The organism is Roseivirga spongicola (assembly GCF_001592965.1).
In the GTDB taxonomy this organism is placed as follows: domain Bacteria; phylum Bacteroidota; class Bacteroidia; order Cytophagales; family Cyclobacteriaceae; genus Roseivirga; species Roseivirga spongicola.
Genome location: NZ_LRPC01000031.1, coordinates 115,344 through 167,121, shown reverse-complemented (window position 1 = coordinate 167,121; position 51,778 = coordinate 115,344). Strand labels below are relative to the sequence as shown.

The window sequence follows — 51,778 nt, the reverse complement described above, 5'->3', positions numbered from 1 at the left end:
GTTCAATGTTCAATGTTCAATTAGGAATTCTTTTCTAGCCCAAATCATTCACTCTTTAATGGAATAAGCACTTTAAACTCACTGCCTTCTCCTGGTTTACTATTTATTGTGACCTTTCCATCATGAGCATCTACAATATGCTTTACAATAGAAAGTCCTAAGCCTGAACCTTTAGTGTCGTGTACATCGCCTGTAGGTACCCGGTAGAACTTCTCAAAGAGCTTGTCCAGTTGGTTCTTGGCTATTCCCATTCCATTATCTTTGATTGAAACGAAAGCAAATTCACCATCCTTCCCCGTTTTTACTTCCAATTGCTTTTCTTCTAAGCTATACTTCATCCCATTATCTATTAGGTTGACTAGGACTTCAATCAAGGCTTCCTTGTCAGCTTTTATTGGAAGGCTACTTTCGCTCAATTGAACTGAATGTTCAAAACCATTACTTTCTAAATGGTATGAGTAAGTATTCATCACATCTTGAACCACTTCAGATAAATCTAGTGCTGACCTACTATATTCTCGCTTGTTTGCCTCAATTTTAGAAAAGCTAAGAATACGATTGAGCATATTAGAAAGGCGATTCACCTCTTTAGTAATGATCTCATAGTATTCCATCTTTTTGCTTTCATTCTTTACCCTTCCCAACAAAAGAGTCTCAGCAAACATATTAATGAGGGCCAATGGCGTTCTGATCTCGTGTGAAACGTTCGAGACAAAATCTGCTTTCTTCTGGGCCAGCTCCATTTCGCGCTGAACATTTCTAAAGACCAACCCAACTCCTATAATCATGATTAGCATGAGTATGCCAAGAGCAATGAGATTATTCGTTTTTCTACGGTTTACGGCCTGCTCTACGGTTCCACCTTCGCGAGCAATCCCTACTTCAAACCTTGGAATTAAGTCGAGAGGCTCACTTTCAATCTGCCCGACTAACTCACCAGAGGTAGAATAAATCTGAAAGCCATCTTCAATTCTAGAGCAGGTAATAATAAAATCGCCCTGAGCCATTTCTTGAAACTTGGGTACTAGGGCCTGCTCCACAAACTTTTGCGCATTAAAGAAGTAGATGTTCAAAAAGAGCCTATCTCCTACCTTAGAAACAAAAAACTGATAGTCCATATACAGGCCATCATATTCTATCCAATCATCAAACGACTGTATTTTCTGAAAGTCACCCTCCTCCATGTAGCGAATCAGCCTGTTGACTATTGAGGTGTTTGCTTCGGCCAAATTGTTGGCCACTCCAAGAAAATCCTCGTTCAAAAGCTTTGCATTTTGAGAAAGCACGGTCTCGTCCCATCCGTTGATCTCCTTACTGTAAAGCGCCTGAAAAAAAGTGTAGGAGTTAAGTCTTTCTAACATTCTATCAGAATCGGCTCCCCAATTTTCTTCCTCAATAATTTTAAATACCTCAGCACTCTTCTCTTGAGCCACTTGGTTAACCGAAAAGAGCACAGACTCTAACTGTCTACGATAAATAGTGGTAAGCTCTCTCTCGTCTACTGTAAGTGAATTCAGCTGAAATACGCCATAAGTAACTACTGGCACAACCAATATAAGTAGAACTAAAAGGACTGATTTTTTACCTGATTTTGTCAATACTAAGGCATTTTAACTGCATGAAAATAAGCAATAGAGAATGGCCTTATTAATTTTGTGACATTCTTTTACAAAGGGTGGATTTTTAAACAGAAACACCTACCTTTGCAGCCCAAAATAAATTTATTCAAATGTTAAAGAATTACGAGACAGTATTCATTTTAAATCCCGTTTTGTCTGAAGACCAGATGAAGGATGCTGTCGGCCAGTACGAACAACTCCTCAAAAATGGTGGAGCTGAGATTATTAACACAGAGATGTGGGGACTTAAGAAATTGGCGTACCCAATTCAGCACAAGTCTACCGGTTTCTATAATCTTGTAGAGTTCAAAGCCGACCCAAGTTTAATCGCCTCTCTAGAAATCGAATTTAAAAGAGATGAGAGAGTAATGAGATTCTTAACTGTTGCACTAGACAAACACGCAGTAGAGTACAACGACAAGAGAAGATCAGGTGCATTTAAGAAGAAATCTAAGAAAGAGGAGGCAGCAGCATGACATTAGTTAACGAACCAGTAAACAGAGAGCAGCAGAAGAAGAAATACTGCCGCTTCAAGAAAAACGGTATCAAATACGTAGACTACAAGAACCCAGATTTCTTGTTGAGCTTCGTAAACGAGCAAGGTAAAATTCTTCCAAGAAGAATTACCGGTACTAGCTTAAAATACCAGAAGAAAGTTACTCAGGCGGTAAAGAGAGCAAGACACCTTGCCCTTCTACCTTACGTAGCTGATGGATTGAAGTAATAACCTAAACTGTAGAGAAGTCATGGAAGTAATATTGAAAACAGATATTAAAGGTTTAGGCTATAAGAACGACACAGTAAGTGTAAAGCCTGGTTACGGTAGAAACTACCTTATTCCTCAAGGTTTTGCTATCATTGCTAACGAGTCTAACCGCAAAATGATCGAAGAGAACATTAAGCAAGCGGCTCACAAAGCAGAGAAAATCAAAACTGATGCAGAAGCTATTGCAAATGCAATTGGTGACTCTGTATTAGAGATCAAAGCTAAAGTTGGTGATAGCGGTAAAATCTTTGGTGCAGTTACTACACTTCAAATTTCTGATGCATTGAAAGCTAAAGGCATCGATGTTGATAGAAAGAAAATCTCTTTCAAGAGCGAAGTGAAAATGGTAGGTGACTACGAAGTAGAAATCGATCTTCACAAAGAAGTTAAGAAAGATGTAAAATTCAGCGTTGTAGCTGAGTAAGCAATCTTAAAACATAAAAGGAAAGCCCGAGCAGCAATGCTCGGGCTTTTTTGTTGGGCTTAGGCTCAACTCCCCCACCCACGAGCGAATGAAATTGAGAGCTTATCAACTACTTGAGTTCTTATGAAAAATCAATCACTCTAGGTTACAACCTCTTTGAACATAAAACATTGAACTAGAACTACTACTCTTTGGCAAGCGTTTGCATTAGAATTCGACCAACCTAGCTTGATAAGGCGTTAGATTTTTCTTTAATTTCATTAGAGCAATTTGCATTGCCTTGACTGACACTAAGAAAACACTCCTTCAAATCACTCTAAATCAACCTTATCATGAAATCTGGTCAAAGACGCGTTGTCATTGAAAACGTTTCTCCTGAAATCAATTGTGGACAGCATGCTGCTAAGCGGGTTGTAGGCCAAATACTTGAAGTATCTGCAGACTTATTGGCCGATGGGCACGATGTACTCAATGCGCACGTCAAGTATAAGCACCAAAGCGCTAAGGCGTGGAAGTACGCTCCCATGGAATTGCATGAAAACGATCGATGGGCTGGCTCTTTTAAGGTCGAAAAACAAGGATTGTACGAGTATACTGTTGAAGCCTGGATAGACTACCCACTTACTTGGCAGCACAATATAGAGCGCAAAATTGAAGACGGACAACAAGTAAATGTAGAACTAGAAGATGGTATTCAATACCTCCAGGCTGCCAAGAAAAAAAGTAAGGCGGATAAGGAGTATTTAGAGCAACTCATTGCTGCTTTCAAGAATACTGACGACTATAACTTTGCTATAGAAGAAGCTCAATCAGAAAAACTACATCAGGTCTTTTTAACAAATCCAGTTAAGCAATTTGCTACAACCTACGATAAACTCTTACCTCTATATGTAGACCGAAAGAAGGCTTTGTTTAGTTCTTGGTATGAATTCTTTCCTAGATCTACCGCCAAAGAGCCTAACCAACACGGAACCTTTAAAGATGTATTGGAAATTATTCCATTAGTAGCAGAACAAGGCTTCGATGTTATTTACTTCCCTCCTGTTCACCCTATAGGAACTGCGCATAGAAAAGGCAAGAACAATACCACTACCGCTTTGCCGGACGATGTTGGTGTGCCTTGGGCTATTGGCAACAAAGAAGGTGGTCATAAAGACATTTTGCCTGAACTAGGTTCTTTAGAAGACTTTCAGGAAGTAATAAAAGTAGCAGCGGAGCATGGCATTGAAATCGCTATGGATTTTGCACTTCAGTGCTCTCCCGATCACCCTTATGTTAAGGAACATCCAAGCTGGTTCAAATGGCGACCGGATGGAACGGTTCAGTATGCCGAGAATCCACCAAAGAAGTATCAGGATATATACCCTATCTACTTCGAGTCGGAAGACTGGGAGAATATGTGGGACGAATTCATCAGCATAGTGCTGTATTGGAACAAACTTGGTATTAAAATCTTTAGGGTAGACAACCCCCACACCAAACCATTCGGTTTCTGGGAATACCTGATTGCAGAAGTGAAGAAAGTAGATCAGGACGTTCTATTTCTTTCCGAAGCTTTTACTAAGCCCAAAACCATGCAGCGCTTAGCTAAAATTGGCTTTACCCAAGGCTATACTTACTATACTTGGAGAACCAGTAAGAGCGAACTCATTGAGTACATGAACGAGTTGACCAAAAGCCCAATGAAGGACTATTTCCGTCCTAACTTTTGGCCTAACACACCAGATATTAACCCTTGGATGCTGCAAGGAGGTAACGAAAATCTATACATTACCAGACACATGATGGCCGCAACATTGAGTTCTAACTTTGGAATGTACGGCCCTGTTTATGAGCAAATTGAAAACGCTGCGGTAATTGGTAAGGAAGAATATCTCAACTCAGAAAAGTATGAAGTAAGGCATTGGGATTGGAAAAAAGTGACTAAAGTGGGGCAGCTTGTAGGGAAAATCAATAAGATTAGAAAAGAGCACAAAGCCCTCCAGGAAACCAACAACATTGATTTCTGCCAAATAGAAAACGATCGAATTCTGGCTTATTTCAAGCAAAGCCAAGATAAAACGGACAACATGCTGTTTGCCGTAAACCTAGACCCTTACAATAAACAAGGCGGCTGGGTACAAGTACCTAAACATAAATTAGGCTTAGATAATAATCACCCAATCAGAGTTACTGACCTCATTACTGGTAACAGCTATATCTGGAACCAAGAGTGGAACTTTGTTGAGCTAGATCCATATCAGATACCTTATCATATTTTTTCAATACATTATTAGAATGAATTATGGCTAAAGCAACCAACAATAGGGACATTGAATGGATAGCAAAGTTTGAAGACGAAGACTTCAGACATCAGCTCAGCAATAGTATACTGCCCAAGTATATGATGAGTACCCGTTGGTATGCAGCCAAAACCCAAAAGGCAAAAACATGTAGAATAGAAATGAAAATGCCGTTTCAGATCAATGATCAAGAAACGGCATTTTTTATTACCATAGAAGTAAACTTCGAAGCCGGTTTTACTGAGTACTACTTCATCACCTTAGCATTGGTCGATTCTTCAGATCAAATAGATGATGCGAAGGGCGAAATAACTCCTCTGGTACTGGATGAAGAACAGGGACTGTTAATAGATGCCCTTTACTATGAACAGTTCAGAAAAGCCCTCTACAAGCAAATACTATCTCAAAAAACTGTAACAGACGGAAATACGAAAATACTCTTTGAAAAAGGCAAGGTCCTTAGGTCTAGCCAGACTTATGAGTCATCTAGAGTATTAGGTTTCGATCAGAGTAACACGTCTATTGAATTCAACGGAAAATATTTCTTCAAAGCATATAGAAGGCTATTCCAAGACGCTAACCCAGACTTGGAACTCACCAAGTTTCTTTCAGATGAAAGTGACTTTAATAACTGCCCAAAATATGCTGGTAGCGTAAGCTGGATTAAGAATGAATACGCCACCATCTCCATTGGCATAATGCAAGAGCGCATTGATAATATTGGAGAAGCCTGGAATCATACTTTAGAAATGATGAAGGGGTACTTTGAAAGAATTCAGGCAACCGATATGGCACCTGAAGACATTCAATACATCAACAAATTCGACTTCAACTCTCCCGATGATATCAGGTCTGATTTTAGGCTTCTCATCGGAGATGATGTTTTGGAAAAGGTAGAGAAGATGGCACTAAGGGTAGCAGAAATGCATATTGCTCTTTTCAAAAATAAGATTGACGCCAAGTTCTTCCCCATACCATTTAACGGAGACTATACGGTATGGCTTAAAAACCGGATCATCTACCAGTTAAATGCCCGCTTTATTTTGGTAGAAGAAAACCTGAATAAACTGGATGGCCTAGCCAAAGAATACGCTGAAATGTTTGTTTCTGCTAGGGAAGAAATCACTACTCGATTCTTGGCTTTTGAAGAGTCTCAGCTCAACTCTAGCCGAATCAGAATTCATGGCGACTTGCACTTAGGCCAAATTCTAATGAATGAGCAAGATGATTTTTACATCATCGATTACGAAGGCGAACCAGAAAGTACTATTCGTGACCGCAAGGTAAAGCAAACTCCATTGAAAGATGTAGCCGGAATGCTTCGCTCTTTTCACTATGGCGTATATGCAGTGATCTTTGACGACAAACTCAACCACAAGCTGTCTAGAGAAGAGCTGTTTGAAGCGGGCGAAAAATACTATAGAGCCATAGCTTCAGTTTTCTTAAACAAGTATGTAACCACAGCCATGAACAAAGGCCTGAATATAGGCTACGAGTCAGAAATAAGATATCTGCTCAAATATCACCTACTCGAAAAAGCAGTGTATGAAATCGGCTATGAACTCAAAGCCAGACCCGACTGGGTGATAATTCCACTCACCGGCATCAAACAAATATTAGAAGATTAACCATGAAGGAACATAAGCACGTTAGCTCCAACTCTCTTTTTACTGAATTCGATAGTAGCCTCTTCAAGTCAGGAAAACACTTTAAGCTTTACGAAAAGCTAGGCTCCCATATCATAGAGGTTGAAGGCACAAAAGGCACCCATTTTGCCGTTTGGGCACCCAATGCCAGTAAGGTTCAGCTTATTGGTGACTTCAACTCATGGAATGGAGATGGATATGAGCTTTACCCTCGCTGGGATGGTTCTGGTGTATGGGAAGGTTTTGTACCAGAACTAGCCCAAGGAACGGTTTACAAGTACAAAATCCACTCTAACAATTACGGGCAAGTGTTAGAAAAAGGAGATCCCTTTGCTATGCACTGGGAAGTTCCACCTAAAACAGCATCTGTTGTGTGGCAAAACAACTACCAGTGGAAAGATGCTCAGTGGATGCAAGCAAGAAAAGAAAAAAACGCCTTAAATCAGCCTTTTTCGGTATATGAAGTGCATTTAGGGTCATGGAAGCGCAAAGAGAATGGCGAATCTTTAAGCTATCAAGAACTAGCGGTAGACTTAGTTAATTACGTCAAAGACATGGGCTATACGCATGTGGAGTTTCTACCTTTAATGGAACATCCATTCTTTGGTTCATGGGGTTACCAAGGCACAGGTTACTTTGCCCCAACCTCTAGATACGGAACTCCAGATGACTTCTTTGCGATGATGGATGCTTTCCATGAAGCTGAAATAGGCGTAATCATGGACTGGGTTCCTTCCCACTTCCCTAACGATGACCACGGAATCTATAACTTCGATGGCACTCACCTCTTCGAGCATGCAGATCCTCGCCAAGGCTATCACCCTGACTGGAGCTCCTACATCTTCAATTATGGTAGAAATGAAGTACGATCATTCTTGATCAGTAGCGCAGGATTTTGGTTAGATGTTGGGCATGCCGATGGACTCAGGGTAGATGCAGTAGCCTCTATGCTCTACTTAGATTACTCAAGAAAAGAAGGCGAATGGATACCTAACCAATATGGTGGAAGAGAGAACTTAGAGGCCATTTCCCTTTTAAAAGAACTAAATGAATACGTTTACAGCGAATTTGAAGGCATTCAGACTATTGCCGAAGAATCTACGGCATGGCCAGCAGTTTCAAGACCTACTTATGTAGGCGGCTTAGGCTTCGGAATGAAGTGGATGATGGGCTGGATGCACGATACGCTAGAGTATTTCAAGAAAGATCCGTTTCACCGCCAGTACCACCAAAACAACATTACCTTCAGCTTAAACTACGCTTTCACTGAGAATTTTATGCTGCCACTCTCACACGATGAGGTGGTACATGGCAAAGGTCCTCTGATTGACAGAATGCCAGGCGATGAATGGCAACGATTTGCCAATTTGCGCTTGCTTTATGGCTATATGTACACTCACCCTGGCACTAAGCTGGTATTTATGGGGGGAGAAATTGGGCAGACTTCTGAATGGAAACATGATTATTCTTTAGACTGGCATTTGCTAAAGCATGCACCCCACCAAGGTGTTCAGCAACTTACTAAGGCCCTGAACAAACTCTACCAGTCAGAGCCAGGCTTATACCAAAATGGATTCACCGCAGAAGGTTTTGAATGGATTGAACTAAACGATTATCAGAATTCGGTGCTGAGCTTTATTAGAAAAGGCGAGAATGAAGCAGATAACCTGACAGTAATCTGTAATTTTACGCCTGTTGTTCGCGAGCATTACAGAATCGGAATCAACGGTGGCACTTGGCAAGAAATCTTTAACTCAGATGCTAAAGAATTCTGGGGAAGCGGAGTAGCCAACGAAGGTAAGATTCAGTCGCAAGCACAACCTCACCATGGAAGACCGAACTCATTGGAGCTGACACTACCTCCTTTGTCGGTAATTATTTTCAAACAAGTGCCAGAAGCGAAAACTGCGAAGAAAAGCGCAGCTAAACCAAAGGCTAAGAAGTAGGAAAATTCCTCATGGAAAGATATTTATGTATTCACGGGCACTTCTATCAGCCCCCAAGAGAAAACGCATGGTTAGAAAAAATCGAAATTCAACCTAGTGCTTTCCCCTATCACGATTGGAACGAGCGCATCACCAAAGAATGCTACTATCCTAATGCATTCTCCAGAGTGCTCAATGACGATCAGAAGATCATAGACATTGTCAACAATTACTCTAAGATCAGCTTCAACTTTGGCCCTACTCTACTCTCATGGATGGAACAACATGCACCTGAAACTTATCAGGCCATTCTAGATTCAGACAGAGAAAGTCAGCAGAACTTTGGTGGGCACGGTTCGGCCATGGCTCAGGTTTATAATCATATGATTATGCCTTTGGCCAACAGAAGAGACAAGGAAACGCAGATTATCTGGGGAATTGAAGACTTCAGAAAGCGTTTCGGCCGTCAGCCAGAAGGCATGTGGCTTGGCGAAGCTGCAGTAGATTCAGAATCGCTTGAGTTAATGGCTAAGCATGGCATAAAGTTCAGCCTATTGGCTCCTAGACAAGCTGCAAGGTTTAGAAAAATTGGTGAGCAAAACTGGACTGAAGGAATAGACCCCAACAAACATTACAAATACACGCTGCCCAACGGAGAAAGCATTACGCTCTATTTTTATGATGGCGAACGCTCTCAAAATGTAGCATTTAAAGGTGTATTGCAGAATGGTAAGGCCTTTGCCCACGACCTGATGGAAGGCTACCGCGGAAATGTAGAAAATGAGTTCGTTCACATTGCTACCGATGGTGAAAGCTATGGCCATCACCACAAGAATGGCGATATGGCCCTGGCCTATTGCCTAAGATACATCGAAGAGAATAACTTCACTAAGCTGACCAACTATGGTCAGTATTTATCGCTTTTCGAACCAGCATACGAAGTGCAAATTCATGAAAATAGCTCATGGAGCTGTGTTCACGGAGTAGAAAGATGGAGATCTAACTGCGGTTGCCATACAGGTGGAGAAGGTCATTGGAACCAGAAATGGAGAGAGCCGCTCAGAACTGCTCTAGACAATGCGCGAGATACCATGATAGACATTTACGAAAAGGGAATGGCTAGCTTTGTTGATGACCCTTGGGCCATGCGCGATGAATACATTGAAGTGATCTTAGACAGAAGCAAACCTAACCTGAGGAGCTTTCTGAAAAAGCACATCAATAAAAAGCTAACAAATGACGAGCGCACTCACGTAATGCGCATGCTCGAAATGCAGCGCAATGCCATGCTCATGTACACCAGCTGTGGTTGGTTCTTCAACGATATTTCTGGTATTGAAACACTTCAAATTCTACAGTATGCTTGCCGAGCCATTCAACTAGGAGAAAGTGAATCTGAGTATAGGTTCGAAGACAAATTTCTAGAAGACCTAAGCCGAGGCCACAGTAATAGAACAGCAGAAGGCAGCGGTAAAGACATTTACCTCAAACACATTAAGCCCTACATGTTATCGCTCACACAAGTGGGCATGCACTACGCTGTGGCTTCTCTTTTTGCCGATAATCCTCAAAGTTTAACGGTCTTAAATTACGATTGTAATAGTATCTTTTTCGATAGACGGAGCGCAGGTATTCAGAAGCTGGCCTATGGTACAACTAGGGTGAAATCTAAAGTAACCACATCAGAAAAAGAATTCAGCTTTGTGGTGATTTACCTTGGACAGCATCACCTTATTGGAGGAACTTCGAGAAGATTATCTACCGAAGAATTTGAACCAATTTCTAGTGCACTTTGCAAGGCCTTCGATCAAAGTAATATTTCTCAGGTGGTAGACATCATCAAAGAAGGATTTAAAGCGCACACTTTCTCCTTCTTCGGAATGTTTAAAGATGAGCAAATGAAGCTCGTCAATCAATACCTCGCAGAAAGTGAGGAATTGGCTTATGACTCTTACCGAAAGATTTACGACCGTAATTACAACATCATGAATGTAATGCGGGTAGAAAATCTTCAAATTCCGCCTACGCTAAAGCAGAACATTGAAGATGTTATCAATATTGAGTTTAAGGACCTGCTTGTAAACGGCCATTTCAGTATTCAAAAGATGGACGAACTTTGTGATGAAGTTATTAAGTGGGGTATTCAGTTGAATGAAGACCTGCTCAATGCCAAACTCAACGACAAGTTAGACGCTATGTTCCGTGAGTTCCTTCTTGACCATTCAAACCTCAAGGTGTTAGATGATATCTTGGCCACTATAAAGCTCTTTAAAAAGGTTAGTTTGAACCCCATATTGGTAAACTTGCAAAATGGCGTTTTTGAACTAAGCAAAACCATGTATTCAAAGGGTTCGGCAGCTACCGAAGATGACAATACATTGATAGAAACCTTAGAAGAAATAGCTCGAGAAATCAATATTGACCTGACCTATGTAAAACAACAAGTGGCTTGGTAGATCCAAACCCTAGATGATACACAACCTATACAGGCCGTCAAACCTGAGGTGTTTCCACAGACCATTCCCCCTTTTTGAAAAAGGGCTAGGGGGATTCGATGTTTCAGGAAAGTCCATCAACTGAAGAACCCAATAAACCTTGGAAGAGATGGGCTCTCTTGCTTTTTTTCCAGAAAAATGCTCCTGAACCAAGGGAAATACAGCTTTGCGAATAGAAGGCTACTTTTTGAAAACTATAGCCACTTATAGGCGTACCTTAAGAAGTAATTCAAGAGCTAAGCTAAATATGATCGCGATTACGTTAGCCCGTGGCCAATGCTAGCAGTATTAAAACAGGATAAACCTTGAGAAGTACAGTAATTAAATTCTTCATACTATCATTAGTAATTTTACTAAGTGCCTGCACAGATAAGCAACCGAACTCCAAAACTGAAAATTCACTCCCGGAAGAGAGCAGTTACCTTGGTCAAAAACCACCCGGCAAAACTCCAGAAGCATTCGCCCCTAAGCTTGTAACCACTACAAATTGGGAATACAGTGGCGTCTTCAATCCAGACATGACAGAATTTTACTTCCTAAGACAGGTTGAAGGGTCTGAAGAGAGGGAATTCGTGGTTTACGAAAAGAGAAACAATCAATGGAATGAGGTTGTCATCTCCCCTCGCCAAGGTCAACCATTCGTTTCACCCGAAGGCAAAACCATGCATTTGGGCCGTAGATATATGGAACGAATGGACTCCAATAGGTGGTCGGGTATAAAAGAACTTGATGCTCCATTCAATGAGTTGCCAATTATGCGACTAACTGCCTCTTCTCAGGGCACTTATTTCTTTGACGAGTTTAAACAAGACTTAACAGGCGACATCCGATACTCTCGACTAAAAGACGGTATTTATGAAGAACCGAAATTGCTCGATGAAAAAATCAATAACGGTAGAAGTTTCCACCCCTTTATTGCCCCAGATGAATCGTACCTCATATTCGATAGCTACAGAGAAGAGGGATATGGAAATTCCGACCTATATATTAGTTACCGTCAACAGGACGGATCATGGGGAACTCCTATTAATTTAGGCCCCGAAATAAACACAAAAGCATGGGAGGCATCTGCCAGCGTTACTCCAGACGGCAAATACCTTTTCTTCAATAGAAAAGTAGGGCCAGACGAAGGTAGAAATGTAGACATTTTTTGGGTCGATTTTCAGGTAGTGAAAGACCTTAAGCCACCGTTAAAACGCTGATGTTTCAGGGGCATCTAGTCCCTTTTGCATATCTCCTCCCGATTAGCTTTCTTGAACTAAGAAAACACACAAAATCTCTTTTAGAATCTCTGTGCTTTTCTGGAAATAAAAGGTGCATATAGCACACTATTTTAGTGTGCTATAAAGAAGTTTTACAGACTGGTGAATATAACTGCCACAGTGGTGTGTAGCTAATGTTGGCAACAAGCTGAAAAAGCCACCGCACTAATAGGCACATTTGGTTTTTGCCAACCCCAAAGCCAAACGCAAAACCAAAAGAGCTTAACCAGCTCACCTCTCTAAAAAGTTATGATTTTGACTTTCTTCTTGTTGGATACATGACTTGTTTCTCCTTGAATTAACCATTCTCGTCCCTAAGCGTCTTATTAATACTTTGGATCAGGGCATTTTGAACTCTCAGTAAATAGTGCATTGCATTTAGATTATCTAATTGTTTGTATACAGTTTGCTCTAAACCGGATTTGGTGTATCTCGTACTCATAAAAAGTCAATTTCAAATTTTGATTCTTAATATGATTCATCAGAACTGAAATAAACAACTACTGAATCGTTTAACGAAACAAATATATTGTAAAAGGAACACGTTTAAAAATTATTAATGAACTAAGTTTGTTTTAATTGCTATTTATGCAACGTAATACGATTCAAATGACATCTAAAAAGCAAATCAACAGAATTAGGGTAGTACTTGCTGAACAAGACAGAACAAACAAATGGCTATCAGAAAAAGTAGACAAAAATAGAACAACTGTTTCAAGATGGTGCACAAACGACATGCAGCCTTCACTTGAAACGTTAGTGGAGATTGCTGAAGCCCTAGATGTTGATATAAGAGAATTGCTAAACCGAACAAAAGATGAAAGGTAAAACTTATATCGACCTATTCGCAGGAGCTGGTGGACTTTCGGAAGGTTTTGCTAGGAATGGTTTTGAGCCAATTGCTCATGTTGAAACAGATACTGCAGCTTGTTTTACATTAAAGACCCGAGCTGCATACCATTACCTTAAATCGATAGACCACTATGATACTTACATCAAATATTTAAAAGGAGAAATAACGAGAACTGAATTGTATTCTTTTGTTCCTGAGAAGATTATGGAATCCGTAATTAACCTTTCGATTTCAGAAGAAAATAATTATGTGATCCATGATAAAATTCAAAAGAACTTAAAAAACAAAACTGTTGACTTAATTATTGGTGGACCACCTTGCCAAGCATATTCTCTCGTTGGGCGTGCAAGGTCAAAAAATGGGATGTCTGGTGACCCGAGAAACTTCCTTTATGTTCAATATGCTGGTTATCTCGAAAAGTACAATCCAAAGCTATTTGTTTTCGAAAATGTGATTGGACTTAAGTCTGCCAAGGACGGACTCTACCTGAACAACATGAAAAAACTTTTTGACAAAAAAGGTTATAACATGAAACTCTTTACGGTAGAAGCTAACAAATTTGGGGTACTACAGAACAGAAGAAGAATTATCATCATAGGATGGAATAAGAAATATGATTTTGAAATTCCTGATTTAGAAGCGATAAATCTTTCATCAACAAAATATTCTGTACAGGATTTACTTTCCGATTTACCTAAACTCCAAGCTGGAGAAGGACAAGATAAATTTGTAAAATATGAAACTTTAACGAATGAATACTTAAACAACAGTTTCATAAGAAATGGTATTGATATTTTAACACAACATAAAGCCAGACCGCACTCGGAACAGGATAAAGAAATCTATAGGATAGCTGTTAAAAAGTGGAACGATAAGAAAGAGAGGTTACACTATAATGATCTCCCAGAAAAATTAAAAACTCATAAGAACAGGTCTTCATTCTTCGACAGGTTTAAGGTAGTTGCAGCTAATGAGCCCCACTCACAAACAGTGGTTGCACATATTGCAAAAGACGGCCACTATTATATTCATCCTGATTTAAGTCAAAATCGTTCACTAACAATCCGTGAAGCTGCAAGACTTCAATCATTTCCAGACGACTATTATTTTGAAGGAGTTCGTGAAGGAGTCAATAGAACTCCTGCATTTAAACAAATTGGAAATGCTGTACCACCACTTATGGCTTATGAAATCTCAAAAATTATATTAAAAATATTATGTCAGGCAAAGAAGAGTTAATAGATGGATATTATCAGATTAGACCTGCTGCTCGTTTAATCCATACCATTGGGAGCGATCTGATAGGTGACTCCTATGCAGCTCTTGTCGAGCTGGTTAAAAACTCTTATGACGCTGATGCTACTAAGGTTGATATTATTTTTAAGTACACAGAAATTGGCAATGAAAATGCCTTGGTTATTTCAATTAAAGATGATGGTCATGGTATGGATTTCAATACAGTCATAAATAAATGGTTGGTTCCTGCTACTGACGATAAGTTAAAAAGAAAACTAAGTAAAAATAAAACAAGAACCTTACAAGGAAGAAAAGGTATTGGTCGATTCGCAGCTTCAATTCTTGGTCAAGAAATGACTATGTCTACTATAGACGAAAATGGAGAAAAATCAGAAGCGGTTATAGATTGGAGAATTTTTAAAACTGATGAGTTTTTAGAAAACATTGACCTTCTCGTAGAGAAGAAAAAAACCAATGAAGTTTCTGGGACAGAAATACTCATCATTGCCAAGGATGAAAAATATACCGAAATCGTAATTGATGAAAATGGAGATGAAGAAACAATTGAAAAGATCGATACAAAACTCTCTTATTGGAACAAAGACACACTGATTCAATTAGTCAATGAATTGCGCAAACTTATTTCGCCCTTTGACGAATCAATTGATGATGAGTTCAAAATCAATTTATCTTTTGAAAATTCACCGTTTCCAGAAATTGACGAGAATATTAAAATTGATACATATCCAATAATAAAATTCTATGATTATCGAATTTCAGGTACTATTTCCAAAGAGGGAAATGCTAAACTTTTATTTGAAAACAACATAAATCCAAATGCAATTCAAAAAGAAGAAATTAATGTAACATTTGATTTAGATAACAAGACTGAGAGTTATTGTGGATTAATACGCATTGACTTTAGAGTTTTTGATAGAGAACCAGAAGCAATCGACAACCTTATTAACAAAGGCTTAATTAACCCTGTATCAAAACAGTATATGGGTAAAAATGATGCAAGAAGGTTGTTAAATGAAGTGTTTGGCGTAAATGTTTATAAAAATAGTTTCAGAATCAGGCCTTATGGAAATAGCGGTGTTGATTGGCTAAAATTAGACCATAGACGTATACAAAATCCAACAATGAGAATTAGTAATAATCAAATTGTTGGTTTTGTAACTATTCAGTCAGAAGAAGAATCTGGTCTAATTGAAAAGAGTGCTAGAGACGGTTTGAAGGAAAATGAAAGTTATTTTGGATTAATTGCATTAGCTAGTAGAGCTATATCAGAATTAGAAATCAGACGTCTTGCTTTTAGGATTAAGAGTGAAAAAAGTAGAGGGAAGCAAACAAAAGTACAAGATACAATAAACTCATTATTCAGTCTTGCAGAAGTTAAAACCACAATTGGGAAGAAGCTATCGGAATTCAAAATAGACAAAAAAGCTATTGATGAGATCGATACAATCTTAACGAAGGAAGAAGAGAAAAAAGCAGAATTGAAAGAGGAAATTGAAAAAACAATTGCTATTTATCAAGGTCATGCAACTTTAGGCAAAATTGTCAATTTTATTCTTCACGAAGGTCGAAAACCATTACAGTTTTTCAATTCTGAAGCTAGAGTAATGGAACGCTATTTGAAATTTTACAAAGCCACTAAGGATGAAGAAAACCTTGAAGAACTAACAAATAGTATAAACGGATTCAAAGTAAACAGCAAGTTTATCTCAAACTTATTCAAAAGGATTTCTCCACTAGCCAAACAAAAAAGAGATAAAAAAACTGACTTTGCTGTCGTAAATGTTATTCGAGAAAGTATGGATGTTTTCAAATCTCAACTTGAGGATGAAAATATTACAATTACCATTTCAGGAGATGAAAAAATCGAAACATTCGGTTGGTCTGAAGATCTATATATAGCACTAACCAATTTAATTGAAAATAGCATTTATTGGCTTAAAATTTCAAAATCTAAAACCAAAGAAATATTCATTTCCGTTCATGAGAATCACAACGCTGTAATTATTGACATCAAAGACTCTGGCCCTGGATTAACAGATTTAGAAATTGAATCAGGAGCTATTTTTGAACCAGGGTATTCTAAAAAACTTAATGGAACCGGATTAGGTCTGGCAATTGCCGGTGAAGCAATCGACAGATTAAACGGAGAACTTTCTGCTCGTAGCTATAATCAAGGAGCTTATTTTCAGATAGAAATCAACAAGTAATATGAAAGAATTAAAATTACTAATCGTAGAGGACGATTCAAATGTTATCGCTACATACACGAGGGATATTGATTCATACAATAAAACAAATGGGAATTTAATAATTAGAGAAACTATTCTTTCTGAAAAGGATCAAGCTCTAGACATACTAAGGAATTCAGATAATATTTTTGACGGAGCAGTCATTGATTTGGATTTAAAGCAATCAGGTGGTAGTGATAGTTCTGGCAACGAAATAATTAAAGAAGTTAAAGAAAATCTAAGATTTCCTGTTTTTGTTATTTCTGGTACATCTCATAATCTTCACTCGTCATTAAGTGAGGAAACTTCTTTTTTTAAAGTTCGGGACAGGGATGCTGACTTTGATTTCATAGAAGAAATTGTTGCCATATACAATACTGGAATTACTGAGATTTTGAACAGAAAAGGAACCGTAGAGAGGTACATTAATGACATTTTCTGGAATCATTTATCCAACTCTTTAGACCTTTGGACAAACGATAACGAAAGGAGTCCAGAAGAAAAGCAAAAATCTCTTTTAAGATATACTCTTTTACATATTCAAGAGTATTTAGAAATTACTGAAGAATCAGGTTTTGAAAACTACCACCCTTCTGAAATCTATATCACCCCATGTATTAAGCCTAGTATTTTTACTGGGGATTTGGTCGAAGAGAAGGATACTTCAACGAATTATATTGTGTTAACCCCATCTTGTGATTTAGCGCAGGGTAAAGCAAAAGACATTTTAGTTGTACAAATAGATTCACCGAATGAAGGTATTCTTAAAGAAAAAGTTGGTCTTATCATTAAGGGTAAAGCTGATCAAGAAGTCTTAGAAAGTGCTGAAGATACCCTTAAAAGAATTATACATAATAGCTATTCCAATAAGTATCATTTTCTGCCACAATACAAAGACATTGAAGGAGGTCTCATAAATTTTCAGAAAATGAAATCTGTTAGAGTAAAAGAATTTAGTGAGAAGTTTGTTCGTAAGGCTTCAGTCAACAGCACCTTCACAAAGGACATTGTAGCTAGATTCTCATATTATTATTCGAGACAAGGTTCACCAGATTTTGATACAGATGAATTATATAAAGGATTGTTTTAAGCTCACTGCAACCACACACATTGTCAAGCCGCTCAAGCCAAACGCACCAGTCAAAGCTTGTCAATAAGTGTCTGAGCCAACGCACGGACGAACAGACAAAGTAAAAACGAAAAAGACGGCCGTGAGCCATAAGCCCACGGTGCGCCTCCCGATGCCTCGGGACCATATACGTAGCACAGTAGGTTACGTAGCCACTCATCCAGCTTCTTGAGTTTGGTGTATGCAGTCCCCAATCGGAAGTTATTTATCCAACTCCTAGCTACTTCTTTGAGCCGCTCTGTACGTTCTGCAAAACTGTATGGCAGCGTTTTCTTGGTGATTCGCTTGAGCTTGCGTTTTAGATTATCCCAACTGCTTTTACTCACTACCGCTTGGTATCATCCCCAACAAGCCATCATCACCGCCAAAAAACTAGAGCATAAAAAAAGGCGGTATTGTTTCCAATAACCGCCCGTCTCAAACGAGAACTCACCTATGGAAAGTCCTAAATATCTTTCTATAACTCTACTACCGAGTTATCTTCAAAGGTCAATTGATTAGGAACATACTTGTCTGCATCCCAATCATTCTCCCACTTCTGACCATCGATCAAATACCTAAACTGATATTCTTTGCCAGTAGCAAGTTTAACGGTAGCCTTAAAGTCACCGCTTTTTAATTTCTTCATTTCTGTTGCAGTAGTATCCCAGTCGTTGAATTCACCAACCACTGTCACTTTCTCTGCTCCTTCTGCCGCCTCTGCAGGTAACTGAAAAGTTACATTCGCTTGCGGCTTAGTTTTCAGGATTTGCTTTTTAATGCTCATTTCCTTGCGTTTACTAATACAAATCTTCGCACAAATACAGCACGCAACAAGCACCAAGGCAAAAAAAGTAGTGAAACGTTTGCATACTTCCCACCATAGTAAGTCACTCTTTTTCAATCAGTTTCAAATATCAAACGTTTGTTTTTAGCTGAATCGAAGGTTTAGTAATCTGAACCTTATTTCCTTGCATTGCTTTTAGAAGGGAAGGCCACTTTTAAACTTTATCTTTGCGCATGTTCAGAACCGAAATTGAACCACAAGACAGTTCTATTAAAATTGATTATCAGTCGAAGATCTTGACCTTAGGCTCATGCTTTTCAGACAGCATTGGCCAAAGACTTACGGAAGCCAAATTTCAATCGGAGGTCAATCCCTACGGCACTATTTTTAATCCATTATCAATTCTTGAGCTAATGGAGCTTTCCTTAGAGCGTTCAGAAATATTAGACGCGGCCGTTCTAAAGCGCGATGGATACTACTTCAATTATAAATTCCATTCTTCCTTTAGAGCAAAAACTAAAGACACCCTCCACAAGCGAATGGAAGAAGCGCTCACCAAAGTGGCTCAGCAGCTAAAAGAAGCCAACTTCATTTTCATTACACTGGGCACGGCTTGGGTTTATGAGCAAAACAAAACACATATGCTAGTGGCCAACTGCCACAAAACACCACAGAAAGAATTTACCAGAAGGCTACTTTCGGTTGAAGAGATTGTCCCAGCCTTTTTTGCACTCAAAGAAGTCATCAATCAATTCAATCCAGAAGTACAGTTTATCTTTACCGTGAGCCCTGTAAGACATACGCGTGATACCTTAAAGCTGAATTCAGTGAGCAAATCAGTTTTAAGGTCAGCGGCTTATTACATGGATGACATGGCGCCAGATGTTCATTATTTTCCCGCCTATGAGATAATGATGGACGACCTCAGAGATTACCGATTCTATGAGAAGGACCTCATTCATCCCAACGAGCAAGCCATAGACTACATCTGGGAGCAATTCGTTCAAACCTATTTAGCCAAAAAAGATCAGGCAACTTTAGAAAAATGGAATAAGCTGCGGATGGCGCTTAACCATAAGCCATTCAACCCAAAATCTGGCGGACACCAAAAATTCTTAAGCAAAACACTCGATCAACTGAAACAGCTGGGTAAAGAGCTACCTCTAGACAAAGAAATTGAAAACCTTAACAAGCAATTGAAGTAAATGGCCAACCAGAAACACTCCAACCGACTTACCGAAGCCTCCTCACCTTACCTGCTTCAGCATGCGCACAACCCTGTAGATTGGTTTCCTTGGGGCGAAGAAGCACTAGCAAAAGCGAAGCAGGAAAACAAGCCAATCATTGTCAGTATTGGCTATTCGGCTTGCCATTGGTGCCATGTGATGGAGCGTGAGAGTTTCGAAAACGAAGACATTGCCGCCATTATGAACGAGCATTTTGTCTGCATTAAGGTGGATAGAGAAGAGCGCCCCGATGTAGATCAGGTTTATATGGATGCAGTGCATGCCATGGGTTTGCAGGGCGGTTGGCCGCTGAATGTTTTTCTACTCCCCGATCAGCGACCTTTTTACGGAGGAACTTACTTTCCACCGAAAGGCTGGGCGCAGCTTTGTATGCAAGTGAACAGAGCATTCAACGAGCAGCATGACGAACTGGAAAAATCGGCAGAAGGCTTTATGAATACCCTAGGCAGAAGTGAAGTTGAGAAATACGGACTTATTGGCCAAGGCAACGACTTTAAGAAAACCGCGGTGCATGAAATGTATTTGAAGTTTGCTGAAAACTTCGACTTACAACAAGGCGGAAACAACCGAGCGCCCAAATTTCCCATGCCTGTTATTTATGAGTTTCTGCTGAAGGAGTATCACATCAATGAGAATAATGAAGCTTTGGCTCATGTAGAACGAACTTTAGACCACATGGCATTGGGCGGCATTTACGATCAGGTGGGTGGCGGCTTCACCCGCTATTCTACCGATATGGATTGGTTTGTTCCACACTTCGAGAAAATGCTCTATGATAATGGTCAGCTGGTGAGCCTTTATGCCCACGCTTATCAAGCCACTAAAAAGGCGCTTTACAAGGAAACCGTTTACCAGACCATCGACTGGCTGGAAAGAGAAATGACTTCCGAAGAAGGTGGTTTCTACTCCGCGCTAGATGCCGATAGTGAAGGCGAAGAAGGTAAGTTCTACCTCTGGACCGTTCAAGAATTCTACGACCTTTTAGGGCCAGATGCTGAAATGATGCTAGACTTCTATAACATCACCGCAGGCAACTTGGAACCTGGAAAGAATATTCCTTTCCGTTCTGGATCAGATGAGGCGTTTGCCGAAGCCAATGATTTGGAAGTAGACGAGCTAAAAGACATTGTCAGGATTTGCAACATGAAGCTGCTCAATGCCAGAAGTAGCAGAATCAGACCAGGACTTGATGATAAAATCCTCAGTGGTTGGAACGGGCTTATGCTTTCTGGCTTGTGTGATGCTTATGCTACTTTTGGAGAAGAAAAATTTCTGAGTCTAGCACTAGCCAATGCCGAATTCATCAAAAACCATATGATGAAAGACCATCACCTGTACAGGAATTTCAAGGGCGGAAAGCCTAGCATTGATGGTTATTTGGAAGACTACGCTGCCGTAATAGAAGGCTACCTTAAGCTTTATCAAATTACGTTTGATGAGAACTGGCTTTTCCTCGCCAATGAACTGATGAAGGTAACTCTACAAGAGTTTTACGATGAGCAAGAAGGACTATTCTTCTTCACTTCAAACCAGTCAGAAGCCCTGATAGCTAGAAAGAAAGAATTGTTCGATAACGTGATTCCTTCTTCCAATTCCATGATGGCCAGTAACCTCAAAACTTTAGGATTGCTGTTGAGTCATGACCAATACATCGAGGCCTCGAAGGATATGGTGGATAAGGTGAACAGAATGCTAATGCTTGCTCCGCAAGACTTGGCCAATTGGGCTTCGTTGTATGCCTTAAACACCTACCCAACTGCGGAAGTCGTGGCCATTGACAACAACCAAGCAAGTCAATTGCTGAGCGAAGCCTATTTCCCTAACAAGGTCATCGCTGGAAAAGTAAGCAATCAGTCTTCAGAGCTAGAGCTTCTTGAAGGACGAGAAATGATCAATAATCAACCGACCTATTTCGTTTGCTACAATAAGGCTTGTCAATTACCTGTGCATAGTTCAAAAGAGGTTTTTGAGCAAATGGAGTTTTCAATAGGTCCACCCCAATAGCACCTGGGAAGCAGGGAAAGTAGGTGCTGTATCTCTCTCGAACTCATGGAGAACAGTTTCGAGATAAAATCGAAAACAATGCAAATTCTACCCCAGCCCTTCCCGAGAATTCGGGAAGGTGAGCGATAAAGCTTGTCAAAATGATGAAGTAAAAAGCCATACAGGGGATTTAGGAGTAAACTCTTAAATTCAATCCTCGAACACATACATTCAATGACGGAACGAAAAATGTTTTATGGTGCTTCACCGACTCTCTTTGAGCAAGCAAAGCGGCTAAGAGAGAACATGACTTATCATGAAAAGCTCCTGTGGGAAAAGATTAAATCAAACCAAATTCATGGCCTTCGTTTTAAGGCTCAGCATCCCATTGCCATCTACATTGTAGATTTCTATTGTCATAAATTAAAACTGGTAATTGAGGTCGATGGAAAAAATCATATGGAAAAAGATCAAGCAGAATATGACGCTGATAGATCTCATGAATTACATGATTTTGGAATTTCGGTGATAAGGTTTTCGAATCAAGAAATAGAACAGAATATTGAGAAGGTAATAACTGAAATTAGCAACCTATGTTTAAATCTATTAAGGCACATTTCATCAGAATAAGTTTTTACCCCGACCCTAAAGGGTGAGTGATGAAGCTTGTCAAAATGATGTAGCAAAGTCCCCTTTAGGGGATTTAGGGGCCTAATGCCCTAGCCTTCAAGCTTGCATAAAGATCACATAACTTTTACCCGAGCCCTTCGCAAGACAATATGCCATATGGACTCGAGGGTAAAGTTTAAACGATAAAGTTTACTCAAACAAAGTAAATTCTACCCTAGCCCTTCCGAGAACTCGGGAGGGTGAGAGATGAAACTTGTCAAAATGATGAAGCAAAGTCCCCTTTAGGGGATTTAGGGGTCGCCAAAACATTCTCCACTTCTTCTACCACTAGAAAGCCTTTAATTAATAACTTCAAACTTTCATAGAAAACAGTCGTTTGTCATCACTCCAATTCAATATTGACGCTCCTGAAGAAGCAGCCACTTACTTTGCTAATGTAGCTCTGCCACTACCCATTCCGCAGCTTTTCACTTACAGAGTCCCCACTGAATTTCTGGAGTTAGTAAAGCCAGGCATCAGAGTAATCGTCTCGTTTGGTAGACAGAAAGTGGTAACTGGCCTTGTTGATTCTATCCACCAAGAAGCGCCTAAAGTCTACACAGCTAAACCCATCTTAGATGTACTAGATGCAGAACCGGTTGTTACTCCTCAGCAGGTAAACATGATGAAGTGGATGAGCAACTATTATCTCTGCACTTATGGCGAAGTGGTAAATGCAGCCTTTCCTTCAGGACTTAAGTTGAGTAGTGAATCAAAAATTCAGCTTCATCCGCACTACGACTGGAATGATACAGACCTTACTTTAGATGATAAGGAAGTAATTCTTCTCTCGGCATTAGAGAAAAAAGACTCATTAAGCTACAGAGACGCAGCCGACATCTTAGAACTCAAAAGTGCTTACCGCTATATCAAATCACTGGTTCAGAAAGAATTGGTGATCATTTATGAAGAAGTAAAAGAGCGTTACAAGCCGAAAAAAGTAAAGAAAATACGGCTTCATGGTGATTACTTAGCGAATGAAGATTTGTTAGATGAGCTCTTTCAAGAGTTGGAGAAAAAGCCAAAGCAGTCGGACATACTGTTGCTTTACTTGAGAGAAGTCCCTGTGTTTCAAAACCCAGAATTGAACTCATCAGGTATTCCTAAGTCGACCTTTACTGAAGCTGGTCTTTCAGCTTCATCCATCAAAACGATGGTAAAGAATGAAATACTGATTGAGTTTGAAGAGATTGTTTCTCGCTTTGGAGATGAAGGTCCCGCAGAAACTACTGAAATAGAGCTTAGCGATATTCAGCAAAATGCTCAGCAAGAAATCTTCGATTACTTTACCAATAAGTCTACCGTTTTACTCCATGGCATTACAGGTAGTGGTAAAACCGAAATTTATATCAGTCTAATTCAGCAGGCACTGGAAAGCGGTCAGCAAGTACTCTATCTTCTGCCAGAAATTGCCCTTACTGCTCAGATAGTCAACAGGCTCAGAAAAGTTTTTGGTGACAGAATGGGTGTTTACCATTCTAAATTCTCAGACAACGAAAGGGTTGAGGTTTGGTACGGACTTATGGAAGGTCGATTCGACTTTATTGTGGGGGTTCGAAGCAGCATTTTCCTTCCCTTTGGTAGCCTAGGGCTAGTAATAGTAGACGAGGAGCACGAAACCAGCTATAAACAGTATGATCCGGCACCGAGATACCATGCGAGAGATGTTGCACTCTATTTGGCACATTTGCATGGTGCAAAAACAGTTTTAGGCTCTGCTACGCCATCGTTGGAATCTTACACCAATGCCAAGCAAGAAAAGTACGGTTTGGTTGAGCTATTTCAGCGATACAACGATGCTAGTTTACCAGTTATTAACCTGGCCAACCTAACGGAGGAAAAGAAGCGAAAAACCAGTGTTGGCGAGTTCACTTCTGTGCTTATTGAAGCCATCGGACAGATTCTAGAGAAAAAAGAGCAAGCCATCATTTTCCAAAACCGAAGAGGTTTTTCTAACTATCTCACATGCGAAGATTGTGGTCATATTCCTGAGTGCCCTCGCTGCTCGGTTAGCCTCACCTACCATCAATATAAAAACCAGCTCAACTGCCATTACTGTGGCCATAAAGATGCTGTTCCGTTGGTCTGCCCCGCTTGTGGCAGCACAAAGGTGCATACCGTTGGTATTGGTACAGAACGCATTGAAGAAGATATTAAGCTGCTCTTTCCGAAGGCACGGGTGCAAAGAATGGACTTAGAAACCACCCGAGCCAAATACGCCTATCAGAACATAATACACGATTTTGAGAAAGGTGAAATTGATATTCTAGTAGGAACTCAAATGGTTTCTAAGGGACTAGACTTCGACAAGGTAAGTTTGGTAGGTGTGTTCGACATTGACAGAATGCTTTACTTCCCTGATTTTAGAGCTTATGAAAGAGCCTTTCAAATGGTTACCCAAGTAAGTGGTAGAGCTGGAAGAAGAGATACTGAAGGCAGGGTAATTATTCAAAGTAGGAACCCTGAGCAGGGCATTATCGAACTCATCAGAACTGGTGATTACCATACTTTTTATCAACGAGAAATGATGGAAAGGAAAAAGTATCACTACCCTCCTTTCACTAGAATGATTCATTTGACGCTTCGAAGCAAAGACAAAAAACTCACCAATGAAGCAGCTCAAAGATTGGCCAACATTCTCAAAGAAGACATGGGAGCCAGCAGAGTGCTAGGCCCTCAAGAGCCGCTAATCAACAAAATCAGAGATAAATTCTTGATGGACATCTTCTTAAAGATTGAAAAGAAATATAAGATGGAAGCCGTAAAAGACCTGATTCGAAATGCTCAGCTGGAGTTACTCAAAGTAAAAGAACTCAAATCCGTTGAAGTGGTTGTAGATGTTGACCCTCATTAGACAATCTCTCTCGGCCCGTCATTACGAGGAGAAAAGCCATTATGTAGTCTTACAATAATCGGTATATTGAAAGTTCGCATGAATTGAAAAGCCTAGAACAAATCGAATGATCATCTGCCCCGTCATTACGAGGAAGAATTAATGCGAGGCAATTAATTGTGACGAAGTAATCTACCTGTTTGGAAGTACGCTAATCAGACCTTCGGCACAGACTTTCACTCCCGCCCCGAAGTATCGGGGCCTCGGGAGGCGAAGTTTGTTTCTCGCAATGAAGAACCAGAACAAACTACTCTTTATCCTTCTCTTCTTTAGACTCAGAATCCTCTTCAGCATTTTCCTTCTCAATCTCCTCTACCGCCTCTTCTACTTGTTCTGCCAGCACCACATCTTTAGTGCCAGAGGTATTACTGCTCATACGCTGCAAAAAGTAAGACAGTCCAGTATCTTCTAATGGAGCTGGGGCACCTTCTTCTAAGCCTTCTTTTCCGAACTTGATCAGTCCCCAAGTCATTACCAAACTGGTGACAATAATGGTTATCAAAATAATGTCGGAATTGAAAGTAAGCGAAGTCAGTTCTTCAGGAATTGAGAAGAATAAGAGTACAGTAATCAATCCTCTTGGTGTAATAAAAAACTCAGGAAATATAGATTTCTTAAGGAAAAACAGCTTTAAGAAAACAAACCTTACGATAAAGAAGAACACCACTATCCCTAAGCCTACAGCAAATATTTCAAGGTCGAGCAAAGCCCTTAAGTCGATTGTAGTACCAAAAACCACAAAGAAAAAAGTTCGCACAACAAATGCAGACTCCCGTGTAACTAGGTGCAAATCTTTAAGTATTGAGTTGATGGTTTTTTCGTTTATAAACTCCTTCAATTTGCCAATAAAGAAGAGGTTATTATTATTCAACAGCAAACCAAAAACGAGAATGATTACCAAAGAAGACAAGTGCAATTGCTTACCAATAGCATAGAGCAAAATCAGTACTGCAATCAGCATAAACAGTTTTACATCTCCTTCCAATCTTTGGAAAAGCAAAACCAAGGCATAGCTAACCACAACCGAGATTACGATGGTAATAATGATATTACCCACTACACTGTAAATGACCTGATTAGCACTTTCAACACCTACATTTTCTACCAAGAAATAGAAGAACATAATGCCTAGAATATCTGAGAACGTACTCTCGTAGATCATAAATTCCTTCTTATCCTTTGCCAACCGACTTACAGAAGGGATTACAATGGCACTACTCATTATAGAAAGTGGAACCGCATAAACCAGAGAAATGATGGGATCTTCTTTAAATACCTGATTGATAATCAACGAAATACCAAAGGCACAGACAATCAAAGAAATCAGCGCAACCGTAAACGACTTCCAAATAATTGGCCACTTCTCTCTACTCAGCTTTAGATCTATGGCTGCCTCTAAAACAATCATAATCAACCCTACAATCCCTAGTACCTCCAAGGTCCCAAAAATGAGTCCGTCTTGGTTAAAGTTGTAGTAGTCCATTGCGTACTTACCACCAATACCCAGCAGAATCAAAAGAATAACACTCGGAATGTTAGTTCTCTTAGATATATAATTAAAAATGTGCGATGCGATAATGACGCAAGCGAGTACAATGATAAGATTATACGCGTTCATTCAGGTCGGTTAATGGTTAAAAAAAGAGGTATTATTGATTCAATTCGCAGGCCTCTTCGGCCAATAGCTTATCCAAATATAGCCAGCTAAGCTTCTTTACCTCATAATAATTCAAAAGTTCATCTAAACGGTAATGATTCATAAAATGATCGAGACCACGTTTAAAAACGGAGTAATCTTCTAAAGATTCTTCGCTCCCCAATAAAGCATAATGGCTCATATATTGTTTCATAAGGCCCAAATGTTTTACATCGTAAATTGGAAAAACACTGGGTTTATGCGAGTTACAATATGCTGAAGCAAAGGCTAATAAATGATACTCATTCCCCTTAAACTGAAATTTTGCCAATTTAGTCACAGCCGTTAAAGCATTACCATCTAAATCTTCGTCTATATTCTGTGTAATAATGTGGTTCGTCATTTCTTGCTGACAAGCCAAATCATTTATTTGCTTATGGTTGAGCACACTCAGCTTTAGCTTAACCGCCTCAACCTCTTGATTCCTAGGGTTATTGGCAAAACATGCTAGTCGCTTAACATCACTTAGGAAGAAGCCTCTCCTCTCCTTTAGCCTGTAAGCATAAGCCAGCAACCTTTCACCAAACAATCCCATCTTTCTAAAATACAGATTAGCACAAAAAAATTACCGAAAGGCTTCCTAAAATCGAATCATTTTCATTCAACTAGAGTTATCATTATCTGATTTTAATTGCATAGGAATTAATCGTACTTTTGCCCAACTTTTTACGCCCCTGAGGCATGAAAGGTTCGGCATTCAAAAATTGAGTAATGGAAGATAAGTCAACAAAAGTTTCTGACGAATTATTGAAAGAGGTAGATGAGATTGGTGATAACCATATCATGACTTCTATAGCCACTCCGATGAGAGAAGATGCATTTGAGCTAAGTGACGAGGAGAAGATCGAGAAAATTCAGGGTTACTTCGAAAAGATAATGCATACCCTTGGCCTAGACTTAACAGACGACAGTCTAAAAGGTACACCAAAAAGGGTAGCCAAACTCTACATCAAAGACTTATTCAAAGGGTTAGATCCGGCCAATAAGCCATCTATGTCTACCTTCGAAAACAAGTACAACTACAACCAAATGTTGGTAGAAAAGAACATCACAGTTTACTCTAACTGCGAGCATCACTTTTTACCAATTGTTGGAAGAGCGCACGTTGCCTACATACCAAACGGTAATGTAATTGGCCTTTCTAAAATCAATAGAATTGTAGACTACTATGCGCGTAGGCCACAAGTTCAAGAGAGACTTGCACTACAAGTGTTGAACGAACTGAAAGAAGCGCTTAATACGGAAGATGTGGCTGTTTATGTAGATGCCGAACATATGTGTATTAGCTCAAGAGGTGTATCCGATCAGCATTCTTCTACCGTTACTGTTGAATACAGCGGCAAATTCCAAGAAGAAGCTACCAAAAAAGAATTTTTGACCTACATCAACGACAAGTTGAAATGAGCCTATACGAACAGTATCCGATAAGCATTTACAATTCATTAGAGAAAGAAAAGCAAGTATTCAAACCAATACACGAAGGCCGCGTGGGCATGTACGTCTGTGGCCCAACTGTTTATAGCGATGTGCACTTAGGCAATGTGCGCACCTTCGTTTCTTTCGATATCATTTTTAGATACTTAAAATTTCTCGGGTACAAGGTTCGATATGTAAGAAACATCACTGACGTTGGCCATTTAGTGGGCGATGCGGATGAAGGGGAAGATAAAATAGCCAAGAAGGCACGTTTGGAAGAACTTGAACCAATGGAAGTGGTTCAAAAATACACCAATGGCTTTCACGATGTTATGCAACTCTTCAACAACATCCCTCCTTCTATTGAGCCAACCGCTACAGGTCATATAGTTGAGCAAATTGAGTTTGTTCAGAAGATTATAGATAACGGCTATGCCTACGAAAAAGACGGAAACGTTTATTTCGATGTAAGGAGGTTTGGCCAAGACCATGAATACGGAGAGTTGAGTGGAAGAAATATTGATGAAATGCTTTCCAACACTCGAGCACTTTCTGGTCAAGATCAGAAAAACGATCCTTTAGATTTTGCTCTTTGGAAGAAGGCAGAGGGCGGCCACCTTATGCGTTGGCCATCTCCGTGGGGAGAAGGCTTTCCGGGATGGCATTTGGAATGCTCTGTAATGAGCACCAAATACCTAGGTGAAACCTTCGACATTCACGGTGGAGGAATGGACTTGAAGTTCCCACATCACGAAGCTGAAATTGCTCAAAACAAAGGCTGCTGCCATAAAGGTGGAGCCAACTACTGGATTCACGGAAACATGCTTACAGTAAATGGCCGAAAAATGGCCAAGTCTGAGGGTAATGGCTTTACTCCAGAGCAATTACTAACAGGTGACCATAAGCTTTTGGAAAGAGGATACTCAGCAATGACGGTGCGTTTCTTTATGCTTATGTCTCATTATGCCAGCACTTTGGACTTCTCGAATGAAGCGCTACAAGCTGCCGAAAAAGGTTACAAGCGACTAATGGCGAGTGTCAACCTTTTGGAGAAACTAGCTAAGCCAGGTACAGCAAGTATTGATAAAGCCAAAACCCAAGAGCTGGGCGATATTGTAGATAAGGCCATGAAAGACTTAAGCGATGACTTCAATACAGCAAAAGCCATTGCTAATTTATTTGAACTGAGTACCAAAATAAATACCTACTACCAGCAACCTTCAGAGTTAGCAGTAATTGACCCTGAAGTTTTCGAACAGGTAATAGAGCGATTTAAAGGAATCATCTTTGACGTGTTAGGCCTTAGAAATGAGGCAGAAGCAGCTCAGGATGGTAAAACTTTAGATAGCGTAATGCAGGTGTTGATCGAGCTAAGAAAGCAGGCAAAATTCAGTAAAAACTATGCTCTATCTGATAAAATCAGAGACGATTTGAAGGCAGCCGGCATACAGTTAAAGGACGAAAAAGGGGGCGAAATGTCCTACACAATAAATTAAGGTTAGAGCGATCTCAAATCTTTAACCAAGCTAAGAATAGGACGTTATTCCGGAATTTTTCTTCCAAAACCACACAAAGCTTTGAAAGAAAAACATCCGGAGCCTCATTGAATAGATTGTTAATGCAAAAATCAAAAGCCATTCGTCATTCCCGACTCCGATTGGGAATCTCATAGAGCTTAGAGCATGTTTGAGGAGATTCCCACCTTCGCGGGAATGACCTTACTAATTGGCTTTTGATTTTGAAATGGCATGACGGTAAAAAGAAATTGAATAAGACTTATGATTCTTTCAGGAAGAGAAATTAAGCGAGAAATAGGTAAAGGCATTAACATTGAGCCTTACAATGAGTCGCAATTAAACCCGAACAGCTACAACCTTAAGCTTCACAATGAGCTGATGGTGTACACCAATCCGGTATTGGATATGAAAACTCCAAACCCGGTAGAAAAGCTGATCATTCCTGAAGAAGGTCTTTTACTAGAAACAGGCAAGCTGTACTTGGGTAGAACCATTGAGAAAACGGAAACATCAAAGTTTGTACCTATGCTGGAAGGCCGTAGCTCAATTGGGCGCTTGGGTCTTTTTATTCACGTAACCGCAGGTTTTGGAGATGTTGGTTTTAACGGTTTCTGGACACTGGAGATTTTTTGCGTTCAACCTATACGCATTTATGCCGGAGTAGACATTTGCCAGATTTTCTACCATACCATTGAAGGCGATTACGACACCTATAAAAGCGGCAAATACCAGAACAATACGGGCATTCAGGCCAGTATGTTATATAAAGATTTCGAGAAATAGTTACTTCCTAATACTCTCTAGTACTATTAATATTTTTAGATAAAATTAAGGGTTTTACCTAGAGCCTCATTAAATACATCTTGTATATTGTGTCAAAGTTGATTTAACTCATTTGGTGGTTATCAATGCTTATGGCTGGGTATTGGTTGCTTATATGAAAAAATTGGATTTTCATTTACCTGTGAGGAAATTATCTTGACTTGAGCCTCAACGTACCTACTTTCAGATTCTGTCTAGAATCTGACACTATTCACCTCCGAGACTGAACTAAGGCGTATGGATTTCTCCATGCGGTGACTTTGTTTATTTAACCATCTAACTGTGGTTATCTGTGTTTAGTCATGGGTGACCCTGCTTTACTTTTTGAGACAATAGTGCGTAGCGTGAACACAATAGATAGACATCAATTTGACGGAGTACTCCATCACTTACCCAACAACCTGCTCATCATAGATGATTCAGGAGTAATCATTTATGCAAACAATCAGCTTGAAAAAACCTTCGGATATACCAAAGAAGAAGTACTGGGTCAAAAAGCCCAAATACTCATCCCAGACTATCAGAGGAAATTAAACGCTAAAAAAAGATCAGAATTTTATACTAGACCACATGCACTTCCTATTGGAAGTGGCGTTGAAGTTACAGGAGTTAAAAAGAATGGGGAAGAATTCCCTATGGAAATAGGCTTAACTCCATTCAATAGAAATGGCGCTAATTTGTTAGCAGTGACCATTATTGACAATACTAAGCGAAAGAAGGTAGAGGAAGATCTGATCAAAAAAAACGAATTACTTAATCTAGGAGAGCAAATCAACCAAATAGGTCATTGGCAATGGAACGTTATTGACGATAAAATTACTTGGTCTGATAACCTCTACGCAATGTTTCAACGCGAAAAAGGCGGGGAACTCTGTTATGAAACCTACTTCAGCTATGTGTATGAAGAAGATAGCCAATTTGTATTAGGTAGAACTCAAAAAATACTTGAAGACAAACAGTTCTACGATTTCTTTCACAGAATAAAAACTGGAACAGGACAAATTAAAACCGTTCATCTTATGGGAAAGGTATTCTTAAATGAGCGAGGAGAAGTAGCCGAAATGGTTGGTACCTGCCAAGATGTAACCAAACAAAAAGCAGATGAAAAAAGGGTTGAACTTTTCACCCAGCAGTTACAAGCAAAAAATAAGGAGCTTGAAATGTTTGCCTATGTTGCCGGCCACGACCTTAAGGAACCTGTAAGAACAATTGGTGCCATGACCCAGCTTTTTATGCAAAGCAATGGTGCATCGCTGAATGAAGAAGGGCGAGAGCTAATGGAGATCATCTCCAATGCAGCAGGCAGAATGAAACAACTCATCAACGACCTGTCTGATTACAGCAAACTCGGAACTGATAGAACTCAATCTACTCATAACTGTACGGTAATAATGGAAGAGGTTTGCAAAGACCTTGCAGTGGCAATAGATGAGGCTAACGCAGAAATAGTTTTTAACAAACTGCCAGTGGTTCAATGCTATAGAACAGAGCTAAGGCTACTTTTTCAAAACCTTATCTCAAACGCCATTAAGTTCAGAAAACCCAATGAAAAACCTGTAATACACGTTTCGGCAGAACTTAATGAAGATTGCTGGACCTTTACAGTAAAAGACAATGGCATTGGTATGGCCAAAGACTGCCTACCAGATATCTTCCAGATTTTTAGAAGATTACACAGCAGAGAGGAATACCCGGGCACAGGAATTGGGCTTGCACATTGTAAGAAAATAGTGGAACTCCATGAGGGCGAAATATGGGTAGAATCCGAGCAAGGTAAAGGCAGTACGTTCTATTTTACCATTCCGCTTTCTTAGTCCATTTGACTGATTAACTCATACTGGAATAAGGTTTATATACTACAATCTGTAATCTACCGGCATAAGCTTTTGCCTACTGACCAGAGAGAGCTTATCTTCCCGAGTGAAAAGAGCACTGATACTCATATTTACCTTTCCAATAAAGGTTTACCAGTATGGTATTTCGCCATTATTGGGAGCCAATTGCCGCTTCTCTCCTACTTGTTCTAGCTACACAGTTCAGGCTATTAAAGAGTGGGGACCAATTCGCGGAACTTGGTTAGGTATCAGGCGTTTTAGTCGCTGTCACCCTTGGGGTGGCCATGGTTATGATCCGGTTCCGAAGAGAGATGGTCAGAAGTGGTTTTAGAATAGACAGAAATACTCTATTCAATGTAATTCCTTAGTTTGAATTTATACATGTCATGAAAATCGTATCATGGAATTGCAATGGAGCTTTAAGAAACAAATTCCACCTGCTAACATATCTAAACGCAGACATCTTCATTATTCAAGAATGTGAAAATCCAACTCTTAGCAAACACAAAGAGTATCAAGAGTGGAGCCATAATCATCTTTGGATAGGAGATTCCAAAAACAAGGGTCTAGGTGTTTTTGCCAAACCGTCCATTCAAATCGACAAGCTAGACTGGTCATGTCAATATAAAGACCACTCCGTTAAATACTTTTTACCCTGTACCATAAATAAAAGCTTTCAGCTATTGGCAGTTTGGACTCATAGAAACAAGTCTCCAAATTTTGGCTATATAGGACAGTTTTGGAAATACTTACATACCAATTTGGTGCACTTTGACGAAATCATAATTGCAGGAGACTTAAATAGTAATGCCATCTGGGATCAATGGGATAGGTGGTGGAATCACACAGATGTGATAAATATGCTAAAAGAGAAACGCATTGAAAGTGTTTATCATTCCTCGAGCGGAGAGCAACAAGGCTTTGAAACAACACCTACTTTCTTTCTACAGAAGAATGAGAACAAGCCATATCATATAGACTATTTCCTCGTAAGTCCACAGTTTCAGAATTTTAAAGATTTCAAAATTGGAAAACGAGATGAATGGATAAAGATAAGTGATCATGTGCCTTTAATATTCAGCTTTTAAAAACACTGTTCTCTTCTACAGCCACCATCTCTAAACTTAACCTTATTTCGCATTTGACTCTGTTGGAGCCTACTAGCCTAGGGTAAAAACATGAAATAGACATCTACTTCACTTTGGTTTTCTTTAGAGCCATATAACAATAGATCCATAAAAGAAAAGCAATTACTAAAAGAGGCTATAATTGCTTTTCCAACATTTTACAGCAAGCTTTAGTCTATGAAAAAGCTACTGCTCTCTACCTGCTTGCTTCCTTTATTTTTAGGAAGTTGCCAACCCAAACTCAAAGAAGTAGATAGAACGGTTTTAGCAGAAGAGTACATTCAGGCATTAAATGAATTCGATTACCCGAGCATAATCTCCTTATTTTATGACAGTGTGCGAATGAAGGAAATAGTTTATGAAACTACTTTCTCTAAGGCAGATTACTATAACCTATTTCAGTGGGACTCCATTTTTCAACCAGAATACAAGGTTCTACAAATACAGGAATTACCTGGCGAAAAGATTGAACTCCAAATTTCAAAGCTAGGCCCAAGAATTAACTTCCTGATGGACAACCCCATTATTACCAAAGAAGTATTGAGTTTTGAAAAAGATAAGATTTATGAGGTTGAAATAATTGAATACCTATACTTTGATGATGAAACTTGGGTAGCACGCAGACAAGCGCTTATAGAATGGGTTGCGGCCAACCACCCCGAACTCGATGGATTCATTTACGATCAAACTAAAGCAGGAGCTCTTAATTATCTCAAAGCTATAGAGCTCTATAAAGCCGCTAACAACCAATAAGAAGCAATAGAATAATTTTGGCAAGCTTTTCTTGTCTTATTTCTCTAACTTCTGCTCCAATATAAGTCAGAGAGAGAAATAGAGCTTGCAGAGCACTGCCAAAAAGTAAGCCTGCCACTCTACTAGCTAAGATATTTTTAGAAAAGCTGTATTGCTTAGATTTTTTCAATGAATAAGACCTCAGAGCGTTATTCATTCGGTATACTTAAAGAAAGAAGTTATGAAATGGACCTATGGAATTAAACAAAAAGCTACTGCTGCAGGCATACTAGCAGCCATTATGGGCTTAATTGTCATCAACAATATTTCCGAAAGAAAGAGGTTCAGACAGCTTGAAGAGTCCATCTCTTCTATTTATCAAGATAGGTTATTGGTAGAAAGCTATATTTTTAAACTCTACGATAACCTGCAAAAACAAAACGATTGTCTTCTCGCAGAACAACCACAGCTTTCGGAAGAACTTACAGAGTTAAAGCAAGAAAGAGAGCAACTTATGCTGCTTTATGCACAAACTTATCTGACAGAAGAAGAAGAATTGCATTTCAATGCTCTCAAAGAAACCCTAAACGATTTTGACCAAGGCACTGCTTTTGAGAATAAAACTGCTACCAATATGGAAGCCATTGAGCACCTGAATGCGCTCTCAAATATTCAAACCGATGAAGGAGCTTCTTTATGGGATAAGTCAGAACGAATTATTTCTGGAAGTCAGATTTCCTCTCAATTTGAAATGGCTATAGTAATTTGCTTGGCGGTAATTATTCAAGCTCTAATTCTATCTTCAAAATCGCTAAAGCCTAAAACACAAATCCAGAAACATAACCTGAACTAGTAAAGTGTTTAACATCTGCCCTCAGAAAGAGCAGTAGTTCATCAGTGCTTTTGCAGTTGGGCTGTTTCTAGCTCACTCCACCCCTAACCCCTGAAGGGCCAGTAGATCAACGGTTCAGTCGCAGCAACTGGCTTTCTGGCTTCCTGTTCTAGTTCCCGAGCTTCCGACTTCTGGCTCAATAGGCCGAAAGCTTGGCAGATCCTTCAGCTACGCTCAGGATGAAAAAGATGACCGCATCAGGTAAATGCTTACTTCTTGGAAGAGGTGCAATCCATCAGTATCCTCGGTAAGTTCCTACTTATGGCTTCTCGCTCCAAGTATCTAGCTCACTCCACCCCTAACCCCTGAAGGGGCGGTAGATCAACGGTTCAGTCGCAACAACAGGCTTTCTGGCTTCCTGTTCTAGCTTCCGACTTCTGGCTTCTGGCTCAATAGACCGAAAGCTTGGCAGATCCTTCGGCCACGCTCAGGATAAAAAAGATTACTGCATAAGGTAAATACTCAGTTTAAGCTTACCTCTTGGAAGAGGTGCAATCCATCAGTATCCTCGGTAAGTCTCCTTTTATGGCTTCTAGCTCCAAGCATCTAGCTTCCCGCTTCCGACTCCGAGCTTCCAGCTCACTCCACCCCTAACCCCTGAAGGGGCAATAGATCAACGGTTCAGTCGCAGCAACTGGCTTTCTGGCTTCCCGCTTCCGACTTCCAGCTCAACATTAGCCCTAAATCTCCCAATCGTCATTAATTTGGGCCATGGTATGATATGCTGTCATATCGTACTGACAAGGCACTACGGCCACATAATTATGGTCTACAGCCCACACATCGGTATCTTCACCTTTGTCATTGTTAACAAAATTGCCAGCTAACCAAAAGTATGGTCTACCATAAGGGTCTTTCCTATGGTCGAATTCCTCCTCCCAATGTGCCTTTGCCTGTCTACAAATCTTAATACCCTTTATCTTTTCATTTTGCTTAGGAGGAAAATTGACATTCAGTGCAACGCCTTTGGTAAGGCCTTTAGCTAGCACTTCTTCTGCAATTTGCTTCACGTAATCTCTGGTGTGGGAAAAGTCTGCATCGTGAGAAAAATCTGCCAGTGAATAACCTATAGAGGGATAGCCTTCAATGGCTCCTTCAATAGCTGCAGACATAGTACCAGAATACAAAACGCTTACCGCTAAGTTGCTACCATGATTAATTCCACTTACCACAAGGTCTGGGCTCTTATCTTTAAATACATGATGCTTAGCCAACTTCACACAATCGGCAGGTGTTCCAGAGCACTTATAACTCTTTATGTTAAGGTCATCAAAAAGATCTTCTGGAATTAAACGTAGCGGTTCACCAATAGTAATGGCATGCCCCATTCCAGACTGTGGACTATCGGGAGCAACTACGATTACCTCTCCTATTTCGGACATTACCTCCGCTAAAACGCGAATGCCGTTAGAAACTATACCGTCATCGTTAGTAACAAGAATAAGTGGCTTTGACATGCTTCAAAGATATTGTTTTATGCTGGAAGGGACAGAGTTTGTCTAAAGGGAATTGTCTGAAATTATAAGTTTTTCAACTCATTGTAATGCGCGACCACTTTGGTGAGATCAACCAACTTATCTACCCTCAGTCTTTCTCTTTTTATGAATTTCCGTAACTCCGAATGCTGATCAGGAAATGCTCTAATCACATCATTTTTAGTATTCCCTACTTCGGTGAGGTTGGCATTTTCATCTATCAGCCACAATTCATAAGCTAAATAGCGAAAGGTTACAATTTGATTACCCGGGCCATAAAATGGATCGTACATGCTTCTTCTAAAAGAACTTCGGTTAGAGGATGACCTGGAACGAGTGGCAATGTATTCTCTGGCTATAAGTGACACTCCACCTTGATGAATTAACTCGAAGATTTTCGGCCTACGGTATCCTGTCTGATTAACTACTGGTACGGCATAAAAAAACCTCATGGCCTTTCCTTTACCACCATCAATTGAAAAGTACTGAAACTGATTAGCGCTTAAGGTAGTGACATTGCTTTTACCAGTTTCTATGACCAGAATTACGTCTGCTGTTAAGTCATACTTAATTCTACCCTTGAGTTCGGTTCCGTCATTAAGCGTTACTGAACCCGTGTGAAACTTCTCACTAGGAAACTGCTGCCCTACGGCTGTAAGACCTCCACAAACCAACAAAGCAAAAAAGAAGAACGCTCTCATTACTATTATAAACTACGGTTTACCCTTAGAATGTTTCGTTTGTAGAGCGAACAGAAGCGAAAAATTATAGCTTCTTCATCTCCACATATTCTAAAATCTCTAAGCCATACCCTATTAAACCTACTCTTTTTTGAGGATTATTAGAAATGAGCTTGATTTTAGATATACCCAAATCTCTAAGAATTTGAGCACCTACTCCATAATCTTTGGTGTCCATCTTTAGACCGAATTTACGGCTCAAAGGTTGTTCTGTTACTCCATCTTTTTGCAACATTTTCATTTCATGAATAAGTCGCTGCCCTCTAGCACTCTGATTCATATAGAGTACCACACCTTTACCCTCAGATTCAATCATTCTAAGAGCATGTTTAATAGGGTTACCAGAGTCGAACTTAAAACCAAATATATCACCAAGGGTACTAGATGAGTGAACTCTTACGAGTACAGGCTCGTCAGGCTCCCACTCTCCTTTTATAACTGCCAGGTGCATTTCATTAGTATTGATCTGCTTATAGGCTTGTAAGTGGAAATCTCCGTATTCAGTAGGCAAGTCAATGCCCATTTCCCTTTCGATCAGACTCTCATTTTCTAATCGATATGAGATTAAGTCTTCTATAGAAACCAGCTTCAGGTTAAAGCGTTTTGCTACATGAACCAAGTCTGGTAAACGGGCCATGGTACCATCTTCGTTCATAATTTCTACTAGAACACCAGCCGGATTCAAACCTGCCAATCGGGCTAAATCCATAGCTGCCTCTGTATGGCCTGTTCTTCTTAACACCCCTCCTCGCTTAGCTCTCAACGGGAAAATATGGCCTGGTTTACCCAATTCTTCAGGTCGAATGTTCGGGTCTACCAAAGCTTTTACCGTTTTGGCGCGGTCTGAGGCAGAAATACCCGTAGTACAGCCGTGACCAATAAGATCTACCGAAACGGTGAATGGAGTTTCATAAGCTGCCGAGTTATTATCAACCATTAGGTTGAGTCCCAATTCATCGCACCTATCTTCAACAACTGCAGCACAAATAAGGCCTCGGCCATGAGTAGCCATAAAATTGATGATCTCTGGAGTTACTTTGTCTGCTGCACAGATAAAGTCTCCTTCATTTTCACGGTTTTCATCATCTACTACAATAATTACTTCTCCGTTCTTAATAGCCTCAATGGCCTCCTCAATGGTATTAAGCTTAATTTCTTCAGACATATCTCTAGTAAAAGCCCTGCAAAGGTATAAAGTTCAGCGGGGTGAAAAAATGATCATGAAATGACGGTACCCAGTTCATCATTGATCTCTTTGAGCATAATTTTCAAATGCTGATGCATTCTCATTAACTCATCTTGTTCATCTTGGTTTTTAGACTTTTTAAGGGTCTCTTCATTCTGATGAATGAGTGACTCCAATTTCTTTCTTTTCAACCTTAAAATGGCCGAATAAGCAGCATTTGGTAAATCTTCTGACTCATGCATTGTGCTGATTCGGTGTCGTTCTTCCCAACCCTCACTTACAAAGTATTTCATTTCTAGCATATCTATGACCAACTGACTCATAGACGGATTATTAGGCCCAATAAACTGATCGGCATCTAATTTCTTTCCTTCATCTAAAAGTTGAGTAGCCCAATTGAGTGTTTCCTCGATCAATTTATTTTCAAAATTGATAGATTCGGTTTCGCCCAAAACAAACTCGGCAATACTCATTTCTTCATCGAAAGGTTCATGACCATAATTGATTACGAGACGAAGGCATTCTCTTTCTACCGGAAAGGCAAGCGAACCAATATCTGGTTTCTTCTGCTGAGGTTCTGCCACAGGTGGTGGCAATTCTTCTTGATAAGCCTCCGGCTTTTTGTCTTTCCTTTGTTTCTGAATAATGAGTTTATTCAGCTCACTTAGCAATACCTGCTCCTCAACATCGAGCAAATTGGCACTGGCAGAAACATAGACAGACCTTTTAATTCCGTCAGGAATAAGCGATATACTCTCAATAATATCTCTTATTACCTGCACCTTTTTAGTAGGATCGGTTTGCTTACCACCATCGGTAAGAATGTCTGTCTTAAAGGTGATGAAATCTCGAGCGTTGCTTTTCAGATATTCCTGAAAAGCATCGGAAGTCATGGTTCGGGAGAAACTATCTGGGTCTTGCCCGTCAGGGAAAACCACCGCTCTTACATCCAGATCATTCTCGAGAATCATATCGATTCCACGGAAAGAGGCCTTAATTCCAGCACTATCTCCATCGTATAGAACAGTAATGTTCTTGGTGTAGCGACTGATTAGCTGAATTTGCTCCTTTGTTAAGCTTGTTCCGCTAGATGCCACCACATTATGAACACCAGCCTGGTGCATGGATATAACATCAGTATAACCTTCTACCAAGTAACACAGGTCTTCGTTCCGAATGGCCTGCCTTGCCTGATGGATTCCATAGAGGATATTACTCTTGTGGTATACATCTGTTTCAGGAGAATTAATGTACTTAGGCTGCTTCTTGTCCGACCTGAGTGTTCTAGCTCCAAACGCAATTACCTTACCAGCAACGTTTTGGATGGGAAACATTACCCTACCTCTAAAACGATCGTACTTCTTATTTTCCTGCCTGAGTATAAGACCGGCTTTTTCAAGAATATCTTCAGAATACCCTTTACTCTTGGCCTCTTTTAATAGACCGTCCCACTGATCTAAAGAATAACCAAGCTCAAAGGTCTTAATGGTTTGCTCATTAAAACCTCTCTCTTTAAAGTAGCTTAAACCAATAGACTTACCTTCTTCTGACTGAAACAGCTGCTTTTTGAAAAATTCACTAGCAAAGTTCAGTATAATGAAAAGACTGTCTCTTTCATTCTGAGCTTGAATTTGCTCATCGGTTTGTTCTTCTTCCTGAACCTCAATTCCGTATTTACCAGCCAGATACTTGAGGGCCTCAATGTAACTGATTCCCTCAACTTCCATCACAAACGAAATGGCGTCTCCACCCTTTCCTGAGCTGAAGCACTTGAAAATCTCTTTACTTGGCGAAACATAGAAAGAAGGAGTCTTTTCATTGGTGAAAGGACTTAAGCCTCTGTAGTTGCTACCTACCTTTTTTAGACTGACAAAATCGCTGATAACTTCGACTATATCGATACGATTTTTTATCTCCTGAATTGTTGAATCGCTTATGGCCATAAAGGGTTTCAAATATAGTTGATTGTGTTACGCGAAACATGAACTATTCCTATGTACCGATGTTTTTATTAAATGTCGGGCGAAAGCCTTTTATTTGCACCCAAATTTGAGAAGATGGCATTGAGTAAAGAAGCGGTTTTAGCGGCCTTAAGAAACGTTCAAGATCCAGATATTAAGAAAGACTTGGTAACTCTTAATATGATTCAGGACATTGAGATTGACGGAAACAAGCTAGGGTTTACCGTAATGCTCACTACTCCTGCGTGTCCGCTAAAGGAGCTAATTAGAAAAGATTGTGAAGAGGCAATTGCCAAGTACATTGGAGAAGATATTGAGGTAACAGTTACCATGAGTTCTCATGTAACTTCTACTAGAGATAATGCACCGCTTCTACCGGATGTTAAAAATATTATCGCTGTAGCTTCTGGTAAAGGTGGTGTTGGAAAATCTACTGTAACGGCTAATCTGGCTGTGGCATTAGCCAAACAAGGGGCTAAAGTTGGAGTTATTGATGCCGATATTTTTGGCCCTTCTATGCCTACCATGTTCAACTGCGAGCATGAACAACCAGGTATAAAGAAAGAAGGAGACAAAAACCTGATTATTCCTGTGCAACAATACGGTGTAAAGCTTATTTCTATTGGGCTATTAACCCCTGCAGAAAATGCCGTGGTTTGGCGTGGGCCTATGGCCAGCAGCGCACTTAAGCAGTTTATTGCAGATACCGAATGGGGTGAGTTAGACTATTTATTCATAGACCTCCCTCCTGGCACCAGTGATATTCATCTTACACTAGTTCAAACTGTACCTGTAACTGGTGCTGTTTTAGTAACAACTCCACAGAAAGTAGCTATTGCCGATGCGCAAAAAGGGTTGAACATGTTTCAGCAAGCCCAAATCAATGTTCCGGTTCTTGGAGTGATTGAAAATATGGCTTACTTTACACCCGAGGAATTACCAGAAAACAAATACTATATTTTTGGTAAAGGAGGTGGAAGAAAACTTGCCGAGAAACATAATGTTCCATTCATAGGCGAAATACCTCTGGTACAGGGAATTAGAGAAGGTGGAGATGTGGGATACCCGGCCATTATGAATAGCGATATTACAGGAGAAGCTTTTAAAAATGTGGCAGAAGTTGTGGCTCAGAAAATAGCCATAAGAAACGCAGAAAAGGCTGAAACGAAGAAAGTAGAAATTAACGTTTAAAATATGCTTGAGAGAATTGAAACAGCACTAGAGAAAATCAGACCTTTTCTGATTGCAGACGGAGGAAATGTTCGTGTGCTGGAAGTAACTGAAGACATGGTGGTGAAGCTCGAGTTAGAAGGCGCGTGCGAATCGTGCCCAATGTCTCACATGACCATGAAAGCCGGAATTGAAGAGGCCATTAAGCGAGATATTCCTGAAGTAAAGGAAGTAATAGCGGTAAATGTAGCTGAAGCTTAATAAAGAATTACAATTCTTTAAGAGGCGCTTTTTTTTGAAGCGCCTTTTTTGTTGGTGGTCATTGAATTATCAGCTTAAATTTGACACGTTGAACTAATAGTTATCTTTGTTGGCGATTAGCCCTCAACGGATAAAATGATTTTCATTTTTGGCCGTTCTAAACTTTGGAAATGAGCAAAAAGCCCTTCAATATTTTAAGCTTTCTTAAGAACATCGGAATTATGGTAGGCATCGGATTAGTTGCCCTACTTTTCTTTTTTTATGTATACCTACCGTCTACTACCAACCACAACGAGACCATTACGGTACCCGATCTGGTAGGTAAGTCTTTCGATGATATAGATGAATTCTTAACCAATAGAAATCTTCAGTACGTAGTTACCGAAGACTCAGGTTTTTCTGAAGACTACGACCCTGAATTTATTCTTAGCCAAAATCCAAAGGGCGGTGCCAAGGTAAAGGAAGACAGGAAAATCTACCTTACACTTAACGCCAATGTTCCACCGCAGGTGCGCATGCCTAACCTGATCAACACTGACTTACCGAACGCAGCAGATATACTAAACAGCCACGGCCTTAAACTTGGAGAAATCTCTTATGTGCCAGACAGAAGAGTAAACGCGGTAATTTCTCAGAAATTAAGCGATGAAGATATTACCACTGGAACCATGATTTACAAAGGTTCTACAATAGACTTAGTGATAGGTAATGGCGAGGGTATCAAAAGCTTTCCTACTCCAGATTTCCTTGGCAAGTCTGCCGATGAGGTTAAGTTTCAAATTCAAGCTTCAGGCTTAAAACTTGACGAGATTAACTACATACTCAACGACACCGTTCCTCCTAACAGAGTGTACAAACAACTACCTCCGGTAGGTGCTATGGTAAGAACTGGAGACTTAATTGAGGTGTGGATTAATAAGGAAAAAGAAGAAGAGGAAGAAGAGCCACAGCAGTGAGGAAATCAGTTTGGATCATAGGGCTTTTACTTCTCTGTACGATTGTGAAAGGGCAAATCGTTGAGCGCCCTCTTCCAAATACAATGTGGAGCCTTAACTCCGTTCCATATTCTGCGCAACAGTCTCAAGCTACTCTTAGCCTCCCCTTCTGGGACGATTTTAGTACCGCTTCCATTGTTCCTTCATCCAACCTATGGCTTAGTGGCAATCAGGTTAGAATAAGCAATGGCACAGGGGTAAATGCTCCTACTATAAACGTGGCTATCTTTGATGGTGTAGATGCTAATGGGGCACCTTATAATGCATCGAGCCTAATTAATGGAAAGACAGATAGCCTTGTTTCTCATCCTATTAACCTAGCTACTTTAGAAGCAAGCCAAGCCGACTCGGTTTACTTAAGCTTTTTCTGGCAAGTAACGGGCAATGGAGAATTACCCGATGAAGAAGACAGTTTAAGCCTTGAGTTTAAAACACCTGATGGTACATGGCGGTCTGTTTGGTCTACTACCGGTGGTATAAATTTAGAAACTGGAGAGTTTTTCCAAGAAAACATTAAAGTAAACTCTGAATACTTCTCAGACACCTTTCAGTTCAAATTTCAATCTTATTCAAGACTTTCAGGAGCTTTCGATACTTGGCTTCTAGACTACGTTTATTTGAACGATTCTCGCTACGAAGCAGACACAGCTTACCTAGACAGAGCCCTTACCCGAAAGCCTTCGTTCTTGACCGCGCCATACTCGGCAATGCCCACAGAGCAATTCTTTGCTAACCCATCGCGCTACTTACAAGAAACCAATGTTGGCTTCTACAACTTAAATTCATCTTTTCAACCCATTCAGTTTACCACAACCGTTAGAGAGTTAATTGCCAATGAACAAATAGAAGTACTGAATGACGATAGAGTGGCTAACCCCTTGCCCGGAGCTTTTGAAAGAAGAACCTTTACCTCTCCTGCGCTTTCTGCCAATTTAAATGCCTTGGCCGACTCTCTGTGGCTAGAAACCTCTTACGTAATCAGGTCTGGCGACAACTATTTTATTGAGCGTATTAACCCAGGTGTAGACACCACCTTTAACACCAACATTGACTACAGACTGAATGACACCGTAAAAGTAATTACTGTAATAGATGACTATCTGGCTTACGATGACGGTGAACCAGACTTTGCTGCTGGTATCAATCAAAGAGGTGGCAAATTAGCTTATGCATATTATGTAGAAGGAAGAGCACTGCTGACTCACATAGACATTAACTTCCCATTTGTTCAACAAGCTGGAGAACCAATTGAACTTTATGTTTGGAACAACCTGAATAATGACCCAGAATCGATCTTGTACCAAAACTCATATAGTGTCTTAAGGCCTTCTAGCATTGGCGAATTGAGAGCGTATGCACTAGAAACCCCAATTTTTGTTCAAGACACTATTTACATTGGTTTTGAACAAGGTACTAACGAGTTTCTAGCAGTAGGTCTTGATAAGAACATAGACTCTGGTGACAAGATGTACTATAACGTAAGCGGACAATGGCAAGAAAACGAGTTTGTGACAGGTAGCTTTCTCATGCGCCCTAGGTTCGATAAAGAAACCGCAGCCAACTTTGAAGAGGCAGATTCAGGCGAAGCCAGAGACATTAAACTTTACCCTAACCCTACTGAGGGTATACTTTTCTTTGAAGGTGAACTGGAGAACCTTTCGGTTTTTGACAATTGGGGCAAAGTGGCAAATTATGAGCTTAGCAAAGTGGCAAACGGATATACAATAGACCTAAGCTTCAACAAAAAAGGAATATATTTGCTGCGCCTTAGCCAAGGCGGAAATGTAAGCTTTAAAAGAATAATACTAAAGGAATAAAAATGGAGAACATCACCGTTCAAGAGGTAAAAGACAGATTAGATAACGGAGAAGATTTTTGTTTTATAGATGTGCGCGAAGTTTGGGAGTATGAAGAAGACAATATTGGCGCACAGAATATTCCATTAGCTGAAATACCCCATAAAATTTCTGATTTAGCTGAATTAAAGGAAGCTGAGATAGTTATTCATTGCAAGTCCGGTAAAAGAGCTTCTCAAGCCCAAATGTACCTAAGACAGCAAGGCTTCGGCAAAGTAATTAACATGACAGGCGGTATTGACGCCTATAGAGCTGCAGGGTTTTAGTCCCCACTCCCCATTAAAGAGACGCTTGATTCGCTAAACTTCTTGTGTTAGGATTGAATGAACCTCTAAAAGAGTTTCATCCAATCATTTACGTTTTGGTTATGGTAAACTTGTAGACCTAGTTTAGCAGCGGCTTCTATATTCATTTTATTGTCATCGATAAACAACCCTTCTGAAGCATTCAGTTGATGATCATTTAAGATTACCTGCCAAGCCTGAGGCTCAGGTTTTCTTGCTCCCACTTCTTGAGAGAAGTAGACCTGCTTAAAATAGTCATGAAAATCTTTTTGAGGAGAAGTATACTTGGCAATATTAAGAAACCTTCTTACATGGATTTCATTCGTATTGCTCATCACATATAGGTCATACTGCTCTGCCAACTTTTCTAGTAACTCAAATCGCTCCTTAGTAATAGGTCCAAGCATCGCATTCCATGCTTCGTCTAACAAGCCCTCTTCACCAGTAAACTCAAGCTCTTCTCTTAAGTGAGCGCGGAACGTAGGGTCATCGATCTCTCCTCTCTCATAAGTTTTGAAAAAATCAGCTTCGGCAGCTAAACTTTGAACCATTGGCAAAGGCTTACCAGAAACCTCAGCAAATGCTCTATAAGTAGCTTCGGTGTCCAAATCGATAATAACACCGCCAAGGTCGAAAATTATGTACGAGATATTTGATATTTCTATAGCCATGAACTTTGTTTAATTAAGGTCAAATATGTAACATTGCACTCCAATTTTCAACGGCTTTCTTAAGCAATTGAAAAGGGCCTATAACTCAGTTGGTTAGAGTATCTGACTCATAATCAGAAAGTCCCTGGTTCGAGCCCAGGTGGGCCCACAAATAGCACAATCGAAAGGTTGTGCTATTTTTGTTTATGGACGCACACATTTACATCCTTTGCAGCAAGTCACTAAATAAGTTTTATACAGGAAGCACTGAACTAGAACCCACAAAAAGACTTGAACTTCATCTTAATAAGGTATATGGCAATGAAAAGTTCACAAGCATTGCCAATGACTGGGAGTTATATTATCAGCATTTATGCTCAAATATTAGGCAAGCCAAGCTAATCGAAAACCACATCAAGAAGATGAAGAGCAGAGTATATATTCAGAATCTCAAGAAATACCCTGAAATCATGACAAAGTTATTATTGAGATACCCTGGTTCGTCCCGATAGCTATCGGGACAGGTGGGCCCACAAATAGCACAATCGAAAGGTTGTGCTATTTTTGTTTATGGACGCACATATTTACATCCTCTTTAGCAATTCAATTGATATCTTGTCTTGAAGTTGGTTTACACAAATAAGTGTAAAATAAACAAAAGCTATAAGACAAGTTTTCGGCATACGATATAACGAGAGTATCAAAAGGAGGTATTTTCAAACCCAACTTTAAAAGATACTTTGAAAACAGTTATAGAAGTACTTCAGAGCAATACTCTTCCCCTATCGAATCTGGCCTATGAATTAACTCGCTAAAAGCTTATTCTGTTGCTTTATTTTATTGAATAGATTAGAACGGCTGTTACTAATTGCCTCTGCCTGCTCAGAAATACCAAATCCTCCATGGTGATGTTCTCTAAGAAGATGGACTCCGCCTTACAACAAAATTCTCTGTACTAAAGAAAGAGCCTGACCTTTCATTTGGTATTTTAAAGCTTGTGATACATACAACAAATCAAGATTGACAATTTTCCCCCTTTGAGGGTGGCTTACAGCATGTTTTGCTTCATAATTTATATCGCTGCTCCATAATTTTTAAACTATCCTTAAACTTTATGAATTAGACAGCATAGTTCATATCCCTCACTTTGAGTTCTTCCTGACCTTTGTAAGAAGCAATTTATTTCAAACAACATTAAAAATTTAAGGTCATGAAAAATCTACTATTCATTCTTTTATTCTTTAGCACATTAGCCGCCAAAGCACAAGAAACAAGCGTTGAAAAATCAACCTTCGGAGTACAAACTGGAGTTTTAGGAATCTGGGCATACAATGAAGCAAAACTATCAAACGCCATAGCACTAAGAACAGAGCTTGGCTTTGATTTTGGTATTTGGGAAACTACTTATTACGATGATTATGATTCTCCGTTCATTCTCACACCTGTTATAGTGGTTGAGCCAAGATTCTATTACAACCTCAAAAGACGTTCAGAAAATTCTCAACGAACTGATGGAAACAGCGGCAATTTCATTGCTATAAAAACTAGTTACCATCCAGAATTGGCTCTTTTCAATACTGACGAGGCTCCAGTGGTAAGTGATTTCGCCATTATACCTACATGGGGAATTAGAAGAAATCTAGGAGACCATTTTAATTATGAAGCAGGAATTGGTGTAGGGTACAGCTACACCTTTGCAGAACGTGCTGGTTATTCTAAGGACAAAAGTGAAATAGAATTGAATATGCACTTGCGAATAGGATATAGATTCTAGCATAAACAGAGCAATTTTCTATACATCCAAAGATTCATTGCCGGGATTAGATTTTGGCAATGCTCCTAAAACATTTAATCACTTTAATTATCAAAAAAATGAAAAACATATTAATTATCATATTCACATTTTGCGCGCTACTCTCCTATGGTCAAAATGACACCAAGCCAATTGACAGAAACGGATTTGTTATTGGTTTTGGAATTGGCGGGGGTGTCATCAGTATATCCGACAGCGATCAAGCAGTACCTTTCGATGATGCTCAAGCCGGTGGCAGTTTTCCAAACTTGAAAGTAGGTTGGATGGTCAATGATCGTCTAGCCATTCTAGCAACCTACGCAGGAATGGGTTACGAACTCGAAGACAAAGACCGAAGTTTTGATGCATTGATGCCTTCTGTACAATATTGGGTAAAGGACCGATGGTGGATAAATGCCGGTGCAGGTTTGGCTATGGATTTTCCAGCATTCTATGAAGATAGTATTGAAGAAGAAGATTGGAATTTTGGTGGAGCAGTAGCCTTTAGTACAGGCTATGAATTAGTACAAAAGAAAAGCTTTGTATTAGACCTTCAAACACAATTGCAGATGGGATGGGCAAGATTAGACAATGATATAGATCGAGAGGTTGTAGTGCTCTCTTTTGAAGTTGGTTTTAATTGGTTTTAAAGCAGACACCATCTGAGAAGATCACCAATCATGGATAACAGCCTTCTAACGGTCGATTAATATAGAAAGCCTGATTGAATCGGGCTTTCCAATTACCTCACTATAATAGAATAGTTCTTTTTTAATTACATTTATATAATAATTACACCTTATATTTATTACATAAAGGTAATCTAATGAACCACTGGGACAAGTTATTAGTACGTGAACAGCTTGATAAAAAGCTTGTTAAATTTAGGTCTACACCTCCTTTACCGTCAAACGGATGGATAAAAACAATTCGGGAAGCCTTAGGGATGACAACTGCTCAATTGGCAAAAAGAGTTGGTGTTAATCAACCTCGCATAACTCATATGGAGCAAGCTGAACCCGAAGAAAACCTCAAGCTATCAACTATGAATAAGGTAGCTGAAGGGTTAGGGATGAAGTTTGTATATGGCTTTGTTCCTAAAGAAAGCCTTGAAAATACTGTTAGATCACAGGCTAGAAAACTTGCTTTAAGTCGCATGGAACGACTTGATCACACCATGCGCTTAGAGCTTCAAAACTTAAGTGAGCCTGAAAAGGAAAAGGCCATAAGTGATATGGTTGATCGTATCCTGATAGAGGGTGATAAAGAGTTATGGGAGATCAAATGATATTTGAAGAACCAGATGGCGCAACACCTCTCGATCCCGATGAAGCAGTTGGCTTAAAACTCTCTCATATATCTACCCGTGAAGAACTCAACCGTTGGGAACAGGAAAATATCAATCAAGCCTATTCTTGGTGTGAGAGAAGGCGAAATAAAAAGAATGTGGTTTCCGAAGAGTTCTTGACCACCCTTCACAAACAAATGTTTGGGAAGGTTTGGCAATGGGCTGGTGACTTCAGACGATCTGAAAAGAGTATCGGAATTGATTGGGTTCAAGTACCAATTGAGCTTCGCCAACTAATTAATGACATGAATTATTGGATAGAGCATGAAACATTTCCATCGGATGAAATTGCTGTAAGGTTTCATCATAGATTGGTGTGGATACATTTATTTCCGAATGGTAATGGTAGACACGCTCGACTAGCGACTGACCGACTGCTTATGGATGTTTTTGGCTTAGAGCCATTTACTTGGGGAAGTACCAACATTGACAACCAAGGGAATGTGAGGTCACAATATATTCAAGCATTAAGGCAAGCCGACAATCATGATTATTCTGGGTTAGTGGAGTTTGTGAGAACTTAAGCCCCAACAACAAGACCCCTCAAAATGATCCTAAGACTCCTATGCTTGTCGCAACTGATAACGGGTTTCAACAAATAGAATAACAAAAAAAGCCAACTATAAATCTATTTTAAGAGAGATCAACTCAATAGGCAACCACTGTCACCCCCTCCTCCTTCGCTTGGAGTTAAACCTCTTACTTCTGTATGGCTTCTCTGAAGTTGAATTAGACTTTGGTTTGTTTGACTTTGGCTGACCTGATTTCTTCCTTGGTTGGGTAGTCTGAGTTGGCTGTGGCTTACTCGCAGCAGACAAATCTCCAGTAGGCTCAAAGCCCTTGATTACTTCAATATTTAGTCGGTGTTCGAGTAGTTTTTCTATTCCCTTAACCAACGGAAATTCTTCTGCATCGAGCAAGGAAATTGCCTCTCCATTTGCCCCAGCTCGCCCTGTTCTTCCTATTCTATGCACATAGTCTTCAGCTGCCTTTGGCAGTTCAAAATTGACAACGTAAGGAAGCAAAGGAATATCTAAACCCCGGGCTGCAATATCTGTTGCCACCAACACGCGTATAGTCCCTTCCTTAAATCCCGCCAAGGCTTTGGTTCTAGCGCCTTGGCTTTTCTCTCCGTGAATAGCAGCAGCTGTTATTCCGTTTTTGTTTAGCTTAACACTTAGGCGATTGCATGCGTGCTTGGTTCTCATAAAGATAAGAACCTGCTGCCAGTCGCCTTCTTTAATCATTTTCAAGACTACTTCAGACTTCTGCTTTCTATCTACATGATAGAGAAATTGTTGAACTTGTTCCGAAGCAGAATTTTCTGGATTCACTTCTACTAAAACAGGATCTTGCAAAAACGAGCCAGCCAGTTCTTTAATTTCCTTCGAAAAAGTAGCCGAAAACAAAAGGTTCTGCCTTTTTGAAGGAAGAAGAGGAAGTATCTTTTTAATATCTCTATGAAAGCCCATATCCAACATTCTATCTGCTTCGTCTAGCACTAGAATTTCTACGTGAGCCAGAGAAATATGGCCCTGACCAACCAAATCCAACAGACGCCCAGGTGTGGCAATTAGAACATCCACACCATTTCTTAAAGCTCGAATCTGAGGGTTTTGGTTAACCCCTCCGAAAATAACGGCAGACTCCACATGAAGAAACTCGCTATAGGTTTTTACATTTTCATGTACTTGGGCCGCAAGTTCTCTAGTAGGCGTAAGTACTAAAGCCCGAATTGGCCTTCGTCTTGGCTGATGGCCTTCGGAAAGGATTTGCAGAAGAGGCAGGGTAAAACCTGCGGTTTTGCCAGTTCCCGTTTGGGCGGAAGCCATTACATCACTTCCTTTTAAAATGTGAGGAATTGCTTTTTCTTGAATTGGCGAGGGAGTGGTATATCCTTTTTTGTTAATAGCGTGTAACAAAGACTTGGACAAACCAAGGGTAGCGAATGACATATATAAAATTAGAGTACTGCCCTATTGCATTATTGAGCCATGCAAAGTTACAGCTAATTCTAGCCATAGCCTATTCCTACCTTACTCATGAATTTAATCCTTGCTTTTACTCATTAAGAAAAATGGATACTTAAGGTTTTCCACTCTTATATATAAAAGAAGTAAACAAACTGCACTATCTAAGGAAGGCCAAATGGTTAAGTCATCTTTTGTTATCTTCCTGAAAAAATAAGCCATGAAACCCAACCTACTCTCAATCCTTCTACTCCTTTTAATAGTCAGTTGCCAACCTTCAAAAGAAAGTTCAGAGGAAAAGTGGCTTTCTAATGCTTCTCCTAGCGAACAAGGCTTCAGCTCTACATTCGAAACAGAGTTAGATAACTATATACAAACAGCTATAAATGACACCATAATACCAGGAGGCACGTTTCTGATTGCTAGGAATGGCCGAATAGTTTACCATAAAAGCTATGGCGAGATAGCCGGGACTAATATAAAAAACGAAGGGATTTACCGGATAGCATCTATGACAAAAGCTATTACTTCAGTTTCCATTATGCAACTGGTAGAACAAGGCAAAATTAACTTAGACGACCCGGTATATGAGTACATTCCAGCATTTAA

At 39.8% G+C, this 51,778-nt stretch carries 47 protein-coding genes and 1 tRNA gene (1 of these 48 running past the window's edge); 36 read left to right on the top strand and 12 right to left on the bottom strand.

The features are described 5' to 3' along the window. Window positions 1–44: 44 nt before the first annotated feature. Window positions 45–1,598 carry a sensor histidine kinase gene (locus tag AWW68_RS19095; protein WP_157717729.1) on the bottom strand — a complete coding sequence of 518 codons (1,554 nt, stop codon included), beginning with the start codon at window positions 1,596–1,598 and terminating at the stop codon, window positions 45–47. 131 nt (window positions 1,599–1,729) lie between these two features. On the opposite strand from AWW68_RS19095, the gene rpsF reads away from it, so the two are divergent. From rpsF to AWW68_RS19035, 12 genes are all read left to right on the top strand, one after another. Then, window positions 1,730–2,095, top strand: coding sequence for a 30S ribosomal protein S6 (gene rpsF, locus AWW68_RS19090; RefSeq protein ID WP_068225047.1), 366 nt, complete (start codon window positions 1,730–1,732; stop codon window positions 2,093–2,095). Further along, a complete protein-coding gene (gene rpsR / locus AWW68_RS19085) occupies window positions 2,092–2,343 on the top strand; it encodes a 30S ribosomal protein S18 (RefSeq protein WP_068225045.1) in 252 nt (83 codons plus the stop codon). The genes rpsF and rpsR overlap by 4 nt, the downstream gene beginning before the upstream one ends. Window positions 2,344–2,365: 22 nt before the next feature. Next, entirely contained in the window at window positions 2,366–2,809 is a 444-nt protein-coding gene (gene rplI / locus AWW68_RS19080) for a 50S ribosomal protein L9 (protein ID WP_068225043.1), read from the top strand. A gap of 332 nt (window positions 2,810–3,141) precedes the next feature. After that, complete coding sequence (locus AWW68_RS19075) at window positions 3,142–5,085, top strand: alpha-1,4-glucan--maltose-1-phosphate maltosyltransferase (RefSeq protein ID WP_068225042.1); 1,944 nt, start codon at window positions 3,142–3,144, stop codon at window positions 5,083–5,085. 8 nt (window positions 5,086–5,093) lie between these two features. Continuing rightward, the gene (locus AWW68_RS19070; RefSeq protein WP_068225041.1) at window positions 5,094–6,719 is read left to right on the top strand and encodes a hypothetical protein; all 1,626 of its coding nucleotides are present in this window, start codon (window positions 5,094–5,096) and stop codon (window positions 6,717–6,719) included. Window positions 6,720–6,721: 2 nt separating this feature from the next. Continuing rightward, complete coding sequence (gene glgB / locus AWW68_RS19065; protein WP_068225038.1) at window positions 6,722–8,683, top strand: 1,4-alpha-glucan branching protein GlgB; 1,962 nt, start codon at window positions 6,722–6,724, stop codon at window positions 8,681–8,683. 11 nt (window positions 8,684–8,694) lie between these two features. Further along, a complete protein-coding gene (locus tag AWW68_RS19060; protein ID WP_068225035.1) occupies window positions 8,695–11,118 on the top strand; it encodes a DUF3536 domain-containing protein in 2,424 nt (807 codons plus the stop codon). 344 nt (window positions 11,119–11,462) lie between these two features. After that, window positions 11,463–12,359 carry a TolB family protein gene (locus AWW68_RS19055; RefSeq protein ID WP_068225033.1) on the top strand — a complete coding sequence of 299 codons (897 nt, stop codon included), beginning with the start codon at window positions 11,463–11,465 and terminating at the stop codon, window positions 12,357–12,359. A 648-nt stretch (window positions 12,360–13,007) separates the two neighbouring features. Continuing rightward, complete coding sequence (locus tag AWW68_RS19050) at window positions 13,008–13,247, top strand: helix-turn-helix domain-containing protein (protein ID WP_245660275.1); 240 nt, start codon at window positions 13,008–13,010, stop codon at window positions 13,245–13,247. Beyond that, the gene (locus tag AWW68_RS19045) at window positions 13,237–14,511 is read left to right on the top strand and encodes a DNA cytosine methyltransferase (protein ID WP_068225029.1); all 1,275 of its coding nucleotides are present in this window, start codon (window positions 13,237–13,239) and stop codon (window positions 14,509–14,511) included. The genes AWW68_RS19050 and AWW68_RS19045 overlap by 11 nt, the downstream gene beginning before the upstream one ends. Further along, a complete protein-coding gene (locus AWW68_RS19040; protein WP_068225027.1) occupies window positions 14,490–16,736 on the top strand; it encodes a sensor histidine kinase in 2,247 nt (748 codons plus the stop codon). The genes AWW68_RS19045 and AWW68_RS19040 overlap by 22 nt, the downstream gene beginning before the upstream one ends. Before the next feature lies 1 nt (window position 16,737). Further along, window positions 16,738–17,847, top strand: a complete 1,110-nt coding sequence (locus tag AWW68_RS19035; RefSeq protein ID WP_068225025.1) for a response regulator — start codon at window positions 16,738–16,740, stop codon at window positions 17,845–17,847. A gap of 50 nt (window positions 17,848–17,897) precedes the next feature. Here the strand turns inward: AWW68_RS19035 and AWW68_RS19975 are convergent, their stop codons facing one another. Together AWW68_RS19975 and AWW68_RS19030 are read right to left on the bottom strand one after the other, a co-directional pair. Beyond that, window positions 17,898–18,212, bottom strand: a complete 315-nt coding sequence (locus AWW68_RS19975) for a group II intron maturase-specific domain-containing protein (RefSeq protein ID WP_245660274.1) — start codon at window positions 18,210–18,212, stop codon at window positions 17,898–17,900. A gap of 131 nt (window positions 18,213–18,343) precedes the next feature. Next, window positions 18,344–18,652 (bottom strand): isoamylase early set domain-containing protein, encoded by a 309-nt coding sequence (locus tag AWW68_RS19030; RefSeq protein WP_068225023.1) that lies wholly within the window; start codon window positions 18,650–18,652, stop codon window positions 18,344–18,346. Between the two features lie 233 nt (window positions 18,653–18,885). On the opposite strand from AWW68_RS19030, the gene AWW68_RS19025 reads away from it, so the two are divergent. The 4 genes from AWW68_RS19025 to priA all read left to right on the top strand — a co-directional run bounded on the left by AWW68_RS19025 (window position 18,886) and on the right by priA (window position 25,405). Beyond that, window positions 18,886–19,857 (top strand): GSCFA domain-containing protein, encoded by a 972-nt coding sequence (locus AWW68_RS19025; RefSeq protein ID WP_068225021.1) that lies wholly within the window; start codon window positions 18,886–18,888, stop codon window positions 19,855–19,857. Next, window positions 19,858–21,903, top strand: coding sequence for a thioredoxin domain-containing protein (locus tag AWW68_RS19020; protein ID WP_068225020.1), 2,046 nt, complete (start codon window positions 19,858–19,860; stop codon window positions 21,901–21,903). It abuts the gene before it with no gap. Between the two features lie 213 nt (window positions 21,904–22,116). Then, complete coding sequence (locus AWW68_RS19015; RefSeq protein WP_068225018.1) at window positions 22,117–22,512, top strand: endonuclease domain-containing protein; 396 nt, start codon at window positions 22,117–22,119, stop codon at window positions 22,510–22,512. Between the two features lie 376 nt (window positions 22,513–22,888). Continuing rightward, entirely contained in the window at window positions 22,889–25,405 is a 2,517-nt protein-coding gene (priA, locus tag AWW68_RS19010; protein ID WP_084375773.1) for a replication restart helicase PriA, read from the top strand. A gap of 286 nt (window positions 25,406–25,691) precedes the next feature. Here priA and AWW68_RS19005 read toward each other — a convergent pair whose 3' ends face one another. Together AWW68_RS19005 and AWW68_RS19000 are read right to left on the bottom strand one after the other, a co-directional pair. After that, window positions 25,692–27,062, bottom strand: coding sequence for a cation:proton antiporter domain-containing protein (locus AWW68_RS19005; protein ID WP_084375772.1), 1,371 nt, complete (start codon window positions 27,060–27,062; stop codon window positions 25,692–25,694). A gap of 31 nt (window positions 27,063–27,093) precedes the next feature. After that, a complete protein-coding gene (locus AWW68_RS19000; protein ID WP_068225014.1) occupies window positions 27,094–27,675 on the bottom strand; it encodes a hypothetical protein in 582 nt (193 codons plus the stop codon). Between the two features lie 176 nt (window positions 27,676–27,851). On the opposite strand from AWW68_RS19000, the gene folE reads away from it, so the two are divergent. From folE to AWW68_RS18965, 7 genes are all read left to right on the top strand, one after another. Next, complete coding sequence (gene folE / locus AWW68_RS18995; RefSeq protein ID WP_068225012.1) at window positions 27,852–28,544, top strand: GTP cyclohydrolase I FolE; 693 nt, start codon at window positions 27,852–27,854, stop codon at window positions 28,542–28,544. Further along, entirely contained in the window at window positions 28,541–30,052 is a 1,512-nt protein-coding gene (cysS, locus tag AWW68_RS18990) for a cysteine--tRNA ligase (RefSeq protein ID WP_068225010.1), read from the top strand. The genes folE and cysS overlap by 4 nt, the downstream gene beginning before the upstream one ends. Window positions 30,053–30,334: 282 nt before the next feature. Beyond that, window positions 30,335–30,856: a dCTP deaminase gene (gene dcd / locus AWW68_RS18985; RefSeq protein WP_068225008.1), complete on the top strand. Its 522-nt coding sequence runs from the start codon at window positions 30,335–30,337 to the stop codon at window positions 30,854–30,856. Window positions 30,857–31,239: 383 nt separating this feature from the next. Then, window positions 31,240–32,709: a PAS domain-containing sensor histidine kinase gene (locus AWW68_RS18980; RefSeq protein WP_185101310.1), complete on the top strand. Its 1,470-nt coding sequence runs from the start codon at window positions 31,240–31,242 to the stop codon at window positions 32,707–32,709. A gap of 106 nt (window positions 32,710–32,815) precedes the next feature. Continuing rightward, window positions 32,816–33,061 carry a membrane protein insertion efficiency factor YidD gene (gene yidD / locus AWW68_RS18975; RefSeq protein ID WP_068225004.1) on the top strand — a complete coding sequence of 82 codons (246 nt, stop codon included), beginning with the start codon at window positions 32,816–32,818 and terminating at the stop codon, window positions 33,059–33,061. A 55-nt stretch (window positions 33,062–33,116) separates the two neighbouring features. Next, complete coding sequence (locus AWW68_RS18970) at window positions 33,117–33,818, top strand: endonuclease/exonuclease/phosphatase family protein (protein ID WP_068225002.1); 702 nt, start codon at window positions 33,117–33,119, stop codon at window positions 33,816–33,818. A 216-nt stretch (window positions 33,819–34,034) separates the two neighbouring features. Then, window positions 34,035–34,610 (top strand): hypothetical protein, encoded by a 576-nt coding sequence (locus tag AWW68_RS18965; RefSeq protein WP_068225000.1) that lies wholly within the window; start codon window positions 34,035–34,037, stop codon window positions 34,608–34,610. On the opposite strand, the gene AWW68_RS18960 is transcribed toward AWW68_RS18965, so the two are convergent. Further along, window positions 34,597–34,779 (bottom strand): hypothetical protein, encoded by a 183-nt coding sequence (locus AWW68_RS18960; protein ID WP_221406022.1) that lies wholly within the window; start codon window positions 34,777–34,779, stop codon window positions 34,597–34,599. The two genes, AWW68_RS18965 and AWW68_RS18960, sit on opposite strands and share 14 nt — an antisense overlap. Before the next feature lie 51 nt (window positions 34,780–34,830). Here AWW68_RS18960 and AWW68_RS18955 point away from each other — a divergent pair, with 51 nt between their 5' ends. Beyond that, the gene (locus AWW68_RS18955) at window positions 34,831–35,442 is read left to right on the top strand and encodes an MCP four helix bundle domain-containing protein (protein WP_068224995.1); all 612 of its coding nucleotides are present in this window, start codon (window positions 34,831–34,833) and stop codon (window positions 35,440–35,442) included. A 719-nt stretch (window positions 35,443–36,161) separates the two neighbouring features. Here AWW68_RS18955 and surE read toward each other — a convergent pair. From surE to dnaG, 4 genes are all read right to left on the bottom strand, one after another. After that, a complete protein-coding gene (gene surE, locus AWW68_RS18950; protein ID WP_068224993.1) occupies window positions 36,162–36,938 on the bottom strand; it encodes a 5'/3'-nucleotidase SurE in 777 nt (258 codons plus the stop codon). A 62-nt stretch (window positions 36,939–37,000) separates the two neighbouring features. Continuing rightward, window positions 37,001–37,657, bottom strand: coding sequence for a hypothetical protein (locus AWW68_RS18945; protein ID WP_068224991.1), 657 nt, complete (start codon window positions 37,655–37,657; stop codon window positions 37,001–37,003). Between the two features lie 64 nt (window positions 37,658–37,721). After that, window positions 37,722–38,861 (bottom strand): 3,4-dihydroxy-2-butanone-4-phosphate synthase, encoded by a 1,140-nt coding sequence (gene ribB, locus AWW68_RS18940; protein ID WP_084375770.1) that lies wholly within the window; start codon window positions 38,859–38,861, stop codon window positions 37,722–37,724. A 53-nt stretch (window positions 38,862–38,914) separates the two neighbouring features. After that, a complete protein-coding gene (gene dnaG / locus AWW68_RS18935) occupies window positions 38,915–40,825 on the bottom strand; it encodes a DNA primase (protein WP_068224989.1) in 1,911 nt (636 codons plus the stop codon). 114 nt (window positions 40,826–40,939) lie between these two features. Here dnaG and AWW68_RS18930 point away from each other — a divergent pair, with 114 nt between their 5' ends. From AWW68_RS18930 to AWW68_RS18910, 5 genes are all read left to right on the top strand, one after another. Continuing rightward, window positions 40,940–42,034, top strand: coding sequence for an Mrp/NBP35 family ATP-binding protein (locus tag AWW68_RS18930; RefSeq protein ID WP_068225059.1), 1,095 nt, complete (start codon window positions 40,940–40,942; stop codon window positions 42,032–42,034). A 3-nt stretch (window positions 42,035–42,037) separates the two neighbouring features. Further along, the gene (locus tag AWW68_RS18925; protein ID WP_068224987.1) at window positions 42,038–42,274 is read left to right on the top strand and encodes a NifU family protein; all 237 of its coding nucleotides are present in this window, start codon (window positions 42,038–42,040) and stop codon (window positions 42,272–42,274) included. A gap of 170 nt (window positions 42,275–42,444) precedes the next feature. Continuing rightward, window positions 42,445–43,230, top strand: coding sequence for a PASTA domain-containing protein (locus tag AWW68_RS18920; protein ID WP_068224986.1), 786 nt, complete (start codon window positions 42,445–42,447; stop codon window positions 43,228–43,230). Window positions 43,231–43,313: 83 nt separating this feature from the next. Beyond that, window positions 43,314–45,086 carry a T9SS type A sorting domain-containing protein gene (locus AWW68_RS18915; RefSeq protein WP_157717728.1) on the top strand — a complete coding sequence of 591 codons (1,773 nt, stop codon included), beginning with the start codon at window positions 43,314–43,316 and terminating at the stop codon, window positions 45,084–45,086. A gap of 2 nt (window positions 45,087–45,088) precedes the next feature. Continuing rightward, on the top strand, window positions 45,089–45,391 hold the full coding sequence (locus AWW68_RS18910; protein WP_068224982.1) for a rhodanese-like domain-containing protein: 303 nt from the start codon (window positions 45,089–45,091) through the stop codon (window positions 45,389–45,391). 65 nt (window positions 45,392–45,456) lie between these two features. On the opposite strand, the gene AWW68_RS18905 is transcribed toward AWW68_RS18910, so the two are convergent. After that, window positions 45,457–46,080 carry an HAD family hydrolase gene (locus tag AWW68_RS18905; protein WP_068224981.1) on the bottom strand — a complete coding sequence of 208 codons (624 nt, stop codon included), beginning with the start codon at window positions 46,078–46,080 and terminating at the stop codon, window positions 45,457–45,459. Between the two features lie 74 nt (window positions 46,081–46,154). Between AWW68_RS18905 and AWW68_RS18900 the strand changes: the two genes are divergently transcribed. From AWW68_RS18900 to AWW68_RS18875, 6 genes are all read left to right on the top strand, one after another. Continuing rightward, window positions 46,155–46,228 (top strand) — tRNA-Ile (locus AWW68_RS18900). Between the two features lie 37 nt (window positions 46,229–46,265). Next, complete coding sequence (locus AWW68_RS18895; protein ID WP_068224979.1) at window positions 46,266–46,571, top strand: GIY-YIG nuclease family protein; 306 nt, start codon at window positions 46,266–46,268, stop codon at window positions 46,569–46,571. Window positions 46,572–47,269: 698 nt separating this feature from the next. Next, the gene (locus AWW68_RS18890) at window positions 47,270–47,833 is read left to right on the top strand and encodes a hypothetical protein (protein ID WP_068224978.1); all 564 of its coding nucleotides are present in this window, start codon (window positions 47,270–47,272) and stop codon (window positions 47,831–47,833) included. A 98-nt stretch (window positions 47,834–47,931) separates the two neighbouring features. Beyond that, a complete protein-coding gene (locus tag AWW68_RS18885; protein ID WP_068225057.1) occupies window positions 47,932–48,501 on the top strand; it encodes a hypothetical protein in 570 nt (189 codons plus the stop codon). A gap of 176 nt (window positions 48,502–48,677) precedes the next feature. Beyond that, window positions 48,678–49,139: a mobile mystery protein A gene (locus AWW68_RS18880; protein ID WP_068224976.1), complete on the top strand. Its 462-nt coding sequence runs from the start codon at window positions 48,678–48,680 to the stop codon at window positions 49,137–49,139. Beyond that, window positions 49,124–49,723, top strand: a complete 600-nt coding sequence (locus AWW68_RS18875; protein ID WP_185101308.1) for a mobile mystery protein B — start codon at window positions 49,124–49,126, stop codon at window positions 49,721–49,723. The genes AWW68_RS18880 and AWW68_RS18875 overlap by 16 nt, the downstream gene beginning before the upstream one ends. 141 nt (window positions 49,724–49,864) lie before the next feature. Here AWW68_RS18875 and AWW68_RS18870 read toward each other — a convergent pair whose 3' ends face one another. Continuing rightward, window positions 49,865–51,154, bottom strand: coding sequence for a DEAD/DEAH box helicase (locus AWW68_RS18870; RefSeq protein WP_068224975.1), 1,290 nt, complete (start codon window positions 51,152–51,154; stop codon window positions 49,865–49,867). Between the two features lie 235 nt (window positions 51,155–51,389). Here AWW68_RS18870 and AWW68_RS18865 point away from each other — a divergent pair, with 235 nt between their 5' ends. After that, on the top strand, window positions 51,390–51,778 hold the beginning of the coding sequence (locus tag AWW68_RS18865) for a serine hydrolase domain-containing protein (RefSeq protein ID WP_068224973.1). 760 nt of this gene lie beyond the right edge of the window; the window shows 389 of its 1,149 coding nt (coding positions 1–389); its start codon is at window positions 51,390–51,392; the stop codon falls past the right edge of the window.

Coding starts and splice junctions, on each gene's coding strand:
- rpsF (WP_068225047.1), top strand. CDS start 1,730: ATGTTAAAGAATTACGAGACAGTATTCATTTTAAATCCCGTTTTGTCT.
- rpsR (WP_068225045.1), top strand. CDS start 2,092: ATGACATTAGTTAACGAACCAGTAAACAGAGAGCAGCAGAAGAAGAAA.
- rplI (WP_068225043.1), top strand. CDS start 2,366: ATGGAAGTAATATTGAAAACAGATATTAAAGGTTTAGGCTATAAGAAC.
- AWW68_RS19075 (WP_068225042.1), top strand. CDS start 3,142: ATGAAATCTGGTCAAAGACGCGTTGTCATTGAAAACGTTTCTCCTGAA.
- AWW68_RS19070 (WP_068225041.1), top strand. CDS start 5,094: ATGGCTAAAGCAACCAACAATAGGGACATTGAATGGATAGCAAAGTTT.
- glgB (WP_068225038.1), top strand. CDS start 6,722: ATGAAGGAACATAAGCACGTTAGCTCCAACTCTCTTTTTACTGAATTC.
- AWW68_RS19060 (WP_068225035.1), top strand. CDS start 8,695: ATGGAAAGATATTTATGTATTCACGGGCACTTCTATCAGCCCCCAAGA.
- AWW68_RS19050 (WP_245660275.1), top strand. CDS start 13,008: ATGCAACGTAATACGATTCAAATGACATCTAAAAAGCAAATCAACAGA.
- AWW68_RS19045 (WP_068225029.1), top strand. CDS start 13,237: ATGAAAGGTAAAACTTATATCGACCTATTCGCAGGAGCTGGTGGACTT.
- AWW68_RS19040 (WP_068225027.1), top strand. CDS start 14,490: ATGTCAGGCAAAGAAGAGTTAATAGATGGATATTATCAGATTAGACCT.
- AWW68_RS19035 (WP_068225025.1), top strand. CDS start 16,738: ATGAAAGAATTAAAATTACTAATCGTAGAGGACGATTCAAATGTTATC.
- AWW68_RS19030 (WP_068225023.1), bottom strand. CDS start 18,652: ATGAGCATTAAAAAGCAAATCCTGAAAACTAAGCCGCAAGCGAATGTA.
- AWW68_RS19025 (WP_068225021.1), top strand. CDS start 18,886: ATGTTCAGAACCGAAATTGAACCACAAGACAGTTCTATTAAAATTGAT.
- AWW68_RS19020 (WP_068225020.1), top strand. CDS start 19,858: ATGGCCAACCAGAAACACTCCAACCGACTTACCGAAGCCTCCTCACCT.
- AWW68_RS19015 (WP_068225018.1), top strand. CDS start 22,117: ATGACGGAACGAAAAATGTTTTATGGTGCTTCACCGACTCTCTTTGAG.
- AWW68_RS19005 (WP_084375772.1), bottom strand. CDS start 27,062: ATGAACGCGTATAATCTTATCATTGTACTCGCTTGCGTCATTATCGCA.
- AWW68_RS19000 (WP_068225014.1), bottom strand. CDS start 27,675: ATGGGATTGTTTGGTGAAAGGTTGCTGGCTTATGCTTACAGGCTAAAG.
- folE (WP_068225012.1), top strand. CDS start 27,852: ATGGAAGATAAGTCAACAAAAGTTTCTGACGAATTATTGAAAGAGGTA.
- cysS (WP_068225010.1), top strand. CDS start 28,541: ATGAGCCTATACGAACAGTATCCGATAAGCATTTACAATTCATTAGAG.
- dcd (WP_068225008.1), top strand. CDS start 30,335: ATGATTCTTTCAGGAAGAGAAATTAAGCGAGAAATAGGTAAAGGCATT.
- AWW68_RS18970 (WP_068225002.1), top strand. CDS start 33,117: ATGAAAATCGTATCATGGAATTGCAATGGAGCTTTAAGAAACAAATTC.
- AWW68_RS18965 (WP_068225000.1), top strand. CDS start 34,035: ATGAAAAAGCTACTGCTCTCTACCTGCTTGCTTCCTTTATTTTTAGGA.
- AWW68_RS18955 (WP_068224995.1), top strand. CDS start 34,831: ATGAAATGGACCTATGGAATTAAACAAAAAGCTACTGCTGCAGGCATA.
- surE (WP_068224993.1), bottom strand. CDS start 36,938: ATGTCAAAGCCACTTATTCTTGTTACTAACGATGACGGTATAGTTTCT.
- AWW68_RS18945 (WP_068224991.1), bottom strand. CDS start 37,657: ATGAGAGCGTTCTTCTTTTTTGCTTTGTTGGTTTGTGGAGGTCTTACA.
- ribB (WP_084375770.1), bottom strand. CDS start 38,861: ATGTCTGAAGAAATTAAGCTTAATACCATTGAGGAGGCCATTGAGGCT.
- dnaG (WP_068224989.1), bottom strand. CDS start 40,825: ATGGCCATAAGCGATTCAACAATTCAGGAGATAAAAAATCGTATCGAT.
- AWW68_RS18930 (WP_068225059.1), top strand. CDS start 40,940: ATGGCATTGAGTAAAGAAGCGGTTTTAGCGGCCTTAAGAAACGTTCAA.
- AWW68_RS18925 (WP_068224987.1), top strand. CDS start 42,038: ATGCTTGAGAGAATTGAAACAGCACTAGAGAAAATCAGACCTTTTCTG.
- AWW68_RS18920 (WP_068224986.1), top strand. CDS start 42,445: ATGAGCAAAAAGCCCTTCAATATTTTAAGCTTTCTTAAGAACATCGGA.
- AWW68_RS18915 (WP_157717728.1), top strand. CDS start 43,314: ATGTGGAGCCTTAACTCCGTTCCATATTCTGCGCAACAGTCTCAAGCT.
- AWW68_RS18910 (WP_068224982.1), top strand. CDS start 45,089: ATGGAGAACATCACCGTTCAAGAGGTAAAAGACAGATTAGATAACGGA.
- AWW68_RS18905 (WP_068224981.1), bottom strand. CDS start 46,080: ATGGCTATAGAAATATCAAATATCTCGTACATAATTTTCGACCTTGGC.
- AWW68_RS18895 (WP_068224979.1), top strand. CDS start 46,266: ATGGACGCACACATTTACATCCTTTGCAGCAAGTCACTAAATAAGTTT.
- AWW68_RS18890 (WP_068224978.1), top strand. CDS start 47,270: ATGAAAAATCTACTATTCATTCTTTTATTCTTTAGCACATTAGCCGCC.
- AWW68_RS18885 (WP_068225057.1), top strand. CDS start 47,932: ATGAAAAACATATTAATTATCATATTCACATTTTGCGCGCTACTCTCC.
- AWW68_RS18880 (WP_068224976.1), top strand. CDS start 48,678: ATGAACCACTGGGACAAGTTATTAGTACGTGAACAGCTTGATAAAAAG.
- AWW68_RS18875 (WP_185101308.1), top strand. CDS start 49,124: ATGGGAGATCAAATGATATTTGAAGAACCAGATGGCGCAACACCTCTC.
- AWW68_RS18870 (WP_068224975.1), bottom strand. CDS start 51,154: ATGTCATTCGCTACCCTTGGTTTGTCCAAGTCTTTGTTACACGCTATT.